Below are 56059 nucleotides of genomic sequence, written 5' to 3' on the forward strand. Positions count from 1 at the left end.
ACTTCCACCGGGTCATCGGCGTCGAGGCGCGCCGCCAGATCCTGGAGCGGGCGGGGCGCCTGCCCGACGCCGTCGCGGCCTGCGTCGGCGGCGGCTCCAACGCCATCGGTCTCTTCCACGCCTTCATCCCCGACACGGGCGTACGCCTGGTCGGATTCGAGCCCGCCGGGCACGGCATCGAGACCGGTGAGCACGCGGCCACCCTGTCGGCGGGTGAGCCGGGCATCCTGCACGGCTCGCGGTCGTACGTCCTCCAGGACGAGGAGGGCCAGATCACCGAGCCGTACTCCATCTCGGCGGGTCTCGACTACCCGGGCATCGGCCCGGAGCACGCGTACCTCAAGGACAGCGGACGCGGCGAGTACCGCGCGATCACTGACGACCAGGCGATGCAGGCCCTGCGCCTGCTCTCGCGCACCGAGGGCATCATCCCGGCGATCGAGTCCGCGCACGCCCTGGCCGGCGCCCTCGGCCTGGGCAGGGAACTGGGCAAGGACGGCCTGATCGTGGTCAACCTGTCCGGGCGCGGCGACAAGGACATGGACACGGCCGCCCGCTACTTCGGGCTGTACGACTCCGAGGGAGAGAACAAGTGAGCACGGTCAGTGACAAGACCGGACGTATCCAGCTGCTGAGCGACACGCTCGCCAAGGCCGGGTCCGAGGACCGGGCCGCCCTCATCGCCTACCTCCCAGCCGGGTTCCCGACCGTGGACGGCGGCATCGACGCGGTCAAGGCGGTCGTCGCGGGCGGCGCGGACATCGTCGAGATCGGGCTGCCGCACAGCGACCCGGTGCTCGACGGCCCGGTCATCCAGACCGCCGACGACATCGCCCTGCGCGGCGGAGTGAAGATCGCCGACGTGCTGCGCACCGTGCGCGAGGCGCACGAGGCGACCGGGGCCCCGATCCTGGTGATGACGTACTGGAACCCCATCGACCGCTACGGCGTGGAGCGCTTCACGGCGGAGCTGGCGCAGGCGGGCGGCGCGGGCTGCATCCTGCCCGACCTGCCGGTGCAGGAGTCCGCGCTGTGGCGCGAGCACGCCGGGAAGCACGGCCTGGCCACGGTCTTCGTGGTCGCGCCGAGCAGCAAGGACGAACGCCTCGCCACCATCACCGCGGCCGGTTCCGGCTTCGTCTACGCCTCCTCGCTGATGGGCGTCACAGGGACCCGCGAATCAGTGGGCGACCAGGCACAGGAGCTGGTGCGCCGCACCCGCGCCACCACCGAGCTTCCGGTCTGCGTCGGTCTGGGCGTCTCAAACGCCGTACAGGCCAAGGAGGTCGCCGCCTTCGCCGACGGCGTGATCGTCGGCTCGGCCTTCGTGAAGCTGCTGCTGGACGCGCCGGACCTGCCCGCCGGGCTGGCCGCCGTACGGGCGCTGGCGGGCGAGCTCGCCCAAGGGGTACGCAGGAGCTGACTCGGGCGGGCCTCCGGTTCGCCGCCGGCAGGGGAAAGATCCTCCCCTGGCACTAGGGTGTTCCTTTTGCTTTCCCATTACTCTTGTCCCAAGGCCACGCAGGGTGGCCATGGAGGAGTGAGATGAGGAGCAGCAACCCGGTCTTCTCGCGACGGGGCTTCAGCCGCGACAACGGCACTGCGGGCTTCAACGCGGCACCGCAGGCCGGGGGCCCCGCCGTCGGTACGGCGCAGGGCAACCCGTACGCCCAGGGCGCCCCGGCGAACCCGTACGCGACGAGCCCTTACGCGACGAACCCCTACGCCCCCCAGGACACGCAGTACGGCGCCCCGCAGGCGCCCGTAAGCGGCAACGTCATGACGATGGACGACGTCGTCGCGCGGACGGGCATCACGCTCGGCCTCGTGGTCGCCGGCGCCACCGTCGCATGGGTGATGAATGTCGGCCTCGGCCTGGCCATCGGCGCCGCTCTCGTGGCGATGGTGCTCGGGCTGGTCCAGTCCTTCAAGCAGAAGCCCGTTCCGGCGCTGATCCTGGCGTACGCCGCTTTCGAGGGCATCTTCCTCGGCGCCCTCAGCAACTACGTGAACACGCTGGTGTCGCCGGGTGCGCCGATGCAGGCGGTGCTGGGCACGATGGCGGTCTTCGTCACCATGCTCTTCCTGTACAAGACCCGGATCATCCGGGTCACCCAGCGCTTCACGCGCTACCTGATGATCGCCGCGATCAGCTTCATCGTCCTGACCTCCGTGAACCTGCTGTTCATGGTGTTCGGCGGCGGTGACGGCCTCGGCTTCCGCAGCGGCACGATGGGCATCATCTTCGGTGTCGTCGGTGTCCTGCTCGGCGCGTTCTTCCTCGCCATGGACTTCAAGCAGGTCGAGGACGGCGTCGCGTACGGTGCTCCGCGCGAGGAGTCCTGGATGGCGGCCTTCGGCCTCACCCTGACCCTGGTGTGGATCTACCTGGAGATGCTGCGGCTGGTCTCCATCCTCAGCGGCGACGACTAGTCACAGCCAGTCGCCCCTGGGCACATGCGGAAGGGCCCGTCCGGCATTCGCCGGGCGGGCCCTTCCGCATGCCGACGGCCGCGAGGGCCGACGGGTCTAGAGCAATCGCCGGGCGGCGCGCCTCAGGTCGTACTCGTGGATGATCGCTTTCGCGTGGCCGTAGGCGAGATTGTGTTCACTCCGGAGCCAGCTGACCTTCTCCTCGAAGCGGAAGAGGGCTGGGCCGTCGTCTACGGCGCGGAGCCAGTCGGACACTTCACGACCGGTGCAGTGGGGGATTCGGGAGAGCAGGTTCTGATGGGTCTCTTCGGAGAAGACTTGGGACATTCGGCGCCTCCGGACGCATTGCGCGAGTGCTCCTTCATGTCACCGTGCCTGAGTGTTCGCCCGTTGGCAACAGGCCCGTGTGGGCGCGTAGGGTCGCGGCGTGCTCGATACAACGCCCCTGACCGCCGCCGTGGACCGATTCGCCGACCGGCTGCGCGCCGCCCCGCAGAGCCGCCTGCAGCGCGGCGCCGCCGCCGAAGGGCTCGCTCTGGCCAGGGAATTGTCCGTACGGGCGCAGCGCGTCGAGGAGCCGGGGGCAGAGCCGCGGATCATGCCGGACACCGGCGTGTTCGCGGTGGCCGATCAACTGACGGTCGCCGGTCATGATTTGGCCCAGGCGCTGGAAACGGCGTGCGCGCCGGTACGGGAAACCGAAACGGGAACGGGAACGGCCCCGTCCGTCGAGGCCGGACTGGACGAGGCCGTGCGTCTGGTGAAGGCCGCGGCGGCGCGGGCCGGGGTCTGAGCGGGGCTGGAAGCTAGATCGACGCGATGACCCGGTCGGCGAGGATGTAGACGCTTTCCTCGCCGCAGGAGAAGGTCAGGGCGTACGCACCGGAGATGCCGGAGCCGCCGAGCAGCACCGGGGACTCCCCGCCGCGCACCGACTCGGCGAGGCGCTCGGCGGTCTCGCGGTGGCCGGGGGTCATACAGAGCGTCGTACCGTCCGTGAAGACGTACACGTCGAGGGTGCCGAGGGGACCGGGGCGCACGTCGGCGAGCGCGGTGCGGGCCGCCGCGAGCTGTTCCAGGCGGGTCACGGTGCGCTCGTGGTCGGCCACGACGGGTGTCTGGACCGGCACGAAGTCGGGGTGCGAGGGGTGGCGGCGGCGGGCGGCCGCGAGCTCGGGGGAGTCCTCGGGGAAGGCGTCGGCCGGCTCCAGGTCGTCGAGAGCGTCCAGGGATTCCAGGGCGTCGGGGCCGACGGGGCCGTCGAGGGAGTCGAGCGCCTCGTACGCGTCCAACGACTCGAGGCCCGTGAAGTCCGCCTGGCGCGGGACGAAGAACGGGGGCGTCTCGTCGCCGAGACCGGTCAGACCGCCCAGCAGCGAAGGGGCGTCCGCGGCGTCGCGGGCCTCCTGCGCGGCCCAGAAGGCACGGGCCTCGGCCAGCTCGCGTTCCCGCTCCTCGGCGAGGGCCTCGGCTACGGCTTCCCGTATCCCCTCGGCGTCGGCGGCACGGGTCTGCTGGGGGACGGCGGCCCCGGAACGGCCGAACGCGGCCGCGGCCGTCAGCTCGGTACGCAGGGCCTTGACCTGCTTGCGCAGTCCGTGGACTGCGTGCAGAGCAGCGGCGCCCACGGCCGTGGCGGCGGCTGTGGTCAGCAACAGGGCAAGAGGCATGGCGCTCACTGACTTACTCCCGGTTTCATCGATCCCCCGACTTCCTACATCAGCTTGAGGTGAGTGCGCGCCATCTGTCAGTGCATTACGTCACGAAATGGACAGGTCTTTTGCCTGGTGGTTCCGCGCGTAACCGTCCTTGACCTGGGGGTATGCCTCTCCCCCAGGAGATACATCACATCCTGGGGGAGATTGGGTTACGAACCGGGTGCGGCCGGGGCCGCGGGGACGGTCAGCTGAGGCGCTCGATGACCATGGCCATGCCCTGGCCGCCGCCCACGCACATCGTCTCCAGACCGAACTGCTTGTCGTGGAACTGGAGGCTGTTGATCAGCGTGCCGGTGATGCGCGCGCCGGTCATGCCGAAGGGGTGGCCGACGGCGATGGCGCCACCGTTGACGTTGAGCTTGTCCAGGTCCAGGCCGAGGTCCTGGTAGGACGGGATCACCTGGGCGGCGAAGGCCTCGTTGATCTCCGCGAGGTCGATGTCGCCGATGCTCAGCCCGGCGCGCTTGAGCGCCTGCTTGCTGGCCTCGACCGGGCCGTAGCCCATGATCTCGGGCGAGAGCCCCGAGACGCCGGTCGAGACGATCCGCGCCAGCGGCGTCAGCCCGAGCTCCCGCGCCTTGGTGTCGCTCATGATGACGAGGGCGGCGGCGCCGTCGTTCAGCGGGCAGCAGTTGGCGGCGGTGACGCGGCCGTCGGGGCGGAAGACGGGCTTGAGGCCCTGGACGCCTTCGAGGGTGACGCCGGCGCGCGGCCCGTCGTCCTGCGACACGACGGTCCCGTCGGGGGTCGTGACGGGGGTGATCTCGCGCTCCCAGAAGCCGTTCTTGATGGCCTGCTCGGCGAGGTTCTGCGACCGTACGCCGAACTCGTCCATCTCGGCGCGGCTGATGCCCTTGAGGCGGGCGAGGTTCTCGGCGGTCTGGCCCATGGCGATGTACGCGTCGGGGACGAGACCGTCCTCGCGCGGGTCGTGCCAGTCGGCGTCCTCGCTCTGTGCGACAGCGGCGGTACGGGCCTCCGCGTCGGCGAAGAGCGGGTTGTGGGTGTCGGGCATGCCGTCCGAGCTGCCCTTGACGGAGCGGGACACCATCTCGACACCGGCGGAGATGAAGACGTCGCCCTCGCCGGCCTTGATGGCGTGCAGCGCCATGCGGGAGGTCTGGAGGGAGGAGGAGCAGTACCGGGTGACGGTGCAGCCCGGAAGGTGGTCCATCCCCATCTGCACGGCGACGATGCGGCCCAGGTTGTGCCCCTGCTCGCCGCCGGGGAGGCCGCAGCCGAGCATGAGGTCGTCGATGTCGCGGGGGTCGAGCTCGGGCACCTTGGCGAGGGCGGCCTGCACGATGGTGGCGGTCAGATCGTCGGGCCGCAGGTCCTTCAGCGAGCCCTTGAAGGCGCGGCCGATGGGCGAACGGGCGGTGGAAACGATCACGGCTTCGGGCATGACGGCTCCATGAGGGCGAGGCGAGTACGCAGGGCTGATTGGGAAGTTACCCGCACGTATGGCTCGGGTCATCGTGCGGACGATGTGATGCGGGCCTCTTTCTAAGCGACCGCTCAGTGGGGCGCTGCCCCAGGCCCCGCTCCTCAAACGCCGGAGGGGCTGAAAGTTGCCGCTGCGCGACACATCCAGCCTGTCCGGGGGTCTGGGGGCTTGCCCCCAGTTTCGGGAAGGGGCGGGTAGGGGAACAGTGCCGCAGGCGACCCGCGCCGCACCCGCGCACCCGCACCCGCGCACCCGCACCGCCCCCCTTCACAGCGCCCGGCGCGGCTCCGAAGGGGAGCGGGCCGGTTCCGTCGCGGCCGGGAGGCGCCGGCGCCGCCGGTGCTTCAGCAGGGCCCACGGCGCCCGGGCGGCCGTCACCTCCGTACCGGCGGCCGAAGCCGCCTCCGCCGCCGCCTTCGCCACCGGCAGCATGTCCTCGTCCCGCGAGGCGTCCAGCCGGTCCGACTCCGGCCACAGTCCGAGCGCCGCGCACAGCGTCGGCAGTACGGCCATCGCCGCGGTCGCGTAGCCCTCCGCCGAGGGGTGGTAGTTGTCCGGGCCGAAGAGCTCGCGGGGGTTCGCGAGGAACTCCGGCCCCAGCAAGTCGCCCAGCGACACCGTCCGCCCGCCCTGCTCCACCGCCCCGATCGTCTGCGCCGCCGCGAGCTGCCGCGACACACGCCGGGCCAGCCACCGCAGCGGCTGGTAGACGGGCTCGATCGTGCCCAGGTCGGGACAGGTGCCGACGACCACCTCCGTCCCCGCCGTACGGAGGCGGCGTACCGCCGCGGCGAGATAACGGACGGACTGCGTGGGCGGCATCCGGTGCGTGACGTCGTTCGCGCCGATCATGATCACGCAGACGTCGGGAAGCCGCTCCCGGTCCGCCAGTACGACCGTGACCTGCCGCTCCAGGTCGTCCGACTGCGCCCCGGGCTGCGCCACATTGCGCAGGACGACCGGCCGCTCCGCCACCGCCGCCAGACCGGACGCGAGGAGTGCCCCCGGCGTCTGCCCGGCCCGGCGCACGCCCTGCCCGGCCGCCGTCGAGTCGCCGAGCATCGCGAGCCGCAGCGGGGCGTCCATGGGATACCCGGCCAGCGGCATCCCGTACAGACCGTCCGCCAGTGGCGGTACGGGCGCCCGCCCACCTCCCACCGACCGCTTCGCCAGCTGCACCTCGGCAAGGAAGATCCCCACCGCCGCCGCGCCGACCAGACCGATCCCGCCCCCGCCGTACGCCGCGCCAGCGGCGATCCGCCGTGCCACCCTTGCTCTCGACACAGTCGCAGCCACCTCCTCCAGGCCTCGAAGCCACCCGCTCACTCCGCTCAATTGCTTACTGCCCGGTAGTGGGCGCTCTTCAATCGCGCCCGAACGTGAACACGCCGTTGTCGGCCCTTTACGCTGGGCTGCACCATTACGGAGACCCCGGAGCGCATCGTGCAATTTCACGACTCGATGATCACCCTCGTCGGCAACACCCCGCTTGTGAGGCTGGGCAGCGTGACGGCCGGCATCCAGGCAACAGTCCTGGCCAAGGTCGAGTACTTCAATCCCGGCGGATCCGTGAAGGACCGGATCGCCCTGCGCATGATCGAGGCGGCGGAGGAGAGCGGCGCGCTCAAGCCCGGCGGCACGATCGTCGAGCCGACGTCCGGCAATACCGGTGTCGGCCTTGCGATCGTGGCCCAGCAGAAGGGTTACAAGTGCATCTTCGTCTGCCCGGACAAGGTGTCCACGGACAAGATCAACGTGCTGCGCGCGTACGGCGCCGAGGTCGTCGTCTGCCCCACCGCTGTTGACCCCGAGCACCCCGACTCGTACTACAACGTCTCCGACCGGCTGGTCAGCGAGACGCCGGGCGCCTGGAAGCCCGACCAGTACAGCAACCCGAACAATCCGCGCTCGCATTACGAGACGACCGGTCCCGAGCTGTGGACGCAGACGGACGGAAAGATCACGCACTTCGTCGCCGGCGTCGGCACGGGCGGCACGATCACCGGGACCGGCCGCTACCTGAAGGAAGTCAGCGGCGACAAGGTCAAGATCATCGGCGCGGACCCCGAGGGGTCGGTGTACTCGGGCGGTTCCGGGCGGCCGTACCTCGTCGAGGGTGTCGGTGAGGACTTCTGGCCGTCGGCGTACGACGCGAGTGTCACGGACGAGATCGTCGCGGTGTCGGACAAGGACTCGTTCCAGATGACGCGCCGCCTCGCCAAGGAGGAGGGCCTCCTGGTCGGCGGCTCCTGCGGCATGGCGGTCGTCGCCGCGCTGCGGGTGGCCGAGCGGCTGGGCCCCGACGACGTCGTGGTCGTACTGCTGCCGGACAGCGGCCGCGGCTACCTCAGCAAGATCTTCAACGACGAGTGGATGGCGGACTACGGCTTCCTGGAGGAGTCGGGGCCGCACGCGAGCGTCGGTGACGTCCTGCGGTACAAGGAGGGCGACATGCCGAGCCTGGTGCACATGCACCCGGAGGAGACGGTGGGTCAGGCGATCGAGGTACTGCGCGAGTACGGCGTCTCGCAGATGCCGATCGTGAAGCCCGGCGCGGGCCACCCGGACGTGATGGCCGCGGAGGTCATCGGCTCGGTCGTCGAACGCGAGCTGCTGAACGCCGTGTTCGCGCAGCGCGCGCAGCTCGGGGACCGGCTGGAGATGCACATGAGCGCGCCGCTGCCGCAGGTCGGTTCCGGCGAGCCGGTGGAGGACCTGATGGCCGTGCTGGGCGGCAAGGGGCAGCACGACGCGGCCATTGTGCTGGTCGAGGGGAAGCCGACGGGTGTGGTGAGCAGGCAGGACCTGCTGGCCTTCCTGGCGAAGCCCCAGGGTTCGTAGAGGGGGTTGGGCCAGGCTCTGGGCCGGGAGGCCGGACGCCGCAGCTTCGCGAAAGTGGTACGAGGGTGACACGTCCGCGCAGCACTGGCTTAACACGCCTCGGGCACATTGGTTGTTGTCGGCGTCAAGGACAACGGAGCGGCTCCCGGAACTCCATGGACGCCTGGACACGAAGCCGGCCCTGAACCCGGCCCGTGCCCCTCGCGGGGACCGCCGTCGTCCCGCCCCCCGGCCAACCGGGGGTGCGGCGGTCCCCGCGACATATTTGTCTTTGCCGTCGGCTGCTCAGCCCTCCCGGTCGGTCTTCTCTTGCCTCAACTGCCCCTCCACTCCTACGTTCGGCTCGCCAGTCTTCCGAGCCCAGCCGGCGGCGGGCTGTACCGGGCACGTCTCCCACCTCCTGGAAGATCAACTTCTGGGCGCGGCTGCGCGACGGCGACCATGCCGCCAAGATGCTGGCCGAACAGCTGAAATCCTCCACCCTGCCCAGCCTCTGGGACACCCAACCGCCGTTCCGGATCGACGGCAATTTCGGGAACCTCCCCGAGACTCACCCTCCCCGGGACCCTCAAGCCGGGTGCCGCGGCGGCGGCAACAGCGTCCGGTCCGGGATGTGCGACGTGTCGCGCCGCGCCAGCAGCCAGTACAGCAGTGCCGGTACGGCCAGGCCCACCACCCATGAGATGTCCGCGCCGCCCAGTGGGGCCACCAGCGGCCCGGTGTAGAAGTGCGTGACGAGGAAGGGGAGCTGGACGACGATGCCCACGGCGTACACCGCCAGCGCGTCCCAGCGCCACGCGCCGTAGCGGCCGTTCGGGTCGGACAGGGCCGGGATGTCGTAACGCTCGCGCGAGATCAGGTAGTAGTCGACCAGGTTGATCGCGGACCACGGGGTGAAGAACGTCAGCAGGAAGAGCAGGAAGTCCTTGAACGACGTCAGGAAGGTGTCCTTGCCGAGCAGCGCCACCGCCGTGCCCGCCACCATGATCGCCGCGATGTACGCCGCCCGGCCGCGCGGCGAGAGCACGCGCTGACCCCGGAAGCCGCTGATGCCGGTCACCATCGACATGAAGCCGCCGTACGTGTTGAGCACGTTGATCGTCAGCTTGCCGAGCGCGATCACGAAGTAGAGGAACGACGCGACCAGGCCGGTGCCGCCGAGCGCCACGACGTAACTCACCTGGCCCGCCAGGAACGCGTCCCCCGCCGTCGCCGCCACCAGCACCCCGAACGTCATCGACCACTGTGACCCCAGTGCCGAGCCGCCCAGCGTCCACCAGAAGGTGGCGCGGCCGCTCGTCGTGCGCGGGAGGTAGCGGGAGTAGTCGGCGACGCAGCGCGAGCAGGAGGGTGAGCACGACCCCGGTGATCACGGGGGTGGGGAAGTTGCGCTGGAAGCGCCCGCCATGATCACCGGGAGCGCGAGCGGCAGCTCGACGGTGAGCAGGGTGCGCAGGGGGCGGGTGCCCATGGCCTTGGCGGCCTCGCGGACCTTGACGGGTACGGCGTCCAGGCCCTCGACGGTGTTACGGAGCAGCACGCATGCGGTTGATCATGCGGAGGGTGGTCGTCTTGCCGCACCCGGACGAGCCGACCAGGACCGTGATGCCGCCTTCCGGCATCTCCAGGCTGAGGTTGTCGACCGCTGTCGTGCCGTTCGGGAACCGCTTGTGCACTGCGTCAAATTTGATCATCGGCCATCCCTTGCCGGGGCTGTATATGGTCATGCAGAGTTCTTGGTGTCTGAATAGATGTCAATGCGCTGAGGTAAATCACTGGTTACGGCCGACCGGTGGGCGAGACGAGCTGTCCGAAGAGGAGGCGTTTGCGAATGAAGTCGTCCCACATGGTGGTCGTTCTGGACGGGCAGAGCCTCCCCGTCGCCGACGTCGTCCGCCTCGCCGACGGCGTCGCGCGCCCCGTCCCCGGCACCGACGCCATGAAGCGCGTCGAGGTCTCCTGGCACGCCGCCCGCGAGCTCGCCGCGTCCGGCCGCGTCTACGGCCGCTTCACCGGCGTGGGCGCCAACCGCTCCGAGGCCGTGCCCACCGGAGCCGCCGCCGACCACGGCCTGCGTCTGCTGCGCAGCCACGCCGGAGCGATCGGCGCCACGCTGCCCGCCCGCGAGGTACGCGCCATGCTCGCCGTCCGCGCGAACCAGCTCCTCGCGGGCGGCGCGGGCCTGCGCCGCACCGTCGTGACCGCCCTGTGCGAGGCGCTGGAGTCCGGCGCGTACCCCGTCGTCACCGAATACGGCTCGGTCGGTACGGGCGACATCGCGGCCCTCTCCCAGGTCGGCCTCGCCCTCGCCGGAGAGCAGCCGTGGCTCGGCGGTACGCCGCCCGAGGCGCAGCCGCTCGACAACAACGACGCCCTCGCCATGATCAGCAGCAACGCCCTCACCCTCGGCCAGGCCGCCCTCGCCCTCGACGAACTGCGCCGCCTCATCACCGCCACCCAGGTCGTCGGCGCGCTCTCGCTCCTCGCCGTCGACGGCTCGTACGAGGCGTACGCCGAACCCGTCCACGCGGCCCGCCCGCACCCCGGGTCGCACGCCGTCGCCGCCACCATGCGACGGCTCCTCGGCGCCCCCGAGCGGCCCACGCCGCCGCTGGGCCGCATCCAGGACCCGTACGGCTTCCGCTGTCTGCCGCAGATTCACGGGCCCGCGCAGGACGCGGCCGACCTGCTGGAACGTACGCTCGCCGTCGAGATCAACGCGGCCGCCGAGAACCCGCTGATCTGCCCCGAGGACATGTCCGCCTACCACCACGGCGGCTTCTACCTGTCCCGACTCGGCCTGGCCCTCGACCATTTCCGGCTCGCCGTCACGCAGACCGCCCGGCTGTCCACCTCCCGGCTCTCCGCGCTCAACGAGCCGGCCTTCACCCGACTGCGCCCCTTCCTCGCCGACAGTGAGCCGGGCAGCTCGGGCGTGATGATCCTGGAGTACGCCGCCGGGGCCGCCCTCGGCGACCTGAGCGCCCTCTCCGCCCCCGCCTCGCTCGGCCACGCCGTGCTCTCACGCGGCGTCGAGGAGCAGGCCAGCTTCGCCTCGCTCGCCGCACGCCAGGCGCTGCGCGCGAGCGACGCGTACCGGCATGTCGTCGGCTGCGAACTCGTCGCCGCCGTACGGGCGTTGCGCCAGCGCGACCTGCGTCCCGACCCGGAACTGCCGGTCGGCCGGGCCTTCGCTCTCGCGGACGGCGCGCTCGATTCCGACCATGTGGACCGCCCGCTCACCGATGATGTGACTGCGGCGGCCGCGCTGCTCGACCAGTTCACGGACCTGTGATGCACGGACGCACGGATGATGTAGGGAACTCTGAGGGGGATGGCATGAGCGACAGCCCTGCCGCACGACTGCAGCAGCTCTTCGACGGGCACCGGCTCACGCCGACCCAGCGGCGCATCGCGCACTGCATGGTGCGCAGGGCCGCCGATGTGCCGTTCCTGTCGAGCGTGGAGCTGGCCGAGCTGGCCGGCGTCAGCCAGCCGTCCGTCACACGCTTCGCGGTCGCGCTCGGCTTCGACGGTTACCCGGCCCTGCGCAAGCACCTGCGCGAGGTCGCGCCCACCGAGCCCTCGCGGGGCGAGGACAAGTACAACGAGTACCAGCAGGCGGTCCAGGCCGAGATCGAGAACCTCAAGCACCTCTCCGAGCTGCTCGCCGACCCCCGCCCCGTCGAGGAGGCGGGCCGTATCCTCGCCGCCTCGCGCCCGCTGCCCGTGCTCGGCCTGCGTGCCGCGTCCTCGCAGGCGCGCGGCTTCGCGTACTTCGCGGCGAAGGTCCACCCCGACGTACGCCTCCTCGACGAGAGCGGCTCGATGCTCACCGACCGCATCGACGGGGCCCGCCGGGCGGGTGCGAGCGCGCTGCTGTGCTTCGCGCTGCCGCGCCATCCGCGCGAGGTGGTGGGCGCGCTGGCGTACGCGCAGGAGCAGGGCCTGACGGTGGTGACGGTCGCCGACTCCGCCTTCGCGCCCGTGGCCGCCCACAGCGACCTGCTGATCCCGGCGGCGGTCGGCACGGGCCTGGCCTTCGACACGGCGTGCGCGCCGATGCTGCTGGGGCGGGTGCTGCTGGAGGCGATGTGCGACGACCTGCCGGACGCGCAGGCGCGGCTGGAGGAGTTCGACGCGAAGGCGGCGGCGCGCGGGCTGTTCGTGGAGTAGGGCCCCCGGCCCGCGCGTTCTCGGCGGTTTTTCACCCGGCGCTCAGAATCCGGAGTTACCCTCCCCGACTGAAACAGTCGTAACAGCCGGCAGGGAAGGGGCGGTCGTGGGGCGCGGAGAGCAGGCGCAGTCGTTGGCGAGGGTGGCGGTGGTCGTACGGGCCGGGGCGGCGCCGTTGTGGTGGCTCGGGCTGCTGGCCGCCGGCATCGGAGCGCTCGTACCCGGCCTGACCGGGCGCAGGATCGGGCTCCTGGCGGGAGCCGCGCTCTTCGTGGTCGCGGCCGCAGCCGCCGCGCTGGCCCGCCGGGGCCGTTACGCCGCACTGGCCACCACCGCGACCCGCGCCGCCCGCCGCGACTTCCTCCAGGACCGCTCCGTAACGGCGCGGGCCTGGCGCCGGAACCGCCGCTGGTGGCTGGCGGCCGCCCTTCTCGCCGCCGCGGGAAGCGCCTTCGCGCTGCCGGGCGCGGGCGGACTGCTGATGGCGGGCGCCGGCGCCGGGCTGTGGCTGAAGGCTCTGTGGATCGGCCACCGGGAGCGCAAGGAGGAGACCCTCCTGTGGGTACGTACCGACTGGCTCGGCAGCGGTCCCGCGGCCGAGCGGGTCACGACGTACCGCACCACCGGCATCGCGGCGGGCGACGCCGCGCCGGGCGGCGCGCGGCGTCGTCCGGCGGCAACGGCGGTGGTCACACGTCGAGTTCGGCCTCGATCTTCCTGAGCTGGTGGCGGGCCATCGCGAGGTTGGCCCGCGCCTTGTCCAGCGCCAGGTAGAGGAACAGGCCGTTCGCGCCACGCCCCTTGAGGAGCCGGATCAGGTGGTACTGGCCGCCCAAGGTGATCAGGATGTCCTCGATCTCGTCCTTGAGGCCCAGGTGTTCCATGGTGCGCACCTTGGCGCGCACCACATCGGTGTTGCCCGCGGCGGCCACCGCCAGGTCGAGGTCCTTGCCGCCTCCGAGAGTGCCGAGGGCCATGCCGCTGGTGTAGTCGACCAGGGCGACACCGAGAGTGCCCTCGATGCCGGTCATCGCTTCCTTGAGCGCGGTTTCGGTGTTGGCCATGAGCGTCGCACTTCCTTTTCGTCCGGTCGGGTTCTTGGCTGCTGCTGTCGTGCGTTTGGTTGCGGTCATGCGTTCTCCCGGGCGCTGTCGACCAGGGCGCCGATGCGGGCACTGGCCCGGCGGGCCTCCAGGTGCAGCCGGCCCACGTTGGCGCGCGGCTCGGCGAGGAGCGTGAGGACGGCGGACGATCCCGCCGCGTACGTGGCCACGTAGCCGTCGTCGCCGCGCACGAGCAGCTCGCGGAAGGCGCCCCGTCCGGTCGCCTCCGTCAGCCGCATCGCGACACCGAGCGCCGCGGCGGTGAGCGCCGCGACCCCCTCGGCCTCCACGGCCGTGGTGTCCTGGGCCAGTACGAGGCCGTCGACGCTCGCCGCCAGCGCTCCGGTCACGTGGGGCACCCTGGCTTTCAACCGGCGCAGCTCGTCGAGGACTTCCGGTTCGGCCGTCATCAGCTTTCTCCTTTCCGCGCGTTGTCTCAGGGCGCGCCTCATGACGCGGCGACGGGGACCGCGACGCCGACGGACCGGGGAATCACAGGCTTGCCTCCAGGGCGTCGCGAAGCCGGCGCAACAGGGCGGTGTCCGGGTCGTCGCCGGTCCGCGCGACCCAGGCGGGCACGGGCGGCGGGGGCGCCGGGGTGTCCCGTGGGGTGGCGACCGTCCCCGCCGCCGCGAGCCTTCGTACGTCGATCAGCGTGTGGAAGGCCGGCCGGCCCAGGGCCCGGGCGATGTCCCCCGGCGTGCGTTCACCGTCCGCCAGGTCGAGTACGGCGCGCTGCCTGCGGGTGACGGGCTGCTCGGCCGGGCTGGCGCGGCGTACGACAGGGGCGGTGTCGGTGTCCGGGTACGGCCAGAGGTCGTCGAGCAGTTGTCTGCGCCGCCGCGATTCACGCTCGACCACGGCGGCGGAGACCGGGCGTATGCGGCCCAGCCAGTGCGCCGCCCCGTACCGGAAGCGGGTCGGGCCGCTGCCGGGGGCCAGCGCGAAGAAGGCGGCGTCGAACAGCGCGCTCAGATGGCAGAGTTCGAGCTCGCCGCCGGCCAGCCGGCCGCTGTCGACGAGGAAGCGCCCGACCCGGCCCCGGGTGCCCGCCCGGTCGACGGCCTCCTGCCAGTCCTCGGCGGGCAGCCGCCCGGCCGCCGTCAGCAGTACGTCGATGCCGGGCGCGGCCGGGCTCTCGGCGTGCACGACCTGTCCCTCGACGAGGTAGAGGGTCCCGTGGTCCCGCAGCAGGGCGCCGGTGGCGCGCTCGGCGGCCAGCCGGACCAGCATCGGGGGCACGGCCGCGGTCATCCCAGGACCAGCTGCTCTGCGAGGCTGCGCAGGCGTAATCGGGCCAGGGCCAGATTGCCGTCCTCGCGGTCGAGCCACAGGTGCAGGAAGACGCTGCTGTCGAAGGCGGTTTCGACGTAACGCAGCAGGTGGTAGCCGCTCGGGGCGGTGATGATGACGTCCTCGACGGGCAGTCCGTCGGTGGAGAACGCCCGCTGCTCGGCGGCCATCCGGGCCAGTTCCGCCGTCTCCGCCGCGGTGGCCTCGTGGTCGCCGTTCGGCGAGTCCCCGACCGTGCCGAGCGCGAGCCCGCTCGTCCAGTCCACCAGGGAGGCTCCGCGGGCGCCGGGCAGGACCATCGCCGCGAGCAGACATTCGTCGATTCCGGGCATGCGGAACCCCCCTTCCGGTATGGCACACGGATGCGGACTGCCGGACGCGTGTTCTGCGGCAGTGACGAGGAGACTACGTACAGGGCGATGCCCCGGTACGTGGTTCTGGCATTTTCCATACGCACATGCCAGCTAGCTTTCGTCTCGTACCTTCATTACTGCTTTATTGATCGCCCAGAGACCGATTCCGATCAGAATGAGTACGCCTGCGCGGATGTAGACGTCCGCGGGCCGGTCGGCCAGCGGGCTGGCGAGGATGATCGCGGTGATCGCGCCGAGCACGGGCAGGGCCGTCGGCGTACGGAAGTGCTGGTGCGCGACGCGGTCCTTGCGCAGGACCAGTACCGCGACATTGACCACGGCGAAGACGCACAGCAGCAGGAACGCCGTCGTGTCGCCGAGCCCCTCGATCTCGCCGGTCGACACCAGCCCGATCGCGAGCAGCGACACGAACACGATGCCGACGACGGGCGTGCGACGCCCGGACAGGACCCGGCCCATGCCGCGCGGCAAAATGCGCTCGTTGGCCATGCCGTAGCAGAGCCGCGAGGCCATCATGATGTTGATCAGCGCCGAGTTGGTCACGGCGAACAGCGCGATCAGCGCGAACAGTTTGGGCGGGAAGTCGACCCCGCCCGCCTTCACGACCTCAAGCAGCGGGCCGCTGGACTTCTGGAGCGTCGTGTAGTCGACGAGCAGCGAGGACACCAGGGCGACCAGGACGTAGATGGTGCCGGTGACGGCGACGCCGATGAAGATCGCCTTCGGGAAGGTGCGCTGCGGATCCTTCGTCTCCTCCGCCATGTTGACCGAGTCCTCGAAGCCGACGAAGGCGAAGAAGCCGAGCGCGGTGGCGCCGAGCACGCTGGTGAGCAGGGCGTAACCGGTCCCGGACGCCTGGAACTCGCCGAGCCGGGCGGGCTCGCCGCCGCCGGAGAACACGGCGTACGCACCGATCACCAGGATGATCGCCAGGCCGGTCAACTCGACGAGCGTCAGCACCACGTTCGTCTTCACGGACTCCGACACGCCGCGCAGGTTGAGCGCGGCGAGCGCGACGACGAAGAGGATCGCGACGAGCGTCGGCGGCACGGCGTCGGTGAACTCCGCCAGGTAGTCGCCGCTGAACGCGCGGGCGGCGGCGCTCGCGGACGACAGGCCCGAGCACATCACCATGAAGGCGATGATGAAGGTGAGGAACGGGACCTTGAAGGCCTTCTGGGCGTAGAGCGCGGCGCCTGCGGCCTTCGGATACTTGCCGACGAGTTCGACGTACGACGCCGCCGTCAGGATCGCGACGACGAAGCCGATCGCGAAGGGCAGCCACAGCGCGCCGCCGACCTTCCCCGCCACTTTGCCGGTGGTGGCGTAGATGCCGGTGCCCAGGATGTCGCCGATCACGAAGAGGATCAGCAGCTTGGGTCCGAGAGCCCGCTTGAGCGGTGTGTCGTCGACTGTGCCGGATGCTTCGGAACCGGTGGTCATGGGACCTCCCCCCTTGTCGGTGTGGGGAAGTCTCTGCCCGGTGGAACGCGACTGATGCCAGGGCCGGTGGCAGGGCGGATTACAGCAGCGCGTCGGCGTGTGCCCCGCCCGACTCGGTGACGATCTCGGCGAGGGTCTGCGGCGGCCGTACGACGCTGAAGCGGACGCCGCCGGGGCCGGCGGTGAAGCCGTGGATGCCCGCCCTGGCCAGGCTGTTGTAGGCGTAGTGCGCGGCCATGTAGTACGCGCCGGTGTCCAGCACCGCCGCGTAGTCGCCCTGGTCGAGGAGCGGCAGCAGCCGGTTCTCGGCCAGCAGGTCGCCCGCGAAGCACGCCGGGCCCGCCACGTCCTGCGCGACCGGCGGACCCCCCTTCGGCAGGCCCTTCGCGTCGTACGCCGCGATCCGCAGCGGCCAGGACTCCGGGGCGTACACGGTCCGGGTCGCGATCTGGACGCCCGCGTGGGTGATGGCGATCGGCCGGTCGCCGGAGGTCTTCGCGTACTCGACGCGGGCGAGGACGGTGCCGTGCTTGGCGAGCAGCGAGCGGCCGAATTCGGTGACCAGGCCGTAGCGCCCGTCCAGCAGTCCGGGGACGTGCTGCTTGAGGAGGCGGGCGTAGCCGGCGTACGTCGGAGTCCCGGCGTCGGAGGCGAAGTTGACGGGCAGGCCGCCGCCGATGTCGACGGTGTCGATCTGCCGGCGTCCGGCCGCCGCGTTGATCTCCTCGGCGAGTTCGTACGCCGCCGCCACGCCCCGCGCCATCAGCTCCAGGGGCAGCCCCTGCGAACCGGAGTGCGTGTGCAGCCGGGTCATCCACGGCCGGTCCAGGTAGGCGCGTACGACCCACGCACGGGCACCGGGGTCGCGCAGCGCCACGCCGAACTTGGAGGTGGCGGTGGCGGTGGAGAGCGCGCCGATGGAGCCGCCGCCGATCTGCGGATTGACGCGCAGGCCGATGGGGGAGGTGCTGGGGCCCGCCTCGACCAGCGCGTCGATGCGCGCCAGCTCCTGCGGATTGTCGGCGTTGACCGCGATGCCCAGCGCGAGCGCCTCGCTCAGCTCGGCGGAGGTTTTGGCGGGGGAGTCCAGGACGGTGTGCGCCGGGCGTACGCCGGCGGCGCGGGCCAGGGCCAGCTCGCCGGGGCTCGCGACTTCGGCCCCGATGCCGCCGTGCTCGTACAGCAGCCGCAGGACGGGGACCAGCGGTGTGGCCTTGACGGCGAAGGCGTGCAGGACCGGGGTGCCGGGCGGGGTGACCTCGTCGAACGCGGCGCGCAGCGCGGCGGCCGAGGCGCGGATGCCGGTGACGTCGAGCAGGCCGGCGAGGGGCAGGCCGGGGCCGACGACGCCCTGCTCGACCGCGGCGCGTACGGCCTGCTCCCTGCGGGCGGGGGCTGCCGTGTCGGGGCCGGTGTCCGGGCCGGTGTCCGACCCGGTGCCGGGACCCGTGTCGGGGCTTATGTCCGAAGGCATGTGTTCAAGCCAACCACCCACTCGGACGCCGCGCAGGCGCCCAGACGTATTGACTAGCTCTATTCATCTCGCCAGGATGTGAATAGACGCCAATGCAGTCACTCGCGAGGAGGCACACCATGTCAGGACCCCGACCCGTACGGGCACCGCGCGGTACGGAGCTGAGCGCCCTGGGATGGCAGCAGGAGGCCGCCCTGCGCATGCTCCAGAACAACCTCGACCCCGAGGTCGCCGAGCACCCGGACAAGCTCGTCGTCTACGGAGGCACGGGCAAGGCGGCCAGGGACTGGCGCTCGTTCGACGCCATGGTGCGCACCTTGAAGACGCTGAAGCAGGACGAGACGATGCTCGTCCAGTCCGGGCGCCCGGTCGGCGTCATGCAGACCCACGAGTGGGCGCCGCGCGTGCTCATCGCCAACTCCAACCTGGTCGGCGACTGGGCGAACTGGGAGGAGTTCCGCCGCCTGGAGCAGCTCGGCCTGACCATGTACGGCCAGATGACCGCCGGGTCGTGGATCTACATCGGCACCCAGGGCATCCTCCAGGGCACGTACGAGACCTTCGCGGCGGTGGCTGCCAAGAAGTTCAACGGCACCCTCGCGGGCACCATCACCCTCACCGCCGGCCTCGGCGGCATGGGCGGCGCCCAGCCCCTCGCCGTGACCATGAACGACGGCGTCGCCATCTGTATCGACGTCGACCCGCGCGCCATCGAACGCCGCATCGAGCACCGCTACCTCGACGTCAAGGCCAACAGCCTGGAGCACGCCCTCCAGCTCGCCGTAGAGGCCCGCGACGCCCGCAAGCCCCTCTCCATCGGCCTCCTCGGCAACGCGGCCGAGCTGCTCCCGCGCATGCTCGCCGAGGGCGCCCCGATCGACATCGTCACCGACCAGACGAGCGCCCACGACCCGCTCGCGTACCTCCCGATCGGTGTCGACTTCGACGACATGGCGTCGTACGCCGCCGAGAAGCCCGCCGACTTCACGCTGCGCGCCCGCGAGTCCATGGCCAGGCACGTCGAGGCCATGGTCGGCTTCATGGACGCCGGCGCCGAGGTCTTCGACTACGGCAACTCGATCCGCGGCGAGGCCCAGCTGGCCGGTTACACGCGCGCCTTCGACTTCCCCGGCTTCGTACCGGCGTACATCCGCCCGCTGTTCTGCGAGGGCAAGGGCCCGTTCCGCTGGGCGGCGCTGTCGGGCGAGGCGTCGGACATCCACAAGACGGACAAGGCGCTGCTCGACCTCTTCCCCGAGAACGAATCGCTGCACCGCTGGATCAAGATGGCCGGCGAGCGCGTCCACTTCCAGGGCCTGCCGGCCCGTATCTGCTGGCTGGGCCAGGGCGAGCGCGACAAGGCGGGCGCCCTGTTCAACGACATGGTGGCCGACGGCACCCTCGCCGCCCCCCTCGCGATCGGCCGCGACCACCTCGACTGCGGCTCCGTCGCCTCGCCCTACCGCGAGACCGAGGCCATGCTCGACGGCTCCGACGCGATCGCCGACTGGCCGCTGCTCAACGCCATGGTCAACGTCGCCTCCGGCGCCTCCTGGGTCTCCATCCACCACGGCGGCGGCGTCGGCATGGGCCGCTCCATCCACGCGGGCCAGGTCTCGGTGGCCGACGGCACGAAGCTCGCGGGCGAGAAGATCCGCCGCGTACTGACGAACGACCCGGGCATGGGCGTCATCCGCCACGTGGACGCGGGTTACGACATCGCGGAGAAGACGGCGGACGAGCAGGGCGTACGTGTCCCGATGCGGGAGGGCGACGAGGCGTGACCTCCAGCGACCCCGTTGTGGGCAGTCGTTCCGCAGGGCGGAACGGGTGGGCACAACCAGACGACGGCCCGCACCTGGCCGGTTCACGGGCGGCGCAAGCCGAACGCGCGGTGCCCGTTGGGGCCGGGGGCGGGGCCGGAGGGGCATCCCCCTCGTTCCACGAGATGTGGCGGGACCTCGCCCCCATCGGCCGCCACGCGGCCACCCGCGGCTACCGCCGCTACGCCTGGACGGCCGCCGACCAGGACTGCCGCGCCTGGTTCAGGGCCCAGGCCGAATCCCGCGGCCTGACGTACGAGCTGGACCGCAACGGCAACCAGTGGGCCTGGCAGGGCGACCCCCTCGCCGGGGACGCGGTCGTCACCGGCTCGCACCTCGACTCCGTCCCGGACGGCGGCGCGTTCGACGGCCCGCTCGGAGTCGTGTCGTCCTTCGCCGCGCTCGACGAACTCCGCCGTCGGGGAGTGGAGTTCACCAAGCCGCTGGCCATCACCAACTTCGGCGACGAGGAGGGCGCCCGCTTCGGTCTTGCCTGCGTGGGCTCGCGCCTGGCGGCCGGGCAGCTCACGGTCGCCAAGGCCCACGAGCTCCGCGACGCCGACGGAATCACGCTCCCCCAGGCCATGGAGTCAGCCGGCTACGACCCCTCCACCATCGGCCCGGACCCCGACCGCCTGTCCCGTATCGGCGCGTTCATCGAGCTGCACGTGGAACAGGGCCGGGCCCTCGACCTCACGGACCACCCCATCGGCATCGCATCCGCCATCTGGCCGCACGGCCGCTGGCGGTTCGACTTCCACGGCGAGGCGAACCACGCGGGCACCACCCGCTTGGAGGACCGCCGCGACCCGATGCTGACGTACGCCGAGACGGTCGTCGCGGCCCGCCGCGAGGCGCGCCTGGCCGGTGCCCTCGCCACCTTCGCGAAGGTGGCGGTCGAACCGAACGGCGTCAACGCGATCCCGTCCCTGGTACGCGGCTGGCTCGACTCACGCGCCGCTGACCAGGCAACCCTCGACCAGGTCATCGCCGGCATCGAGCAGGCGGCACGCGAGAACGCCACCCGCTCCGGCATCGACCTGCGCATCACCCAGGAGTCCTTCACCCCGGTGGTCGAGTTCGAGCACGCCCTGCGCGACGAGCTCGCGAAGCTCCTCCACGGCGAGCGCGGCGACATTCCCGTCCTCGGCACGGGCGCGGGACACGACGCGGGTATTTTGTCCGCTTCGGTCCCGACCGCCATGCTGTTCGTACGGAACCCCACGGGCATCTCGCACTCTCCGGCCGAGTACGCCGCCGAGGACGACTGCGTCGCGGGGGTCATCGCACTCGCCGACGTACTGGAGGGGCTCGCGTGCACGTGACCTACTGGCTGGAGCACGCCTGGCTCGAGACTTTCGTCGAGCCGGGCGTGGCCCTGGACGTCGTGGACGGCCGGATCACGGCGGTCCGCAAGGACGTCCCCGCCCCGCCTCCCGGCGCCGTGGCCCTGCGGGGTCTGACCCTTCCCGGCTTCGCCAACACCCACTCGCACGCCTTCCACCGGGCGCTGCGCTCCACGGTGCAGGTGGGCTCGGGCACGTTCTGGACCTGGCGGGAGGTGATGTACGGGGTGGCCTCGCGGCTCACCCCCGAGACGTACTTCGACCTGGCCAGAGCCGTGTACGCCGAGATGGCGCTGGCCGGGGTCAGCGCGGTGGGGGAGTTCCACTACCTCCACCACGCACCCGGCGGCACCCCCTACGCCGAGCCCAATGCCATGGGCGAGGCGCTGATCGCCGCCGCCGCCGAGGCCGGCATCCGCATCACGCTCCTCGACACGGCGTACCTCGCGTCGGGCTTCGGCACGCCGCCCAACCGCCAGCAGCAGCGCTTCTCCGACGGCACGGCCGACGCGTGGGCGGAGCGCGCCTCGCTGCTGAAGGACCGCGACCACGCGCGGATCGGTGCGGCCATCCACTCGGTACGCGCGGTTCCGGCGGACCAGCTGGCGACGGTGGCGGCGTGGGCGCAGGCCCGCGTGACACCGCTCCACGTACACCTGTCGGAGCAGACCGCCGAGAACGACGCGTGCCTGGCCACGCACGGCTGCACCCCGACCCGCCTGCTGGCGGACCACGGTGTCCTCGGCCCGCGCACCACGGGCGTCCACAACACCCACCTCACCGACGAGGACATCGCCCTCCTCGGCAGCACCTCGACCGGCACCTGCATGTGCCCCACGACGGAGCGCGACCTGGCCGACGGCATCGGCCCGGCGACCCGCCTCCAGAAGGCCGGCTCCACGCTCTCCCTGGGCAGCGACAGCCACGCCGTGATCGACATGCTGGAGGAGGCGCGGGCGATGGAACTGAACGAACGCCTGCGCTCGCGTACGCGCGGCCACTGGACGGCGGCGTCGCTGCTGCGCGCGGCTTCCGCCGACGGCCACGAGGCGCTGGGCTGGCGCGACGCGGGCACGATCGAGGCCGGCGCCCTGGCGGACCTCACGACGATCGCCCTGGACTCGGTCCGGACGGCGGGCCCGCTGCCGCGCCTGGGGGGCGAGACGGCGGTCTTCGCGGCGTCGGCGTGCGACGTACGCCACACGATCGTGGCGGGCCGCCACATCGTCCGCGACGGCACCCACACAATGATCCCGGACGTCCCCCGGGCCATGGCGGAGGCGATCACCGCGGTCTACAAGTAACGGGCCCCGGGGAACGCCTGCGGCGGGCCTGTTCCCCACCCCGCCCCTTCCCGGCTGTGACATTTGCGGCTCCGCCGCGTGGGGGCAAGCCCCCAGACCCCCGGACGGGCTGGATGGTTACCGCAACCAAATCCAGCCCCTCCGGCGTTTGAGGAGCGGGGTCTGGGGCGGAGCCCCAGCACACCCCGGCCTCCTCCAGCCCGTCCGGCGCTTGAGGACCGGGGCCTGGGGCGGAGCCCCAGTTCGGGAAGGGGCGGGGTGGGGAAGAAGCCCCGCGCAGCGGCCCGCCCCCGTCCCCGCCCCCGCCCCCGCGCCCGCGCAACGTACGCAACCGGGAGAGGACCCAGTGAGCAGCACCACCCTCGTCACCAACATCGGCACGCTCGTCACCAACGACCCCACCCAAAGCACCGGCCCCCTCGGCCTCCTTCACAACGCCGCCGTCCTCATCGACGGCCCCCGCATCGCCTGGGTCGGCAGCGCCACCGCCGCACCCCCCGCCGACACCGCCCACGACGCCCAGGGCCGCGCGGCGATCCCCGGCTTCGTCGACTCGCACTCCCACCTCGTCTTCGCCGGCGACCGCACTCAGGAGTTCAACGCCCGCATGTCGGGCCGCGCCTACTCCGCCGGCGGCATCCGCACCACCGTCGCCGCCACCCGCGCCGCGACCGACGAGGTGCTCGAAGCGAACGTCACCCGCTACCTCCGCGAGGCCCTGCGCCAGGGCACGACCACCTTCGAGACCAAGTCGGGCTACGGCCTGACGACCCATGACGAGGCCCGCGCCCTGCGCATCGCGTCGCGGCACACCGAAGAGGTCACCTACCTCGGCGCCCACATCGTGTCGCCCGACTACGCCGACGACCCGGCCGCGTACGTCGAACTCGTCACCGGCGAGATGCTCGACGCGTGCGCGCCCCACGCCCGCTGGATCGACGTCTTCTGCGAGAAGGGCGCCTTCGACGGCGACCAGGCCCGCGCCGTCCTCACCGCCGGCAAGGCGAAGGGCCTGCACCCCCGCATCCACGCCAACCAGCTCAGCTACGGCCCCGGCGTCCAGCTCGCCGCCGAGCTCGACGCGGCCAGCGCCGACCACTGCACGCACCTCACCGACGCCGACGTGGACGCCCTCGCGAACAGCCGCACCGTCGCCACGCTCCTCCCCGGCGCCGAGTTCTCCACCCGCGCCGCCTGGCCGGACGCCCGCAGGCTCCTCGACGCGGGCGCGACCGTCGCGCTGTCCACGGACTGCAATCCGGGCTCGTCGTTCACGTCCTCCATGCCCTTCTGCATCGCACTCGCGGTACGCGACATGGGGATGACCCCGGACGAGGCCATCTGGTCGGCCACAGCGGGCGGCGCGCAGGCCCTGCGCCGTACGGACATCGGCCGCATCGCCCCCGGCGCCCGCGCCGACCTGGTGCTCCTGGACGCCCCGTCGCACGTACACCTCGCCTACCGCCCCGGAGTCCCCCTCGTGTCGGAGGTCTGGCAGCGGGGAATCCGCAGGGAGTGACAGGACGGGTCGCGGGAACCGGTAGGACTGCGGGGGCATCAAGTCCCATCCTGCGCTTCCCCGCACTTCGTTATGCTCGGTGAGGTGTACGGCCACCGGGGGCGCTGGGCTTCCCGGGTATCTCTCAGGGTGACAGGGGCTCTTTGTGACCGACCAGACAACGGGTTACGTGACTGAGATCGACCGGCGGCGTGGTGACCCGCTACGAGTGCTGGAGCTGAGTCCGACCCGTTTTCTCACGACGATGCCATGGGGGCAGCTGGCACGAATCGTTCCCGATCCCCGCAAGGCGGAGAACGCCCAGGCGTTGCGCTACTTGGCTCCCGAGGAAAGGAGTCAGGCGGAGACCCGCAACGAGGTGCAGCGCAACATCAAGTCGACGAAGAAGGCGCAGAACGCCAAGGCGTACGCTCGGTACCTGGCAGAGGTCATTCGTGGGGAGCGGGAAGAGCGCTGGGCAACTCCGCCCTTCGCTCTGTGGATCGGCAATCGGCTTGAGACGGTGCAGGCGCAGAGTGTGTTCGGCGTGGACACGATTACTTACGTACCGTTCAACACAACCGGCGTGCTCGTGGACGCCGAGACCCAGCACCTTGCGCATTTCCTGCTGCGCGAAGACCCGGACGGGTACCGCCTGACGACGGAGCAGATCCATGCCCGGCTGGTCGGCGTGGAGATCTACCACGACATCGACCTCGTGTCGGCGCGTCAGATCTTCCACGACCGTAATCTGCTGGGCGTGATCCCGAACAAGAACGTGGCTCTGGCCTCCGATTCTTCGAATGCGGCCACCAACATCACACTGTCGCTACTCAAAGAGGTCCAGGTGCTCGCCCCGTCCGGTGAGAGTCCCTCTCCGCTCGAAAGTGTCGTATCCGTCCGACAGCGGCAGCTAAAGGCGGCCGATACCGAGTGGATGACTCTGTCGACGCTTCGTTCTTTCGTCGTGACGGCGATCTTCGGCAAGGCCGGGTTCGAGAAGACCAGTGGCCCGATCTCCGACCTTCCTGACGGATGTACGAAGGAGCTGGCGATGGTGGAGATCGGGGACGTACTAACGCGGCTCCTCGCAGCGTTCGCCCCAGCCTTCATGGCGCGTCATTCCACAGTGATCGCCTCTCCGGCCGTCTTTGCAGCTCTGGGTGCAGTGGCGCACCGCGTCATGTCCTGGAGCAAAGAAGAGAACGATTCCTTGTCCGTCGATGAGCTGATGAGGCTGCTGGCCGACGTCAAGTGGGACCGGGACCCGAGGTACTGGGAGGGCACGGCCGGCAAGCAGACAGCAACGGGCTCCTTCTCTCTCGCGGGCGGAGTCAAGGACAACGGCTCCAAGACCACGGCAGCGCTCGGGAATCCTGCGTCGCCCCGGTACCGCTGGGTGCGATACGGCAGGCAGCAGGGGGAATAAGCTGCGGTCTCCGCGTAAGGCCATTGGGGCCCCCGTAGTTGAGCTGCGGGGGACCCCGCACTTTTTTCTGGCGCTTACATAGCAGGTCAGAGGCAATCAGCATCGATCTGAGGGCTCAATCGGAGCAACTTCCCCCGCAGCCACGGGTATTCTCATCTGACTCGTCATACTGGGGCGCATGAGGCGTTCCGTGGTGGCATGGATGCGCTGATTGGGGAAACGCCGTGTGCAGAGTTGCTGCCAGGTGTGTCGAAGATGGCCTGGCATCGGGAGGGGGAGCGGTGAGTGGCGGAGAGCTTTGGGTGGCGATCACCGGCGTGGTGGTGATGGGCCTCCTGGGGCTTGCCGCCCACCGGCTCCATCGGCGGGCGGAGCGCAAGAGCGACACGAAGGAGGCGCTGAGTCTCCTGGGCGACATTGCCGTCCTGGTTGCGCTTGCTGGCCCGGGCGATCTGGAAGAGCTTGCGCGGCTTGTTGCGCGGCTGGGCCAGGCAGAAGATGACGCACCGGAGAGCGTGCAGCCCTCGCTCACACGGGTGGGGGGACGTCTGGAGTCCTACAGATCAGGATGGGTCGTCGCCTCGGTCGGCGGCTCTGGCGTCCCGGTGCTGGCACCGTCGGCGGCAGATGTCCTGAAGGCGATCGACCGGGCACGGGCGGATATCCAGAGGTACCGCCGCGTAGGCTGACGCGGCGAAACCGAAGGGGGCGTGCGCACGACGGTGGGCGCCGGCGGATAGCGCCTGGGGCAGACCGTTCCTAGGGACTGAGCGGGAATGAGTCCTGTTGCCAGAACCCATGCTCAGTCGCGTGCCCCGAACGGTTTTGGGCACACTGGTCTCCCGCGTTCGCTCCGCGTCCGGGCGGCACGGATCGTGTCCGTGGTCCGGGAATGCGGGGGCGGGTTTCCTCACGCCCAGGAGCACGCCGGTCGGCCTGGACGGTCCGATGCCCACGACGATCGCTCTGGTCGTCGTGGGGCGGTGCCGTCCGTCGCCGGATCGGGTGTCCTTGGGCGCGCCTTCCGATCGCCACGGCGGCAGCGTCGTGGCGGGTCGTTTTACGAGTGGTGCTGGTGAGGGGCTTCTGCCAATGCTGCGCGCCCCACTTGCTGGTGTAGGCCGGGTCGACGGCGATAATCGCGATTCCGGTGGCGTCGGCCATGGAGGTGAGTCGGGCTCGGAGCTTTCCGGTGGGCATGCCGGAGATCAGCTGCCGGAAGCGTTTCCTGCGGCCGTGCTTCTCGCGGGTCTTCTCTGCCTGGAAGTCCAGGTCTTCGACCGCGATCGCGGCCACCTGACAGGATTTCGCCCAGTTCAGCAGCCGGGACAGGGTGTGGCGGATCTGGGCGTCACGGTGGTCGGCGTTGCCGGACAGGTCGTAGAGGAAGTGGCGCGGGTTGCCGATGGGATTGCCGTGGGTGTCGAGGCGCCAGGCGGCGAGATGGTCGGCGTTCGCATCGACGCCGATCACACCATGCGCCAACGCTGCTTCGATGGGGACGCTCCGGGTGACCGGGCAAGTCCAGGAGGCGGTCAGGTACCAGCGCCCGCGCCGGGCGTCGTGGTGGATGCGGTAGGCGACCGCCCGGTTCGCTTCGATGCGATCGGCCCACTCGGTGCCCCGGTGCGCGAATCGCACCTTCGCGGTGAGGACGTACCGGCCGTGCGGGGCGTTTGCCAGCCCGGCCAGTGGCGCCGGGAGCTTGATTGATACCTGGCCGTCGGGGCTGACGCGGATGGTCTCGTTGCCGTACCGCTTCCCGGACTCCCCGTCCGCCGACAGGAACCAGCGCTCCGCCTCCCACCGCTGCCGCCACTGCGACTCGGTGAGCTGGGCTTCGGCGAGATGGTGGCGGGTGTTCAGCAGGCCCTTGCCGCTCCGCACCACCCGCACCCGGCCCGCACGCCAGTCGGCGACAGCCGCCGTGTGCCGGGCCTCCAGGGCGGCCAGCCGCCGGGACTTTGCATGCCACTCCCGCCGCGAACGGTAACCACCCGGCGCCTTCTTCGAGCCGCGACCACCGACCGGCAACGACAGGCGGTGCCGAAGCATCCCGATTCCCGCCTCAAGACCCCGGATGTGAGCAGCCTGACAGCGCCGGGCCAACGCCCACTGATCATGCGACGCCTTCGTCACCGCACCCGCCCACCGCGACGACGACAGGGACGTCAGCGCTCGCTTGCGCCCCGCCCAAGACTCCGCGGAATGATCCAGACCCTCCGCGCAGCGCATCTTGAGGTCCCGGGAGGCCAGCACCCCCATGTGCGCGCCCACCAACCGCAGCACCTCCGCATCCTCGGCGGTGAGCTGCTTTAACCAGTCACGCACGGCGACACCAGTAGGCCCCGGAACGACGAACGGCGCAGCCGCCACCCGCTGACCGGAAGCCGACCGATCCACCGCAACCACCCCCGCTCACGTCTCCGCAGCCGCTCATGCCGGGCTGGTCAACGAACCACGCCGGGAAAGGTCACCCGTTCCCACTCCGAACACCCAACCGCCACGGTCCGCAACCGAACGGACGCACGCCTACACGCAGGAGTGCAGTAATACGCAGAAAACGGGAAGCCGTTGCCTACCTTCACTCACATGCTCACATGCTCACATGCTCACATGCTCACATGCTCACATGCTCACGGTAACGCCGAGGTGTCACTCCTCCAGCGTCAGGCCCTTGCGCAGCTTGTTCAGCGTGCGCGACAGCAGCCGCGACACGTGCATCTGCGAGATGCCGAGCTCGTCGCCGATCTCCGACTGCGTCATGTTGGCGACGAAACGCAGCGAGAGGATCTGCCGGTCGCGCGAGGGGAGTTCGGCGATCAGCGGCTTGAGGGATTCGACGTACTCGATGCCTTCGAGGCCGTGGTCCTCGTAACCGATGCGGTCGGCCAGCGCGCCCTCGGAGTCGTCCTCCTCGGGCTGGGCGTCCAGTGAGCTCGCGGTGTACGCGTTGCTCGCGGCCACGCCCTCGACGACCTCTTCGTTGGTGAGGTCGAGGCGCTTCGCGAGCTCGCCCACCGTCGGGGCGCGGTCGAGCTGCTGGGCGAGCTCGTCACCGGCCTTCGCGAGGTCCAGGCGCAGTTCCTGGAGGCGCCGCGGGACGCGGACCGACCAGGACGTGTCACGGAAGAAGCGCTTGATCTCGCCGACGATCGTCGGCATGGCGAAGGTGGGGAACTCGACGCCTCTGCTGAGCTCGAAGCGGTCGATCGCCTTGATCAGGCCGATGGTGCCGACCTGGATGATGTCCTCCATCGGTTCGCTGCGGGAGCGGAACCGGGAAGCGGCGAACTTGACCAGGGCCAGGTTCAGTTCGACGAGCGTGTTGCGAACGTACGCGTACTCGTGCGTTCCCTCTTCGAGGGTTTCGAGGCGCCCGAAGAGCGTCTTCGACAGGGCCCTGGCGTCCAGCGGCCCCACCTCGTCGTACGGCGGGATCTCGGGGAGGCCTTCGAGCCCCTCCGGTCCGGTCTCGATCTGCTCGGGGAGGGCGGGCGGGGCGGGCGGGGCGGGCGGGGTTGCCGACGGCGCGGTCTGCTGCACAGGGCGCGTACGCGCTTCGTCGAGCCGGGGTGACATGGTCTCCTCCATCGTTCTCGGCATATGGCTGCCGATGCCGATACGTCTGCGTGCGATGTGCGGCGCCTCCATAGCCGGTCGTGTTGGTTGTGTCCCTACTAGCCCTACCCGCTCGCGACCGGCACTTGCAAGTCCCTTATGTCCGAATTGGTAGGTATTGAAGGGTTCTTCGGGTACCGATCGGCGTGCAGAAGGCGTAGTGTTCTGGCTCGTCAATGACAGTCACGACTGCGAAGAGGGACGAGACGGACATGGAGCGCGGTACGGTCGGCAGCGCGAACCGGGGTCGGCTCCGGGTCGCAGTTCGGACCGAGGGCCAGAGCGAGATTGTCACGCCGGCGGGTGAGCTCGATCACCACACCGCCGAGCTGCTCCGTGAACCTCTGGACAATGCACTCGAAGCAGGGCGTGCGCGGTTGGTCATCGACTGTTCTGCGCTTGAATTCTGCGATTCCACCGGGCTCAATGTGCTGCTCGGTGCGCGCCTCAAGGCCGAGGCGGCCGGGGGAGGGGTTCATTTGGCCGGGATGCAGCCGGTGGTGGCCAGGGTCTTCGAGATCACCGGGGCCGAGGCCGTCTTCACCGTCCATGAGTCGCTCGCAGACGCGATGGAAGAGTGAGTTCCGGTCGCAGTGGCGCCTCCTGCTGACCGCTTTCGTCGGCCGCGTCACTCGTCCGTACCGAAAAGTGGGTGTTCTCACCGTTCGGTCGGGCAGGAGGTCTCTGACCCTGTCGGCCCCAGGGGGCTCAGAATGCTCCCGCAGTCCTTGCAGCGATGGATTTGATGAATTGGCGAATCGGTGAGGTGAAGCGCTGATGAGCACCACCCGGCAGCCTCGGTCGGGCGACTCCGGCCCGGAGTCGGCGAGTCACGGCTCGGCCTCCGCCGTGTCCGCCGTCGGCCAGGCGCGTTCTCTGGCGCTGAGCAGTGCCAGCGGCATCGTGCCGCTCGCTCGCGACTTCACCCGCCAGGCGCTGTACGACTGGGGCTGGCTCCCCGCTTCGTCGGCCGACCGGCGGGCCGCCGCCGAGGACGTCCTGCTGGTCGTCTCCGAGCTGGTCACCAACGCCTGCCTGCACGCCGAGGGGCCCGAAGAGCTGCGCGTCGCCTGCGACGGCAAGGTGCTGCGCCTCGAAGTCGTCGACCGGGGTACGGGCCAGCCCGCCCCGCGTACACCGCACCGGGCCGGGCGGCCCGGCGGGCACGGCATGTTCATCGTGCAGCGCCTGTGCCTGGACTGGGGGGTCGAGCGGGCCCAGGAGTCCACCGGCAAGACGGTCTGGGCGGAGCTGGCCGCTCCCGCGTAGTCGTAGTCGTGGTTGTCGTCTTAGGGCTCGCAGAGAATCAACGTGTTGCTTCCCGTGTTTCGGATCGTTGTTGTGGTATGCGCATATCCGATGAGGTTCGTGGTCAACTCGCGGTGAAGTTCGAGGTGTTGTTCCCGCACTTGGACGAGCGGCAGCGGCGGCTGCTGATGGGAGCTGAGGCCAGGGTCCTGGTACTACAGCCGGAGATCTTGAGGGTCGGTGATCGGCGGGATCGGTCGGTGGTGCGTCCAGGGCTGTAGGCGGTGCGGAAGTGGGTCGCCGCGGCGTCGGTAGTGGCTGACCTGGGCGCGGGTCTGGTGCAGGCGGCGCCATAACTCGCAGGTCAGGATGGTTTCGACGGGGTGGTGCGGGTTGAGGCGGGTGGCGGCCAGGCAGTGCCGGATGGTGTGGACGGAGGGCCGCAGTAGCGGCCCGGGGATCAGCCAGCGGCCTCGCTCGCTCCGGGGCTGTGGTCTTTTCCCAGGTCGTTCCCCTCTTCCGGCGCTGGATCGGGTTCGGGTATCCGGGCGCGTTGGATGGCCAGGAAGGCGCTGGCCAGCATGCAGGCAGTGACGTGCCGGTGCCAGGGCGTCCACTTGCGGACCTGGTACTGGGCGAGGCCGACGAGCTGTTTGTTGATCTCGTTGTCCTCCTCGATCTGCCAGCGTCCACCGGCCCGCGCGATGATCTGCGAGAGCGTGATGCCGGCCGGGGCGTGGACGAGGAAGTAGGCGACCTCGCGGTGCAGTTCGCCGTCCGTGCCGCGCCGGTTGGGGTGTAGTGAACGCCGCAGCACCAGCCAGTGGGTGAAGGTGTCGGCAGGGTCCTCGCCCTTGATGTGCACGGCGAAGGCGGTCCAGTCGTAGAGCCGCATCCCCTTGGCGCCGTCCCCGCAGGAGCGGCGTTCCCACTGGTCACGGCTCTTTGCGTAGTGCAGCAGGTCATCGGCTCGCTTGACGGCCGGCTGACGCGGCTTGCCCGGCGGGCCGTCAAGCGGCAGGTCGACCGGGACGCCGAAGACGTACGGCGCGCTCTGCCGGTGACACCAGGCGCGCAGTTGCGGGTCCCGTCCGTAGCCGGCGTCCGCCAGGATCCAGGCGAACGGCACCTGCGCGGACCGGGCCTGCTCGAGCATGGCGATGGCCAGCTCGGGCTTGGTGGCGAAGGCGACCTCCTCCGGAATACCGGCCTCTCGGCAGCGGTCCCGGTCGGTGGTCCAGTCCTCGGGCAGATACAGGCGCCGGTCGATGAAGGCGTGCCCGGCGGCGGTAGCGTAGCTGAGCATCATCATGACCTGGCAATTGCGGACATCACCGGTCAGTCCGCAGTGCTGGAAGGCCACGCCGACCGACTTGCTGCCCTTCTTCTGGGCCTGCGTATCGTCGATGACCAGCGACGCTTCCGCATCGCCCAGGTGATCCACCACGTAGTCGCGGACCGCGTCGCGCAGCCGGTCCGCATCCCACACCGAGCCGTTGAGCAGCCACTGCATCCGATCCGCGGTCACATGCCCGGCCCGCTCGGCGAGCGTCCAGCCGTTCTTCGCCGGCAGCTCCGCCAGCAGCCCCTCGATGAACTGCGCGAAAACCACCCGCGGCTCCGGCCGGTTGAACAAGTACCCCAACGAACCGGTCAACACGGACAGTTCGGCGTCCCACTCGGCTATCTGCCCAGCCGTCACGTCCAGCATCATGCCCGGTCAACGACGCCACCGGGAGTCCGTCACAAGATCTCCGGCTGTAGTACAAGGGATCGCTCATCCGCGGCCACGCTCCAATTTCTCGATCGGGGTAAACGTGTCGGGGCCGAGGTAACCCTCCAGTTCCTTGGTCCGCACGTGGTAGACGGGCTGACCGAGGTCATCCTTCAAGTGCGCAGTGGTCCTTGAGCTGGACGATCCCGGCTTCCATCACAGTGTGCCGGCCGACTTCCGTGAGCGCCTGGTCCAGGGCGATCGCGCCGACCGCCTCCTCGACCTCGCACTGTCCCGGCTCAAGGACGCCGGACTGGTGGGTGCAGCACCACGCAGCGCACCGATTCGACCCATGTCCTGGCCGCGGTACGCGACCTGACCCGGCTGGAGTTGATTACCGAGGCGGTGCGGGCCGCGCGCCGGCCTGGTCGACGAGGGCTGGGGACGCCGCTACGGCCGTCCGGTCCGCCTGGGCAAGAACCCCACCCGGCCCAAGACCAGGATCAACATTACCGGCGAGGACGCCGTCCGGCTGCTGGAACATCTCCAGCAACACGGGGGCCGGCCGCGCGTTCGGTCCCCAGGTCGAGGCCCTGCGGCAGATCATGGTGCAGAAGTACTACCGGCACGCGGCGGGCCGCTTGCGCTGGCGCACCGATGGCGACGGCGGGCTGCCACCCTCGTCCCGCGCGACCGTCTCCCCCTACGACCTCACGGCCCGCTACGTGCGCCGGGGGCCGACCAGCTGCTGGAAGAGGTTCGTCGCCCATCTCACCGAGACCTGCACCGCCGACAGCGCGAGTGTGACCACGGATGTGGCCACCTTCCCGGCCACCACGAACGATGCCCGGGCACTGCCCGGCATCCACACCCGCCTCAGGCGACGCGGACTGCTGCCGCCGAGCACCTGGTCGACGGCGGCTGCACCTCCCTGGCCCACCTGGAGCAGGCTGCCCGAGAGCACCAGGTCGCGGTCACCGGAACGCTGCCGGGCAACCCCACCCGCCAACACCGCCAGAACGAGGGCTTCGACCGGGACGACTTCCGCATCGACTTCGACCGCCGACAGGTCACCTGCCCGCAGGGCCAGGTCAGCAAGGGCTGGCACGGCCTCTACCCGACCTCCTCACCCACCGCGGCACCGTTGATCGTGGCACGGTTCACCAAGGGCCAGTGTCAGCCCTGCCCGGTCCGCACCCGGTGCACCACCTCCAGTGATGGCGCCCGGAACGCGGGGGGAACCCTGAGTCAAGTAGCGGTAACCCACTGGCCGGTCCGGGGTTACCGGCGGTTCGTAGTCGTTCTGGGTGCATGCCGATCCGGCGTGCACGTTGTCTTCCCTCGGCAAGACCTCAGGCGTACCTTGACGCCCAATCTGATGTGTCGTCAGTAACTTGCCTTCCGCGTAAGGGGACTCGAGGTGTCGTACCAGAAGCGGACAACTCTCGTGCTGGCGGCGGCGGTTGTGGGCTCGGTGGTGCTGCTGGCCGCCCCTGCGGCCCATGCCGACGTCGTGGACGTCAACTACCAGTGCAAGACGCCGATCGGGAACAAGGGAGCCGTCTCCCCGATCGACATCAAGGCCGTCAAGAGCGGCAGCGCGTACAAGCTCACCATGTCCTTCCAGAAGGGCGTCTCCTCCAGTCCCGTGGAGCTGGGCAAGGGAGCGATGAAGCCGAGCGCGGTCATCAAGCTGGGCGGCGCGGAGAGCGGCACCGTGCCGGTGTCCGGCCCGCCGAATCCGGCGGCCATCCCCGCCAACACTGCCATCAAAATCACCGACTTGACGGGTACGTACACGCCCGGCAAGAGCGGCAAGGTCACCTTCACGGCGTCCGTCCTGACCATCAAGGCGCTCGGTACGACCACCACCTGCACCCCGTCCAACAACCCCAAGCCGTCGCTCGAACTCGACGTCAAGGGCGCGGGCGGCGGCGGCTCGGGCGGCTCCTCGGGCGGTACGTCGGAGTCCGGGTCCGGCGGCGGCGGCTCGGGCGAGCTGCCGAAGACCGGCCCGCTGGACTCCGCCCTGGCGCTCGGCACGCTCGGCGGCACGGTCCTGCTGACCGGGGCGGCCGGGGCGCTGTGGCTGACCCGGCGCGGCCAGCGGCCCACGGGCTGAAGCGGCCCGTGCTGTCGCCGCGCCGTGTCCGTCACGCCGTAGCCGTGGTGCTGCTGTGCGCCGCCGCGGCCGTGGTGCCGCCGTCCGCCGCCGTGGCGGACGGGGGGCCGGCCTGGACGGCGGCCCCGAGCGGTAGCGGTGGCGGGGAGGGCCGACCGTACTTCTACCTGGAGGGCGTGGCCGGCACCGTCTTCGAGGACAAGCTGTCGCTGACCAACGCGGGCGACGAGCCCCGCACGGTCCGGCTGCGCGGCACGGGCGCGGACGGCGGGGGATGGATCGCGCTCGCCGCGGCCGAGGTGAAGATCCCGCCGCGCACCCGCGCGGAGGTCCCCTTCACGGTGACCGTCCCGGCCGGTGCGGCGCCCGGCGACCACCCCGGCGCGATCGTCGCCTCGGGCGGTGGCCGGGAGAAGGACGTACGCGTCCATCTGCGCGTCAGCGGTCCGACGCTGGCGGCGCTGACCGTCGAGGGCGTGACGGTACGGGAGCGGGGCGACGGCGCCGTCATCGAGTACGCACTGGTCAACCGGGGCAACACCACCCTCACCCCGCGCCTCGCTGTACGCGCCGAAGGCCTCCTCGGCGGCGAGATACTGCGCCGCGCGCCCCGCACGCTCCCGGAGCGGCTTGCCCCCGGCGCACGGGTGGAACGCACCGAACCCTGGCCCGACGCCCCCGCACTCGAAGCGGTGGACGTCCGCCTGACCGCGACGGCGGCGGGCGGCGCACGGGGCGAGGCGACGGCGTCCGCGTCGTTCGTGCCCTGGGGCACGGTGACGGGCACGGCGCTGCTGGTGGTGCTGGTCGCGGGAGGAGCAGCGGTACGGCGCGTACGCCGCAACGCGAGACCACTGACGCCGGACCCGGAATCAACGCGGCCCGAAAGACCTCTGGCAAAGGCAGGAGCAACGACGTGACCCCCGCCACCCCTGACCGCGCCGGTCCCCGCCCCTGGCCTGCTGCCGCCGCTGACCGTCCCGGTTCCGAGCCGTGGCCTGCTGCCCCTGCTGACTGCGCCGGTTCCGGGCCCTGGCCTGCTGCCGCCGCTGACCGCGCCGGACCCGGGCCCCGGCCCACTGACCCCGCTGACCGCACCGGACCCGGGCCCCGGCCCACTGCCGCCGCGAGCCCATGCGGCGCGAAGTGGCCCGGCGGTGCCTTCGGCTCTTCCGGCTCTTCACGCGGCGCGAAGCAGCCGCGCGCGGGGGTGTGGGGGCGGAGCCCCCACGGCTTCCGCCCGCCCGCACAGCGGGCGCAGGGGGGCTGGGGGCCCGCCCCCAGTTGTGGGAAGGGGCGGCGTGGGGGAAGACCCCCGGCCCGCGCCCCGAGGGCGGTAGCGGTGTTGCTCGTCTGCCTGACGGCGCTCGTCCTCCTCCCCACCGCCCCCGCCGGCGCGGACGCCGACCGGCCGCCCGAGGTCACGCTCTCCAAGCGGGAGGCCGGCAAGGGCGGTGACATCACCGTCAGCGGGAAGGGGTGGCGGCCCAAGACGCTCCTCATGATGCTGATCTGCGGTCAGTCCGCACCCGGCAGAGGCGTGATCGGCGGCACCAACTCCTGCGCCAACTCCGACGGCCGCGCCGTGACCACCGACGCCGACGGCGCCTTCCGCAAGGAGATGCCGGTGGCCGAGCCGCCCAGGCCGTGCCCGTGCGTCGTGCACGTCGCGACGGTCACCGGCAACGAACCCGCCGCAGCGGACGCCGAGTTCAAGGTCGCGGGCCACCCCGTCGCCCCGCTCCCGCAACCCGGCCGGGACGGAATGCTCGCCGTGCTCGCGGCGGCCCGGCTCGACGGTTCCGGCTCCGTACTGACGTGGTTCGGCGCCCCGCAGTCCCGCAGGCTCGTCGTCACCGTCGGCAATCTCGGCTCCGACCCGGTGAAGGACCCCGTCTTCCAGATCGGCACCTCGCACGGCGTCTTCGCCCCGCAGTGGGAGGAACGCCAGTGGCGGGGAACGATCCCGCCCGGCAAGAAGGCCCGGGTCGCCCTCGACGTACAGCTGCCGGCCGGCGCGCACGGCGACTACCTCGTCTCGCTGAAGTACGGGCAGAAGGTACTGGCCGAGCAGCCGTGGGGCGTGGGCCGGCCGTGGGGCGTCACGCTCTTCCGGGTCCTGCTGTGCGTGGTCGTCCCGGCGGCGGTGTTCCGTATCGGCATGGCGGTCGTCGACAAGGTCCGGCCGCGCACACCTGGCCGCCACCGCCCGGCCGCCCGCCTTCCGGCCAAGGTCCGTACGCCACGAAAAGAGGCGGCGCCCGCGCCACCTCCCACCGGCACCACGGCCCTGCCGTGGTTCACCCCGGACAACGCGCCGGGTCCGCGCACCCCGATCTCCGCACCGACGCAGCCTCAGAACAGTCCGACGGCGAAGGGAAATTCGTGACCACGCAACGGAGGATGAGCGCGGCTGGCGTCGCGCTGATGCTCGGCGGCGCGGGAATCCTGCTCGCGGCGAGTCCCGCGCAAGCAGCCGAAGTCTCGTACAAGACCGAGTGCATACCCCCGGCCATCTCCGGCCTGCCGCCCGTACAGGGCACCACGAAGGTGCAGATCACCGCACCCGCGGAGGCCAAGGTGGGCGACGAGATCGAGGTGGTGTGGAAGACGGTCGAGGCCGCTTCCAAGAACCCCGACGTCATCGATCTGGAGAAGGACACCGTCAAGCCGACCGGCACGGTCAAGGTGGGCGGCGCGGCGACCGCCGACCTGAAGATGGAAGGGCCGCGGCAGAATCCGCCGATCCCCAAGAACAGCCCGATGGTGCTGCCGGACATGAAGGGCAAGCTGAAGCTGGAGAAGGCCGGCGAGATCACGCTGACGCCCGACGCGTACAACATCAACGTCAGCAAGCCGATGTCCACGGACACCAAGTGCACGCCGAAGGAGACGGTCAAGGCCGCCGCGACCGTCAAGGTGACGGAGGGCGGCGGCGGTACTACGGGCGGCACGACGTCAGGCGGTACGACGTCCACTGGCGGCACTGCGTCGTCCGGCGGCAGCACTGCGTCGTCCGGCGGCACCAGCACGTCCGGCGGTGGCGGCGACGGCGGGCAGAGCGACTTCCCGGGCAAGGAGGTCACCGTCGCCTTCGAGTGCAAGTCGCCGGGCCCGGCGAGTATCAACTCCAAGGTGACGATCAACGCCAAGAAGAACGGCGGCAGTTACGACCTGATCGTCAAGACCGCCAAGGGCGTCATGGACAGCCCGGCCGCACTCCCGGCAGGTGCGCTGAAGCCGTCCATGGAGGTCCTGCGGGGCGGCGTCGACAAGGGCGTCGTCCCCGTAACGGGACCGCCCAACAAGGACCCGCTCGAACAGGGCAAACCGGTGGACCTGCCGGACATGACAGGCACGTACAAGCCAGGGGCGAGCGGCAAGTCCACACTCAGCCCCGGCACGCTCACGATCGACGTAACCCTGGGCGGCCAGAAGATCACCATCCCCTGCACGGTCAAGGGCAAGGCGGAGGTCTCCCTGGAACTCGACACCTCGGCCCAGCCGGGCGGCGCGTCGGGCGGCGGCTCCGCAGGTGGTTCGGCAGGCGGTTCGGCAGGAGGCGCTGCCGGCGGCGGCACCGCGTCCGGCGCAGGCGGCACCGACTCCGGCGGCGGCCTCGCCGACACCGGCGCAGCCGACAACGGCGGCCTGCGCGCACTCGGCCTGGTCGCCGGCACGGTGATCCTGCTGGGCGGCGCGGTCTTCACGTTCACCCCGTGGCGCCGGCTTCGCGGCCTGCGCTGACCGATGGCGTACGTACGCGGGTGTCCGGGACCGGCTCACAGGTCCCGGATACCCGCTTGCTAGGCGGTATCCGTACGGCAACCTGGGCAGGCGCAGGGCGCAAACCGCACCATCGGCTCGATCGGAGGAGCCACGTCCCGCGCGAGCGAGTACGTCGTACGCCGCCCCCAGGTCCGCCCACCGTCGCGCGACACCCGCAGCGTGATCGACGGGCCTGTTACCACTTGCCGCCGTACCTCGCCTGCTTCTGCCTCAGCCATTGCTTCACCTGTTCCGTCTCGGAGGCGGAGGCGGCGCGCAGGTCGTCGGCGCGGATCGTAGCGACGAAGTACACGAACCTCACCCGCCGTGACTCGCCCTCGACGCCGATCACTTTGCCGGGGCCGTAGACGTCGGTCCCGGTGTGGGCGACGTAGCAGCCCTCCTCGTACGGCATTGGCATAGCGACGTGCCGCCTCTCGTTCTCACGCTGTGTGTCGAATTACACACAGCGTGAGGTCGCCGCGAGTAGGCTCGCCAGTGGTTGAGGCGTGACAACGCCCATCGCACCTGCGGGAGTTGCTGATGGCCATTGAGGACAATCCCGAATCCCGGGTCCGTTACGGCGAGGAACTGCGCAACCGCCGTGAAGCGGCCGGGTTCACCCAGGAAGAACTGAGCGCGCGGGCGATCATGTCCCGCACCCACATCGCCCACATCGAGGCGGGCCGCCGCCGCCCGGACCTCCAGGACGCGCGTCGCCTGGACGACGTCCTGGCTACGGGCGGGCTTTTCGAGCGCTTCCTGCCGACGCTGGACGGCCGCAAGGTGGCCGAACACTTCAAGGAGGCCTTGGAGTTCGAGGGGCAGGCGACTGTGATCAGGGAGTACGCGCCGAAACTGGTACCCGGCATCCTCCAGACCGAGGCGTACGCACGCGAAGTGCTCAGCTCAGGTCATCCGCCCAAGAGCGAAGAGGAACGTGACAAGCTCCTCGTCACCCGACTCGAACGAGGCCGCATACTCGACAACTTCCACTCTCCGGTGGTGTGGACGATGCTCGACGAGGCGGTGCTGCGGCGCCCAGTCGGCGGCCCGGCGGTGATGTGCGAACAGCTCCGGCACATCGTGGCGTTGGGGGAGAGCCGCCGCATCCGTGTGCACGTGTTGCCGTTCGCGGTGGGCTACCACGCCATGCTGGAAGGCTTCGTCTCGCTCATGTGGTTCGAAGACCTCCCGCCCATCGCGTACGTGGAGGGCCTGAAGACCGGCAGGGTCTGGGAGTTGCCGTCCGTGGTACGCGAGTGCCAGGAGGCCTACGATCACGCCATGGGCGACGCGCTGTCGCACCGCAACTCCCTGGCTCTGATCAGGTCTGTCGCAGAGGATTACGAGCATGAAGCGCAGTGAGCACATCATCCCCGACGCCTCGGCGCTGTCCGTTTGGCGTAAGTCCTCATACAGCGGCGGAAGCAGCGGAGACTGCCTGGAAACCAGCGACCCCGCCGCCTACGCCGCCTGGCGCAAGTCCACCTACAGCGGCGGAAACAGCGGCGACTGCCTCGAAGTCAACGACGCCGCCTGCCCCGCCCACATCCCCGTCCGCGACAGCAAGAACCCGCACGGCCCCGCAGTCGCCTTCGCCGCCCCGGCCTGGGCGACGTTCGTGACCGCAGTCCGTACGGGCGACCTCCCCTCGCACTGAGAGCGCCGCTTGAGCTTCGGGGGCCGATGTCCGAGCGTCTTTTGCTAGGAATGGGTGGGTGGATTCAACCCACCCACCCTCCCTTGTCGCGCGCGAACTGACCGCCGTACCAGCGGAGATGATCGTGTCGCCACGCACCGCGTTTGCCGTGTGGCGTGCGGTCCAGCAAAACGACCCCCGCGTGGTGCGACAACACCACACAGGGGTCTCACCATCAAGATCGAAGAGAGCGATCCCATGGCTGTCAGCGGCTTAGCCGCGCCGCCCTGCACGCGCCCGCCCACCCGATGGCCAAGCCCGGGTTCGGAAAACAGAGCGCACCGGACCAGGAACCCCGCCACGGCCGCGACTTCGCACATCTGCCCAGGCGTGAAGCAGCGATCGCCACGTACATCGACCGGCTGCCCGACGGCGCCGACATCTCCATCAAGACGCTGGCCAGGGAGCTGGACGACTTCGGCCAGTGCGCCCTCGGCACCATCCTGCGGAACCTCTCCAAGGCCGGGCACCTGCGGCGCGTACGCCGGGACGTGCAGGACGCGGAGGGTGCGCGCTGGGTGCAGCGGACGTTCTTCACTCGCACCGCGCGCCCCGACGCCTGGTGGGAGGAGTTCCTCGGCGACAACGTCCCCCAGTCCGGCATGGCCGACCCCGCGCCCCGTGAGGAACCTGAGCGGCGCGGTTACAACGCCCTGGCCCGCCTCCCTGACGACTTGCTGGCGCTGATCGGTTCCGTCGACACACATCGAGGCATCGTTCCTCGATCTCGTCGCGCGCGGACGGTTTGAACTCGTCCACCCCACATCCCGGGTTGGCACACGCATGAAGGCCGGTCCCCGCACGCGGATGCGTGCCGCGGGACCGGCCTTCGCCGGGGACTGTGAGGTCAGCGGACGTCACCCATGAGCGCCCGGATCTTCTTGCCCGCCGTCATGAAGGCGAGACCCGCGACGACGGCGATGACCGCCCACAGCGAGTAGTAGAGGGCGTCACCGAGCGGCGCGTTCAGCTTGGTGGTCCAGCCGTTGAGGGCGTTGCCCGTGGACGTGGCGAGGAACCACAGACCCATGATCTGGCCGACGAACAGCTTCGGGGCCATCTTCGTCGACAGGGACAGACCGACAGGCGACAGGCACATCTCACCGATGGTCTGCGCCAGGTAGACGCTCAGCAGCCAGAAGACCGTGACCTTGCCGGTCTCGCTGTTCGCGGCGGCGGCGCCGGCCAGACCCATGATGCCGAAGGAGCCACCGATGAGAAGCATCGCCAGCGCGAACTTCATCGGGGTGCTGGGCTCGCGGTTGCGCTGGGCGAGCTTGACCCACAGGGTGGCGAAGACGGGGGCCAGGATGATGACCATCATCGGGTTGACCGACTGGTACCAGGAGGCCGGGAACTCCCAGCCGCCGATCATGCGGTCCGTCTTCTCGTCGGCGAAGAGCGTCAGCAGCGACCCGGACTGGTCGTAGATCATCCAGAACAGCACGGCGGTCACGAAGAACCACACGTACGCCTTGATCTTCGGCCGGTCCTCGCTGGTGAGCGCGGGGTTACGGAAAATCACGACGAAGTAGACGATCGGCACGACCACGCCGAGGACGGCCAGAACGTTGACGATGTGCTCGATCTTGTACGTACCCAGCAGGAGGTCGATCACCAGCGCGGCGGCGGCGATGCCGACCCACAGCCCGACCTTGCGCAGGACCGTGCGCTTCTCCTCCGGCGTGGCGGGCTTGGCCGGCTCCCTGCCGATGTCACCGAGGTGGCGGCCACCCAGGACGTACTGGACGACGGCGAGGGACATGCCGATACCGGCGACGGCGAAACCGAGGTGCCAGTTGACGTTCTCACCGAGGTAGCCGACGAGCAGCGGGGCGACCATGCCACCGATGTTGATCGCCATGTAGAAGAGGGTGAAACCGGCGTCACGGCGAGCGCTGGGCTGGCCTTCGTAGAGGCCACCGACCATCGCGGAGATGTTCGGCTTCAGCAGGCCGGTGCCGACCGCGATGAGTCCAAGGCCGCAGAAGAAGGCGATGTCGCTCGGGATCGCCAGGGTGAAGTGCCCCAGGGCAATGACGATGCCGCCGACGAGAACGGCCTTGCGCGCGCCCCAGAGACGGTCGGCGACCCATCCGCCGGGCATGGCGGCCATGTACACGACGGCGTTGTACACGCCGTAGATCGCGCCGGCGAGGACCTTTCGGTCCTCCAGGGGGCCGTCGAGAACGGCTGCCACCAAGTAGAGCGTGAGGATGGCGCGCATTCCGTACCAGGAGAAGCGCTCCCACATCTCCGTCATGAAGAGCGTGGCCATACCGCGGGGGTGGCCGAAGAAGGTCTTCTCGCCCGAGGGGGCCCCGGGGCTGTCCTTCGTCAGGCTGGACGCCATGGTCGATCCTTGCTTGCTCGGGACGCGTCCGCCTCGTGAGCGGTACGCGCCCGGTGGGGGGCGGCCGGCGTCGCGCGAGGGTGGCCCGGCCCATGGTCATTCACCGTGCGGGAGGGCGCATACCGATCCCGCAGAGAAAAGAGCCCTTTGGCGTGTTTCGCTGCCCAAAGGGCCCTCGGTCCTGCTGCAGACGACTCGCCACCATACGCCACGACAAGGGGGCATATGGAAGGACTTGAGAGATGGATCACAGGTTGCGCCGGAACCAACAGACCTGATTCCAAGGTCGATACCAGGATCGCATCCCACAGCCGCAGGACAGAACGATCATGTGGCGACCGGCCGCGGCCTGTCCTTCTCGCGGACTACCATCACTCCATGACCCGTGTACTGCTCGCCGAGGACGACGCATCCATCTCGGAGCCACTGGCCCGCGCCCTGCGTCGGGAGGGTTACGAGGTCGAGGTGCGCGAGGACGGCCCGTCCGCGCTCGACGCCGGTCTCCAGGGCGGCGTGGACCTGGTGGTGCTCGACCTGGGGCTGCCCGGCATGGACGGCCTGGAGGTCGCCCGCCGGCTGCGCGCCGAGGGCCACGCCATCCCGATCCTGGTGCTGACCGCCCGCGCCGACGAGGTGGACACCGTCGTCGGCCTCGACGCGGGCGCCGACGACTACGTCACCAAGCCGTTCCGGCTCGCCGAGCTCCTCGCCCGCGTACGGGCCCTCCTGCGGCGCGGCGCCAGCGAGCCCGCCCCCGCGCCCTCGACCCACGGCGTACGGATCGACGTCGAGTCGCACCGTGCGTGGATGGGCGAGGAGGAACTCCAGCTCACGGCAAAGGAGTTCGACCTCCTGCGGGTCCTCGTCCGGGCCGCGGGCCGCGTCGTCACCCGCGACCAGTTGATGCGCGAGGTCTGGGACACCACCTGGTGGTCGTCGACCAAGACCCTCGACATGCACATCTCGTGGCTCCGCAAGAAGCTCGGCGACGACGCCGCCAATCCGCGCTACATCGCCACCGTGCGGGGCGTCGGTTTCCGCTTCGAGAAGAGCTGACGTACACACACAGCCATGCGCCGCCGCCTGATCAACTCCACGCTCGCCGTAGTGCTCGTCGTCATCGCCGTCTTCGGCGTCTCCCTCGTCATCGTCGAGATGCGCACCATCAGCAACAGCGCCCAGGAGAGCGTCGACTCCGAGGCGGTGCGCCTGATCAGCGTCGTGGAGAGCCGCGTCCTCGGTGAGGAGAGCGTCAATCCCAGCGTGCTGGGCGATCAGATCCACCCCAGGCGGTACGCCCGCATCGAACTGCCGGGCCGCGCCCCCATCGAGATCGGCGAACGCCCCCAGGGCAGCGTCATCACGGGCGTCGAGCGGGGCGACTCCGGCGAGGTCGTCACGGTCATGGAGTCCCGCTCCACCGTCACCGACGAAGTCGGCCGTACGCTCATGATCATCGGGGCGGTGGCGCTGCTCGCCGTGATCGCCGCGGTCCTGCTCGCCGTACGCCAGGCGAACCGGCTGGCCTCCCCGCTCACCGACCTCGCCGAGACCGCCGAGCGCCTCGGCTCGGGGGACCCGCGCCCCCGCCACAAGCGGTACGGCGTACCCGAGCTCGACCGGGTCGCCGACGTGCTCGACTCCAGCGCCGAGCGCATCGGCCGGATGCTCACCGCCGAGCGCAGACTCGCCGCCGACGCCTCCCACCAGCTCCGTACGCCGCTGACCGCGCTCTCCATGCGGCTGGAGGAGATCACCCTCACCGAGGACCTGGACACGGTGAAGGAGGAGGCGACGATCGCGCTGACACAGGTCGAGCGGCTCACCGACGTCGTGCAGCGGCTGCTCACCAATTCCCGCGACCCGCGCACCGGCTCCGCCGTCGCCTTCGACCTCGACGAGGTCGTCAAACAGCAGATCGAGGAGTGGCGCCCGGCCTACCGCAGCGCGGGCCGCGCCATCGTGCACTCGGGCAAGCACGGCATGCGGGCCGTCGGCACGCCGGGCGCCGTCGCCCAGGTACTCGCCGCGCTGATCGAGAACTCCCTCATGCACGGTGGCGGTACGGTCGCGCTGCGTACCCGCGTCACCGGCAATCAGGCCGTCATCGAGGTGACCGACGAGGGTCCCGGCGTCCCCGCCGACCTCGGCGCGCGGATCTTCGAGCGCAGCATCAGCGGCCGTAACTCCACCGGGATCGGCCTGGCCGTCGCGCGCGACCTGGCGGAGGCGGACGGCGGGCGCCTCGAAATGCTCCAGCAGCAGCCGCCGGTCTTCGCGCTCTTCCTGAGCAGGGTGACGCGTCCCAAGGGGGAGGAGCCGCCGCCCGAGCCGCAGCCCGAGCCGACGGTCAGGTGACGGTCAGGCGACGTCAGGTGACGCGGTCGCCTTCGACTACCCGCGGGTCGTCCAGGAACGGACCCGCCGCCTGCGCGGCGTCGCGCGTCACCGGCAGCTTCTGGAAGACCCAGGTGCGGTACGACCAGAACCGGAAGATGGTCGCGATGCCGATGCCGAGGAACTTGAAGGCGTTGCTCTGGAGCGGGCTGTCCCAGCCGAAGCCGGACGTCGCGACGTACAGCACACCGCTCTGGATCACCAGGCCGATCGCGCTGAACAGCAGGAAGAGGGTCAGCTCCCGGCTCTTGTGGTCCTTGTCGCGCTCCCGGTAGGTGAAGTAGCGAAAGCCCAGGTAGTTGAAGCCGATCGCGACGACTGTGGCGATGATGCCGCCGGGGACGACCGGGACGTCCATGAAGTGGCACAGCAGGTTGAACAGCCCGAGGTCCACGAGGAGCCCCAGCCCGCCGACGGTGCCGAACTTGGCGAACTCGCGCGCGAGCTGCTCCAGGCGCCTGCGCAGGGGGCCACCGTCCCGTCCGATCATGGTGTTCGCAAGCCCCGTTTCGGTCGATGTCGTCGACGTTCGGTCATGTCGTCAACCCAGCCATGCTAACCAGCGGCTTCCGGAGATGTCCGGCGCGCGGGTGAGAGCCAGCCGCGGACAGGGGCCCGCGGGCCTGCGGATACCCTGGAGGAGTGACGTTCCCCGTAGTCGGCATGGTCGGTGGCGGTCAGCTCGCCCGTATGACCCACGAGGCAGGCATCCCCCTCGGCATCAGATTCAAGCTCCTCAGTGACACCCCCCAGGACTCGGCGGCCCAGGTCGTCAGCGATGTCGTCATCGGCGACTACCGCGATCTGGACACACTGCGCGCTTTCGCGCGCGGCTGCGACGTGATCACTTTCGATCACGAGCACGTCCCGACCGAGCACCTGCGGGCCCTGGAAGCGGACGGCATCCCCGTCCGGCCGGGGCCCGACGCACTGGTGCACGCCCAGGACAAGGGCGTGATGCGAGCGAAGCTCACGCAGATCGGAGCGCCTTGCCCGCGCCACCGCATCGTGAGCGACCCGGCGGACGCGGTGGCCTTCGCCACCGAGACCGGCGGCTTCCCGGTGATCCTCAAGACCGTGCGCGGCGGATACGACGGCAAGGGCGTCTGGTTCGTACGCGACGAGAAGGACGCGGAGGAGCCCTTCAAGGCGGGCGTCCCGGTCCTCGCGGAGGAGAAGGTCGACTTCGTACGGGAACTGGCGGCGAACATCGTCCGCTCCCCGCACGGCCAGGCCGTCGCCTACCCCGTCGTCGAGTCGCGGCAGGTCGACGGAGTCTGCGACACCGTGATCGCCCCGGCGCCCGGCCTCTCCGACGAGCTCGGCGGCCAGGCGCAGGCGCTGGCGCTGCGCATAGCGAAGGAGCTCGGCGTCGTCGGCCACCTCGCCGTCGAACTCTTCGAGACGGTGGACGGCCGGATCCTGGTCAACGAACTGGCGATGCGCCCGCACAACTCCGGGCACTGGACGCAGGACGGCGCGGTCACCTCGCAGTTCGCCAACCATGTGCGGGCCGTCCTGGACCTGCCGCTCGGCGACCCGCGCCCGCGCGCGAAGTGGACGGTCATGGCGAACGTCCTCGGCGGCGACTACCCGGACATGTACCAGGCGTACCTGCACTGCATGGCGCGCGACCCGCAGCTCAAGATCCACATGTACGGAAAGGACGTGAAGCCCGGCCGCAAGGTCGGCCACGTCAACACCTACGGCGACGACCTCGACGACGCGCTGGAGCGCGCCCGTCACGCCGCCGGCTACCTGCGAGGAACGATCACCGAATGACGACCTCTGCTGCTTCCGCTCCCGTAGTCGGCATCGTGATGGGGTCGGACTCCGACTGGCCCGTCATGGAGGCGGCGGCCAAGGCGCTGGACGAGTTCTCGATTCCGTACGAGGTCGACGTCGTCTCGGCGCACCGGATGCCGCGCGAGATGATCGCGTACGGCGAGGAGGCGGACGGCCGCGGCCTCAAGGTGATCATCGCGGGCGCGGGCGGCGCGGCGCACCTGCCGGGCATGCTGGCGTCGGTGACGCCGCTGCCGGTGATCGGCGTACCGGTCCCGCTCAAGTACCTCGACGGCATGGACTCGCTTCTGTCCATCGTGCAGATGCCGGCGGGTGTCCCGGTTGCCACGGTCTCGGTGGCGGGCGCGCGCAACGCGGGGCTGCTGGCGACCCGCATGCTCGCGGCGCACGACGTGGAACTCCTCGCCCGCATGCGGGAGTTCCAGCAGGAGCTGAACGACCAGGCGACGGAGAAGGGCAAGCGGCTGCGCGCGAAGGCGCAGGGCGCGGACTCCTTCGGCTTCGGCAAGTGAAGGCTCCGGACGCGGACCAACTGGCCAGGGCCCGCGAGTTGCTCGCCGCGTACCCGGTGGTCGACGGCCACAACGACCTGCCGTGGGCGCTGCGCGAGCAGGTCCGTTACGACCTGGACCGGCGGGACATCGCCACCGACCAGTCCGCCTGCCTCCACACCGACATCCCCCGCCTGCGGGCGGGGGGTGTCGGGGCGCAGTTCTGGTCCGTGTACGTATGCTCCGACCTGGCCGGGGACGACGCGGTCAGCGCGACGCTGGAGCAGATCGACGTCGTCACGCAACTCCTGGCCCGCTACCCGGACCACCTGGTGCGCGCGCTGACGGCGGACGACATGGAGTCGGCGCGGGGCGAGGGGCGGATCGCCTCTTTGACGGGGGCCGAGGGCGGCCACTCGATCAACAACTCCCTCGCCACCCTGCGGGCGCTGCACACGCTGGGCGTCCGGTACATGACCCTGACCCACAACGACAACATCGCGTGGGCGGACTCGGCCACGGACGAGCCGGGGGTGGGCGGCCTTTCGCCGTTCGGCCGCGAGGTGGTCCGCGAGATGAACCGCGTCGGCATGCTGGTCGACCTGTCCCACGTGGCGGCCACGACGATGCGGGCGGCCCTGGAGGTGTCGGCGGCCCCGGTGATCTTCTCGCACTCGTCGGCGCGGGCGGTGTGCGACCACCCGCGCAACATTCCGGACGACGTACTGGAGCTGCTCCCGGCGAACGGGGGTGTGGCCATGGCGACGTTCGTGCCGAAGTTCGTGCTGCCGGAGGCGGTGGAGTGGACGCGGCGCGCCGACGAGAACATGCGGGCGCACGGCTTGCACCACCTGGCGACGACGCCGGACGCGATGAAGGTTCACGCCGCGTTCGAGGAGGCGAACCCGCGGCCGGTCGCGACGGTGGCGACGGTCGCCGACCACCTCGACCACATGCGCGAGGTCGCGGGCATCGACCACATCGGCATCGGCGGCGACTACGACGGCACGGCGTTCACCCCGGCCGGCCTGGAGGACGTGGCAGGCTACCCGAACCTGATCGCGGAGCTGCTGCGGCGTGGCTGGTCGGAGCCCGACGTAGCCAAACTGACCTGGCACAACGCGGTACGGGCACTGCGCGACGCGGAGTCGGTCTCGAAGGCCCTGCAACACCACCCCCCGTCGAACGCGACCCTCGCGGAACTGGACGGGTAGCGGGTCGCTTGCGCGGGGGCTTTGGGGTCGGTGCCGCGCCGGGGCGTCTCCTCGGGTGCCGAACGTTCGGGTAGGTGTTGTTTCCTTCCCGGTGGTTGCGTTCGACACCCTGCGGGGAGCGCCCCGACACGTCCCCTCCCCGGTGGCGTGGCAAGCGAAGCGGGGCCGGGCGTGCCCGCCGGCGGTTGCCGCAACGCGGCAATTTCAGCCCCTCCGGTGTTTGAGGACACGCCCGTAGGGCGTCCGGGGTCTGGGGCGGAGCCCCAGTTCGGGAAGGGGCGGGTAGGGGAAGGCCCCGCGCAGCGGCCCCCCGGCCCCGCCCCGCGCAAGGCCCGTACCCCGAACGCACCACCCGCCGTGAAGCCTCGCCGCTCCCGTGTCACCGTGGCCGTACTTCGTCCATGAATTCGGAGTCCCGTCATGGCAGATCTGCAGGACGACCCGCACACCTCGTCCACCGCCGCGGTCGGCGAGCTCGACCGAATACCGCGGACCGACGTCCCGGAGAGCACGGAAGCCGCGCCTCCGGAGGGCTTGTCCGAGGCCGCGCCGCCTAACGAGATCGACGAGATCGTGTTCGAAGAGCCGGCGTCCGACGAACCCGAGCCTGCCCCGCCACCCGCCCCCGAGGACAGCCTCGGCCGCGCCCGCGCGCTCCTCGTCGAGCACCCCGTCGCCGACGGGTTCAACCGCCTCGCCTGGACCCTCGCCCAGCGCCAGTGGCACGACCTGGAGCTGGGCGAGAGCACCCTGGACACCGACATCCCCCGCCTGCGCACCGGCGGCGTCGGCGCCCAGTTCTGGTCTCTCCTCGTCCCGGCGGAGTACGCCGGCGACCGGGCCATCAGCGCCACCCTCGAACAGATCGACCTCGTCAAGAAGGTCGTGGCCGCCTACCCCGAGGGCCTGCGTCTCGCCCTCTCCGCCGGCGACATGGCCGACGCCCGCAACTGCGGACGCATCGCCTCCCTCCTCGGCCCCGTCTCCGGCCACGCCCTGGGCGAGTCCCTGGGCACGCTCCGCGCGTACCACGCACTCGGCGTACGCAGCCTCGCGTTCGCCGGCACGCGCTGGGCGGGCGCCAAGGGGGAGGGGCTGACCCCCTTCGGGCAGGAAGTCGTACGGGAGATGAACCGCCTCGGCGTACTCATCGACCTGACCGGCGCCCCCGCCGAAACCGTGCACGGCGTGCTGTCCGTCAGCCGCGCCCCGGTGGTCCTCTCGCACTCGGGAGCCCGCGCACTCACCGACGCCCCGGCCAACGCCTCCGATGGCGTACTGCGCGCCCTCACCCCCGACAAGGGCGTCTGCATGGTCGGCTTCGCCCCCGAACAGACCGTGCGCCGGGTCGCCGATCATCTCGACCACGTGCGCGAGGTGGCGGGCCGGGAGTGCGTCGGACTCAGTGGCATGTACGGGGCGGATGTGGCCGACGTACCGCACGGGGACGACCTCCGGGACGTCTCGTGCTACCCGCATCTCATCGCGGAGCTGTTCGACCGCGGCTGGGACGAGGCCGACCTGGCCCTGCTGACGTGGGGCAACGCGGCGCGGGTGGTACGGGACATGGAGTTCATCTCCCGCGCCACCCGCCGCCGCCATCCCGTCCCCGTCACCCCGTGACGCCGGCCGCTCAGCAGGCGCAGAGGCAGAACGGGTGCCCGGCCGGGTCGGCGTAGACCCGCCAGGACCGCCCCCGGTCGGCAGCGTCCAGCGGCTTCGCGCCGAGCGCGAGCGCCCGTTCTTCCGCCGCGTCCAGATCGTCGACCGTCAGGTCGAGATGAAACTGCTGCGAGCCCTCCGGCGCGGGCCACCGCGGTGGTACGAACCCGGGCGCCTTCTGGAAGGCGAGCGGCGTCCCCTCGTATCCGTCGAGGTCCACCCACGCCTCGTCGCCGCCCTTGGGCTCCCCGCCCAGCAGCTCCGCGTAGAAGCGCGCGAGAGCGTCCGGGTCCGGACAGTCCAGAACGACGGTCCCCAGCTTGGCGACGGCTGTGTTTCCCATGCTGATTCCTCCCTCAGGCCGGTCAGTTGTTACCGGTAAACCCGCTCAACCGGTAACCGTTACTGCATACTCCCGCATTGGGGGTAACCTCGCAACCATGAATGACAGGGCACCCGCACCGGGAGAGCTCGCACTGGTGGAAGCCCTGGTGAACACCCTCGACGTGGAGACGGGCGCGGACTCCCTCGACACGGAGGCCGGCCGCACGGCTTTCGGCCTCGCCGAAACCGACGTACCGGCGGCGCGCGAACTCCGCGAGGCCCTGCGCGCCGCGTGCCTGGCCCACGCGGGTCACGACGTATCCACCGCGCCCCTCGACCGGCTACTGGCGGCGGCCCCGCTCCTGGTCACGGTGGACGGCGCGGGAGCGGCCTCCCTGCGCCCCGCGGATCCCGGTGCCCTCGCCTCCCGCGTGGCCGCGGCCATCGCGACGGCGAGCGCCGACGGCACGTGGCTGCGCCTCAAGGCGTGCGAGGCCGAGGACTGCCTGTGGGCGTACTACGACCGCAGCCCGGCGGGCCGGAGCCGCTGGTGCACGATGGCGGTCTGCGGCAGCCGCGCCAAGATGCGCAAGTACCGCGCGGGCCGCACGAAATCCTGACGGGGCGGGTGAAACGCGAAGGGCGCCCCCCGGCCGACCGAAGTCGGCGTACTCAGGAGGACGCCCTCACCAGAAGCCTCAAAAGCCCTTACGCCTTCGGCCTGCCCATCGCCCGGTACGTCCAGCCCGCCCCGCGCCACAGCTCCGGATCCAGCGCGTTGCGCCCGTCCAGGATCAGCCGCTCCGAAGCCACCTCGCCCAGCATCTCCGGGTCCAGCTCCCGGAACTCGCGCCACTCCGTCAGGTGCAGCACCACGTCCGCGCCGCGCACCGCGTCGACCGCGGTCGGGGCGTATCCAAGGGTGGGGAAGAGTCGCTGCGCGTTCTCCATGCCCTTCGGGTCGTACACAGTCACCTGACCGCCCTGGAGGTGGATCTGCCCGGCGACATTGAGCGCCGGCGAGTCCCGTACGTCGTCCGAGTCCGGCTTGAACGTCGCACCCAGCACCGCGACCCGCTTCCCCAGGAAGCCGCCGCTGCCACCGACGGCCTCGCGCGCCAGCTCGACCATGTGGCCTCGCCGCCGCATGTTGATCGAGTCGACCTCGCGCAGGAACGTGAGTGCCTGGTCGGCGCCCAGCTCACCCGCGCGCGCCATGAAGGCCCGGATGTCCTTGGGCAGGCAGCCGCCGCCGAAGCCGATGCCGGCGCGCAGGAACTTCTTGCCGATCCGCTCGTCGTACCCGATGGCCTCGGCCAGCTTCACCACGTCGCCGTCGGCCGCCTCGCACACCTCGGCCATCGCGTTGATGAACGAGATCTTCGTCGCCAGGAAGGAATTCGCGGACGTCTTCACGAGCTCGGCGGTCGGGAAGTCGGTCACCACGAAGGGAGACCCCTCCTCGATCGGACCGGCGTACACCTCACGCAGCAGCTTCTCCGCGCGCTCACTCTCCACACCGGCCACGATCCGGTCCGGGTGCAGCGTGTCCTGTACGGCGAACCCCTCGCGCAGGAACTCCGGGTTCCACGCGAGTTCCGCGTCCGCCCCCACGGGGGCGAGCTCCGTGAGCAGCTTCGCGAGCCGTTCCGCGCTGCCCACCGGGACGGTCGACTTGCCGACAACCAGCGCCGGGCGGGTCAGCTGCGGCGCGAGCGAGGTGAAGGCGGACTCGACGTAACTCATGTCGCACGCGTACTCACCGTGCTTCTGCGGCGTGTTCACGCACACGAAGTGCACGTCGCCGAACGCGCCGATCTCCTCCCACGAGGTGGTGAAGCGCAGTCGCCCGCTCGACCCCTCGATCCCCGCGACATGCTTGCGCAGCAGGTCTTCGAGCCCCGGTTCGTACATCGGGACCTTACCGGCCGCCAGCATCTCGATCTTCTCGGGCACGACATCGAGGCCGAGGACTTCGAAGCCCAGCTCAGCCATGGCCGCGGCGTGGGTGGCGCCGAGGTACCCGGTGCCGATCACGGTGATCTTGAGGGCCATGGAGTGCTCCAGAGAGGTGCGGGCAGACATTCGCCGACCGAGCATAGTCGGGCGTGCCCACGGGAACCTGTTCCCGTGTTCCCCCCTGTCGGCAAGCTCACGTATCCCTACAGCCGCCCTGCCCCCTAAAATTGGGGTTACTTAACGGTAGTTAGCATCCTTGGGGAGTGAGAGACCTTGGCAGGCTCGCCTGATTTCGACCTGTACCGCACGTCCGAGGAGCACGACATGCTCCGTGACGCGGTGCGCTCGCTCGCCGAGGCGAAGATCGCGCCGTACGCCGCAGAGGTCGACGAGGAGGCCCGCTTCCCGCAGGAGGCGCTGGAGGCCCTGGTCTCCTCCGACCTCCAGGCCATCCACGTCCCCGAGGCCTACGGCGGCGCGGGCGCGGACGCCCTGGCCACCGTCATCGTCATCGAAGAGGTCGCGCGGGTCTGCGCCTCCTCCTCCCTGATCCCGGCGGTCAACAAGCTCGGCTCGCTCCCGGTCATCCTCTCCGGCAGCGAGGACCTGAAGAAGAAGTACATGACGCCGCTCGCCAAGGGCGAGGGCATGTTCTCGTACTGCCTCTCCGAGCCGGACGCGGGCTCCGACGCGGCGGGCATGAAGACCAAGGCGGTCCGCGACGGCGACTACTGGGTGCTCAACGGCGTGAAGCGGTGGATCACCAACGCGGGCGTCAGTGAGTACTACACGGTCATGGCCGTCACCGACCCGGCCAAGCGCTCCAAGGGCATCAGCGCCTTCGTCGTCGAGAAGTCGGACGAGGGCGTGTCCTTCGGCGCGCCGGAGAAGAAGCTCGGCATCAAGGGCTCGCCGACCCGCGAGGTCTACCTCGACAACGTCCGCATCCCCGCCGACCGCATGATCGGCGAGGAGGGCACCGGCTTCGCCACCGCGATGAAGACCCTGGACCACACCCGCATCACGATCGCGGCCCAGGCCCTCGGCATCGCCCAGGGCGCCCTCGACTACGCCAAGGGCTACGTCCAGGAGCGCAAGCAGTTCGGCAAGCCGATCGGCGACTTCCAGGGCGTCCAGTTCATGCTCGCCGACATGGCCATGAAGCTGGAGGCCGCCCGCCAGCTCACGTACGCGGCCGCCGCCAAGTCCGAGCGCGTCGACGCCGACCTGACCTTCTTCGGCGCCGCGGCCAAGTGCTACGCCTCCGACGCTGCCATGGAGATCACCACGGACGCGGTCCAGCTCCTCGGCGGCTACGGCTACACCCGCGACTACCCGGTCGAACGCATGATGCGCGACGCCAAGATCACCCAGATCTACGAGGGCACGAACCAGGTCCAGCGGATCGTGATGGCGAGGAACCTTCCGTAGCCTCAAATTTCATCCGAACTAGCAGGTCAGAGGCACCCCTCGGGGTGCCTCTTGGCTTCCGGATGTCTCCGGATGGTTCAGCCCGCTTCCTGATCTCAGGCTGGCCCGGTGCTGGCCAGTGCAGTGATCCTCTGACGTGTGGTCAGGAGACTCGTTGTCACCCGCAGAGCAGGCAAGGGCCCTCTCCGACCAAGATTCTTATTCCAGTACTGGAATAGTCCCGTTCCGGCATAGACGCCTCACCGAGCGGTCTCCTAGCGTCGTCTGCGCGGTCGGGAGGCACCCGGCCGAGAAGGGGGCGGCATGGCGGCCAAAGAGGGACTTACGCGTCTCACAGGGAACGTCTACGGACCGAACTGTGACGACGACGATTGCCCGAACGTGTATGCCACCAAGCGCGGCACGTTCGTCGTCCAGGGGGACACCTTCGACGGCTTCCAGGCACCGGACGGCGAAGGTCTCGTGGAGATCCCCGAGCATGTTCTGAGGGAGGCTATTCGTGTTCTTGGATGGTGACGAGTGGCGAAAGTTCTTCGACGGCTTCGAACGCGAAGCCTTTCGGTTTGAGACTCAGCCGAAGTACACCATGCCCAATGAGGCCGCGAGCTTGGCAAGCTTCCTGCGTGGCGAACCAAAGCCGCATGACCACAACAGTCGATGGCATGGGCGGGTCCGCGCATACGTGGAGTCCGGTAAGCGGATTGGTCGAGTGCGTGTCGTTCAACAACCGCTCACGGACTACCAGCGTTACCAGCTTTCATGGGGAATCCCGGGCAACGTCGCAGCCGGCGAAGCTATCCGGATTCTCGATCTGACTGTGACGGAACTCGATCTGCCGACCGAGCAAGACTGGTGGATGTTCGACGATGCACGAGTGGTTCAGCTGAACTACCGGCCCGACGGAACGCAGATCAATCGGGAAGTGGTTGAAGGGGACCTTGAGCCTTACCGGATCTGGAAGCGCCTTGCCCTTGATGCTGCCATCCCGTACGCGGAGTACGCGAAAGACCACTAGTGACACTAGAGCCTGAGCAGCTAGGGCAGTCAAAGAGCGACCTAGCTGAGACGCTGAGAGCGTTGCGGAAGCGAGTCGGTCTCACAGGGGACCGGCTCGCTAAGCGTTGCGCCATGAGTCAGAGCAAAATTTCAAAGATCGAGACCGGAAAGGTAACCCCGAGTCTCGTAGACGTTGAACGAATTCTGACTGCCCTTGAGGCCCCGCAAGAGCTCGTGGCCGAGGTGACGGCGCTTGCGCGCATCGCTAACACCGAGTGGCAGGACAAACGTTCATCCTGGCGACGGGGGCTTGAGAAGCGACAGGCCGAACTGGCCTCGCTCGAAGCTACCTCGACAGATCTCCGGTACTTCCTGCCCGCCATGGTCACGGGTTTGCTGGCAACCCCGGAGTACATCAAGGCAAGCCTTACCCATTCTCCGGGAGACACGACAAAGACTGTTGCAAAGAAGCTTGAGCGTCAGGCCATCCTTTACGACTCCTCGAAGTCGTTCACGTTTCTTCTTACCGAGCAAGCCATCAGATGGGCGATAGTTCCGCCATCGGCCCTCGCCATTCAGGTCGATCGCCTGGCCTCACTATCTCGACTCCCCAACATTCGAGTCGGGGTTCTTCCGAACGGAACACGCAGCACCCGTGGACCCATGAACACGTTCACGACCTACGATGGGCGACTCGCCACAGTCGAGACATTCACCGGAAGAATCGTGTTTCAGGACCCCAGGGACGTAGCTCAGTACCTAGAGATCTTCTCGATGTACGAGCAGCAAGCTCTTTTTGGCGAGGCGGCTCGTCAGTTTCTTTCTGAGTCCGTTGAGTCCATCCTTCATGATCTTTAGCCCACAACGGGAATGACTCCGGCTCCAAGTCGAAACACCCCTTACGTTTATGCCCTACCAAGGGAACTCGGAGGGGCAAGTGATGAGCTGATGGCTGTCACCACAGATGGGCACCAAGCCTCGCTGTCTAGGCGGCCGCCGAAGCCGTTCGAGTACTGCGGTCGCTGCATTGGCACCCGCTCGATTTGGTGCCCCAACTGCTGCGGTTTTGCTGGGTGCAGCACCTGCGCGTACACGTTTGAGGTTCGGTGTCCTGCGTGCGCGGGTGGAAAGCTGGAGGGACCGATTCGATGGTGAACGAGAGTTGCCGTATCTGTTGCAGCTACCGCGACGCTGCCACGCGTGGCGTATGTGACGAGTCATGCACGCCCTTTGGGACTCATCCCGGCGGCCACACTTTCGAGTTCGCCGATCCGGAGTGCGAAGCCATCGAGGCTTCCTCGGAGTTCCGCCGGCTCAAGGCCGAACTCGACGCCACTCTGCGCGCAGTGCGTCGCGCGTGCCCCTAGGTTCCCGCTTCCTGCTGGTTGATGTCTCCGTCAAGGCAACTCCGCGTCGGGAACCCCGGCAGGGGCGGGTCAGCAAATGCGGTGCGGGGACCGTCTCCGCGCTGTTCGGCGAAGGGAATAGGCACCATGACCGAACGACCGGAATTCGAGTTCGTCAGCGCTGCGGCATGCCGTGATGCGCG

At 69.9% G+C, this 56059-nt stretch carries 55 protein-coding genes and 4 pseudogenes (1 of these 59 cut by a window edge); 37 read left to right on the forward strand and 22 right to left on the reverse strand.

The annotated features are described in order from the left end of the window. The 3 genes from J7E91_RS32625 to J7E91_RS32635 all read left to right on the forward strand — a co-directional run. On the forward strand, positions 1-596 hold a 596-nt coding region (locus tag J7E91_RS32625; protein ID WP_214910548.1), incomplete at its 5' end, for a pyridoxal-phosphate dependent enzyme. Then, on the forward strand, positions 593-1423 hold the full coding sequence (trpA, locus tag J7E91_RS32630; protein ID WP_214910550.1) for a tryptophan synthase subunit alpha: 831 nt from the start codon (positions 593-595) through the stop codon (positions 1421-1423). The genes J7E91_RS32625 and trpA, both read left to right, overlap by 4 nt. A gap of 122 nt (positions 1424-1545) precedes the next feature. Continuing rightward, entirely contained in the window at positions 1546-2433 is an 888-nt protein-coding gene (locus J7E91_RS32635) for a Bax inhibitor-1/YccA family protein (RefSeq protein ID WP_214910552.1), read from the forward strand. 96 nt (positions 2434-2529) lie between these two features. Here J7E91_RS32635 and J7E91_RS32640 read toward each other — a convergent pair whose 3' ends face one another. After that, positions 2530-2760: a DUF4287 domain-containing protein gene (locus tag J7E91_RS32640; RefSeq protein WP_138899329.1), complete on the reverse strand. Its 231-nt coding sequence runs from the start codon at positions 2758-2760 to the stop codon at positions 2530-2532. A 100-nt stretch (positions 2761-2860) separates the two neighbouring features. Here J7E91_RS32640 and J7E91_RS32645 point away from each other — a divergent pair, with 100 nt between their 5' ends. Beyond that, positions 2861-3226, forward strand: a complete 366-nt coding sequence (locus tag J7E91_RS32645) for a hypothetical protein (RefSeq protein ID WP_214910554.1) — start codon at positions 2861-2863, stop codon at positions 3224-3226. A 13-nt stretch (positions 3227-3239) separates the two neighbouring features. Here J7E91_RS32645 and J7E91_RS32650 read toward each other — a convergent pair whose 3' ends face one another. The 3 genes from J7E91_RS32650 to J7E91_RS32660 all read right to left on the reverse strand — a co-directional run bounded on the left by J7E91_RS32650 (position 3240) and on the right by J7E91_RS32660 (position 6867). Beyond that, positions 3240-4088 (reverse strand): hypothetical protein, encoded by an 849-nt coding sequence (locus tag J7E91_RS32650; RefSeq protein ID WP_214910646.1) that lies wholly within the window; start codon positions 4086-4088, stop codon positions 3240-3242. Between the two features lie 247 nt (positions 4089-4335). After that, positions 4336-5556 carry an acetyl-CoA C-acetyltransferase gene (locus tag J7E91_RS32655; RefSeq protein ID WP_214910556.1) on the reverse strand — a complete coding sequence of 407 codons (1221 nt, stop codon included), beginning with the start codon at positions 5554-5556 and terminating at the stop codon, positions 4336-4338. 309 nt (positions 5557-5865) lie between these two features. Beyond that, positions 5866-6867, reverse strand: a complete 1002-nt coding sequence (locus J7E91_RS32660; RefSeq protein ID WP_214910648.1) for an SGNH/GDSL hydrolase family protein — start codon at positions 6865-6867, stop codon at positions 5866-5868. A gap of 174 nt (positions 6868-7041) precedes the next feature. Here J7E91_RS32660 and J7E91_RS32665 point away from each other — a divergent pair, with 174 nt between their 5' ends. Together J7E91_RS32665 and J7E91_RS37450 are read left to right on the forward strand one after the other, a co-directional pair. Next, on the forward strand, positions 7042-8439 hold the full coding sequence (locus tag J7E91_RS32665) for a cystathionine beta-synthase (protein WP_214910558.1): 1398 nt from the start codon (positions 7042-7044) through the stop codon (positions 8437-8439). 242 nt (positions 8440-8681) lie between these two features. After that, positions 8682-8975 (forward strand): annotated as a pseudogene (locus J7E91_RS37450) (hypothetical protein); the annotation flags it as partial. A gap of 32 nt (positions 8976-9007) precedes the next feature. On the opposite strand, the pseudogene J7E91_RS32670 reads toward J7E91_RS37450, so the two are convergent. The 3 pseudogenes from J7E91_RS32670 to J7E91_RS37460 form a co-directional block, all read right to left on the reverse strand. Further along, positions 9008-9772: pseudogene (locus J7E91_RS32670) on the reverse strand (cytosine permease); the annotation flags it as partial. A gap of 1 nt (position 9773) precedes the next feature. Next, positions 9774-9988 (reverse strand): annotated as a pseudogene (locus J7E91_RS37455) (ABC transporter permease subunit); the annotation flags it as partial. Further along, positions 9981-10133: pseudogene (locus J7E91_RS37460) on the reverse strand (ATP-binding cassette domain-containing protein); the annotation flags it as partial. The pseudogenes J7E91_RS37455 and J7E91_RS37460, both read right to left, overlap by 8 nt. A gap of 137 nt (positions 10134-10270) precedes the next feature. Between J7E91_RS37460 and J7E91_RS32685 the strand changes: the two are divergent. The 3 genes from J7E91_RS32685 to J7E91_RS32695 all read left to right on the forward strand — a co-directional run bounded on the left by J7E91_RS32685 (position 10271) and on the right by J7E91_RS32695 (position 13336). Continuing rightward, a complete protein-coding gene (locus tag J7E91_RS32685; protein ID WP_214910561.1) occupies positions 10271-11734 on the forward strand; it encodes an aromatic amino acid ammonia-lyase in 1464 nt (487 codons plus the stop codon). Positions 11735-11778: 44 nt separating this feature from the next. Beyond that, entirely contained in the window at positions 11779-12615 is an 837-nt protein-coding gene (locus J7E91_RS32690; RefSeq protein WP_214910563.1) for a MurR/RpiR family transcriptional regulator, read from the forward strand. 106 nt (positions 12616-12721) lie between these two features. Then, the gene (locus J7E91_RS32695) at positions 12722-13336 is read left to right on the forward strand and encodes a hypothetical protein (RefSeq protein ID WP_214910565.1); all 615 of its coding nucleotides are present in this window, start codon (positions 12722-12724) and stop codon (positions 13334-13336) included. Here the strand turns inward: J7E91_RS32695 and J7E91_RS32700 are convergent. From J7E91_RS32700 to J7E91_RS32725, 6 genes are all read right to left on the reverse strand, one after another. Continuing rightward, positions 13305-13679, reverse strand: coding sequence for a hypothetical protein (locus J7E91_RS32700; protein ID WP_028810786.1), 375 nt, complete (start codon positions 13677-13679; stop codon positions 13305-13307). The two genes, J7E91_RS32695 and J7E91_RS32700, sit on opposite strands and share 32 nt — an antisense overlap. A 65-nt stretch (positions 13680-13744) precedes the next feature. After that, positions 13745-14170, reverse strand: coding sequence for a roadblock/LC7 domain-containing protein (locus J7E91_RS32705; RefSeq protein ID WP_214910567.1), 426 nt, complete (start codon positions 14168-14170; stop codon positions 13745-13747). 40 nt (positions 14171-14210) lie between these two features. Further along, on the reverse strand, positions 14211-14972 hold the full coding sequence (locus tag J7E91_RS32710) for a transcriptional regulator (RefSeq protein WP_214910569.1): 762 nt from the start codon (positions 14970-14972) through the stop codon (positions 14211-14213). After that, complete coding sequence (locus J7E91_RS32715; protein ID WP_214910571.1) at positions 14969-15343, reverse strand: hypothetical protein; 375 nt, start codon at positions 15341-15343, stop codon at positions 14969-14971. The genes J7E91_RS32710 and J7E91_RS32715 overlap by 4 nt, the downstream gene beginning before the upstream one ends. 132 nt (positions 15344-15475) lie before the next feature. Further along, on the reverse strand, positions 15476-16828 hold the full coding sequence (locus J7E91_RS32720; RefSeq protein ID WP_214910573.1) for an APC family permease: 1353 nt from the start codon (positions 16826-16828) through the stop codon (positions 15476-15478). 79 nt (positions 16829-16907) lie between these two features. Beyond that, positions 16908-18302 (reverse strand): diaminopimelate decarboxylase, encoded by a 1395-nt coding sequence (locus J7E91_RS32725; protein WP_214910575.1) that lies wholly within the window; start codon positions 18300-18302, stop codon positions 16908-16910. 119 nt (positions 18303-18421) lie between these two features. Here J7E91_RS32725 and hutU point away from each other — a divergent pair, with 119 nt between their 5' ends. The 6 genes from hutU (at position 18422) to J7E91_RS32755 (ending at position 26391) form a co-directional block, all read left to right on the forward strand. Further along, entirely contained in the window at positions 18422-20086 is a 1665-nt protein-coding gene (gene hutU, locus J7E91_RS32730; RefSeq protein ID WP_214910577.1) for a urocanate hydratase, read from the forward strand. Positions 20087-20250: 164 nt separating this feature from the next. Further along, on the forward strand, positions 20251-21450 hold the full coding sequence (locus J7E91_RS32735; protein ID WP_214910579.1) for an allantoate amidohydrolase: 1200 nt from the start codon (positions 20251-20253) through the stop codon (positions 21448-21450). Then, entirely contained in the window at positions 21441-22775 is a 1335-nt protein-coding gene (locus J7E91_RS32740) for a formimidoylglutamate deiminase (RefSeq protein WP_214910580.1), read from the forward strand. The genes J7E91_RS32735 and J7E91_RS32740 overlap by 10 nt, the downstream gene beginning before the upstream one ends. Before the next feature lie 346 nt (positions 22776-23121). Then, positions 23122-24294 carry an imidazolonepropionase gene (gene hutI / locus J7E91_RS32745; protein WP_308377527.1) on the forward strand — a complete coding sequence of 391 codons (1173 nt, stop codon included), beginning with the start codon at positions 23122-23124 and terminating at the stop codon, positions 24292-24294. A 169-nt stretch (positions 24295-24463) separates the two neighbouring features. After that, the gene (locus J7E91_RS32750) at positions 24464-25702 is read left to right on the forward strand and encodes a DNA sulfur modification protein DndB (RefSeq protein WP_214910584.1); all 1239 of its coding nucleotides are present in this window, start codon (positions 24464-24466) and stop codon (positions 25700-25702) included. 302 nt (positions 25703-26004) lie between these two features. Beyond that, positions 26005-26391, forward strand: a complete 387-nt coding sequence (locus J7E91_RS32755) for a hypothetical protein (RefSeq protein WP_214910586.1) — start codon at positions 26005-26007, stop codon at positions 26389-26391. 70 nt (positions 26392-26461) lie between these two features. Here the strand turns inward: J7E91_RS32755 and J7E91_RS32760 are convergent, their stop codons facing one another. Beyond that, complete coding sequence (locus tag J7E91_RS32760; RefSeq protein WP_308377528.1) at positions 26462-28033, reverse strand: transposase; 1572 nt, start codon at positions 28031-28033, stop codon at positions 26462-26464. A 324-nt stretch (positions 28034-28357) separates the two neighbouring features. Further along, complete coding sequence (locus J7E91_RS32765) at positions 28358-29296, reverse strand: RNA polymerase sigma factor SigF (protein WP_214910590.1); 939 nt, start codon at positions 29294-29296, stop codon at positions 28358-28360. A gap of 239 nt (positions 29297-29535) precedes the next feature. Between J7E91_RS32765 and J7E91_RS32770 the strand changes: the two genes are divergently transcribed. Then, on the forward strand, positions 29536-29904 hold the full coding sequence (locus tag J7E91_RS32770) for an STAS domain-containing protein (RefSeq protein ID WP_214910592.1): 369 nt from the start codon (positions 29536-29538) through the stop codon (positions 29902-29904). A gap of 196 nt (positions 29905-30100) precedes the next feature. Continuing rightward, positions 30101-30592 (forward strand): ATP-binding protein, encoded by a 492-nt coding sequence (locus J7E91_RS32775; RefSeq protein WP_214910594.1) that lies wholly within the window; start codon positions 30101-30103, stop codon positions 30590-30592. Positions 30593-31031: 439 nt separating this feature from the next. Here J7E91_RS32775 and J7E91_RS32780 read toward each other — a convergent pair whose 3' ends face one another. Next, positions 31032-32273, reverse strand: coding sequence for an IS701 family transposase (locus J7E91_RS32780; protein WP_214910596.1), 1242 nt, complete (start codon positions 32271-32273; stop codon positions 31032-31034). 196 nt (positions 32274-32469) lie between these two features. Between J7E91_RS32780 and J7E91_RS36515 the strand changes: the two genes are divergently transcribed. Next, positions 32470-32664: a hypothetical protein gene (locus J7E91_RS36515; protein WP_251016607.1), complete on the forward strand. Its 195-nt coding sequence runs from the start codon at positions 32470-32472 to the stop codon at positions 32662-32664. Positions 32665-33006: 342 nt separating this feature from the next. Here the strand turns inward: J7E91_RS36515 and J7E91_RS36520 are convergent, their stop codons facing one another. Continuing rightward, positions 33007-33393: a hypothetical protein gene (locus tag J7E91_RS36520; protein ID WP_251016608.1), complete on the reverse strand. Its 387-nt coding sequence runs from the start codon at positions 33391-33393 to the stop codon at positions 33007-33009. 312 nt (positions 33394-33705) lie between these two features. On the opposite strand from J7E91_RS36520, the gene J7E91_RS32790 reads away from it, so the two are divergent. The 4 genes from J7E91_RS32790 to J7E91_RS32805 all read left to right on the forward strand — a co-directional run bounded on the left by J7E91_RS32790 (position 33706) and on the right by J7E91_RS32805 (position 38154). Further along, positions 33706-34407 carry a peptidase gene (locus J7E91_RS32790; RefSeq protein ID WP_214910599.1) on the forward strand — a complete coding sequence of 234 codons (702 nt, stop codon included), beginning with the start codon at positions 33706-33708 and terminating at the stop codon, positions 34405-34407. A gap of 8 nt (positions 34408-34415) precedes the next feature. Further along, positions 34416-35327, forward strand: a complete 912-nt coding sequence (locus J7E91_RS32795; protein ID WP_308377529.1) for a hypothetical protein — start codon at positions 34416-34418, stop codon at positions 35325-35327. 422 nt (positions 35328-35749) lie between these two features. After that, the gene (locus tag J7E91_RS32800) at positions 35750-36796 is read left to right on the forward strand and encodes a hypothetical protein (protein ID WP_214910601.1); all 1047 of its coding nucleotides are present in this window, start codon (positions 35750-35752) and stop codon (positions 36794-36796) included. Between the two features lie 14 nt (positions 36797-36810). Next, positions 36811-38154 (forward strand): hypothetical protein, encoded by a 1344-nt coding sequence (locus J7E91_RS32805; RefSeq protein ID WP_214910603.1) that lies wholly within the window; start codon positions 36811-36813, stop codon positions 38152-38154. A gap of 217 nt (positions 38155-38371) precedes the next feature. Here the strand turns inward: J7E91_RS32805 and J7E91_RS32810 are convergent, their stop codons facing one another. Further along, complete coding sequence (locus J7E91_RS32810) at positions 38372-38596, reverse strand: hypothetical protein (protein ID WP_214910605.1); 225 nt, start codon at positions 38594-38596, stop codon at positions 38372-38374. 122 nt (positions 38597-38718) lie between these two features. On the opposite strand from J7E91_RS32810, the gene J7E91_RS32815 reads away from it, so the two are divergent. The 3 genes from J7E91_RS32815 to J7E91_RS32825 all read left to right on the forward strand — a co-directional run bounded on the left by J7E91_RS32815 (position 38719) and on the right by J7E91_RS32825 (position 40626). Next, positions 38719-39543, forward strand: coding sequence for a helix-turn-helix transcriptional regulator (locus J7E91_RS32815; protein ID WP_214910608.1), 825 nt, complete (start codon positions 38719-38721; stop codon positions 39541-39543). After that, positions 39530-39838 carry a DUF397 domain-containing protein gene (locus J7E91_RS32820; RefSeq protein ID WP_214910610.1) on the forward strand — a complete coding sequence of 103 codons (309 nt, stop codon included), beginning with the start codon at positions 39530-39532 and terminating at the stop codon, positions 39836-39838. Before J7E91_RS32815 ends, J7E91_RS32820 begins: the two co-directional genes overlap by 14 nt. A 287-nt stretch (positions 39839-40125) precedes the next feature. Next, entirely contained in the window at positions 40126-40626 is a 501-nt protein-coding gene (locus J7E91_RS32825; protein WP_214910612.1) for a hypothetical protein, read from the forward strand. Between the two features lie 98 nt (positions 40627-40724). On the opposite strand, the gene J7E91_RS32830 is transcribed toward J7E91_RS32825, so the two are convergent. Next, entirely contained in the window at positions 40725-42230 is a 1506-nt protein-coding gene (locus J7E91_RS32830; protein WP_214910614.1) for a peptide MFS transporter, read from the reverse strand. Positions 42231-42608: 378 nt separating this feature from the next. Between J7E91_RS32830 and J7E91_RS32835 the strand changes: the two genes are divergently transcribed. Continuing rightward, positions 42609-43286, forward strand: coding sequence for a response regulator transcription factor (locus J7E91_RS32835; protein WP_214910616.1), 678 nt, complete (start codon positions 42609-42611; stop codon positions 43284-43286). Between the two features lie 15 nt (positions 43287-43301). Next, positions 43302-44588, forward strand: a complete 1287-nt coding sequence (locus J7E91_RS32840; RefSeq protein ID WP_214910618.1) for an ATP-binding protein — start codon at positions 43302-43304, stop codon at positions 44586-44588. Positions 44589-44601: 13 nt separating this feature from the next. On the opposite strand, the gene J7E91_RS32845 is transcribed toward J7E91_RS32840, so the two are convergent. Continuing rightward, positions 44602-45117 (reverse strand): GtrA family protein, encoded by a 516-nt coding sequence (locus J7E91_RS32845; protein WP_214910620.1) that lies wholly within the window; start codon positions 45115-45117, stop codon positions 44602-44604. Between the two features lie 173 nt (positions 45118-45290). Here J7E91_RS32845 and J7E91_RS32850 point away from each other — a divergent pair, with 173 nt between their 5' ends. From J7E91_RS32850 to J7E91_RS32865, 4 genes are all read left to right on the forward strand, one after another. After that, a complete protein-coding gene (locus tag J7E91_RS32850; protein ID WP_251016622.1) occupies positions 45291-46409 on the forward strand; it encodes a 5-(carboxyamino)imidazole ribonucleotide synthase in 1119 nt (372 codons plus the stop codon). Then, entirely contained in the window at positions 46406-46945 is a 540-nt protein-coding gene (gene purE / locus J7E91_RS32855) for a 5-(carboxyamino)imidazole ribonucleotide mutase (protein WP_214910625.1), read from the forward strand. Before J7E91_RS32850 ends, purE begins: the two co-directional genes overlap by 4 nt. Continuing rightward, positions 46942-48138 (forward strand): dipeptidase, encoded by a 1197-nt coding sequence (locus J7E91_RS32860; RefSeq protein ID WP_214910627.1) that lies wholly within the window; start codon positions 46942-46944, stop codon positions 48136-48138. Before purE ends, J7E91_RS32860 begins: the two co-directional genes overlap by 4 nt. Positions 48139-48558: 420 nt before the next feature. Continuing rightward, positions 48559-49761: a dipeptidase gene (locus tag J7E91_RS32865; protein ID WP_214910629.1), complete on the forward strand. Its 1203-nt coding sequence runs from the start codon at positions 48559-48561 to the stop codon at positions 49759-49761. Between the two features lie 10 nt (positions 49762-49771). Here the strand turns inward: J7E91_RS32865 and J7E91_RS32870 are convergent, their stop codons facing one another. Then, complete coding sequence (locus J7E91_RS32870; protein ID WP_214910631.1) at positions 49772-50143, reverse strand: VOC family protein; 372 nt, start codon at positions 50141-50143, stop codon at positions 49772-49774. A gap of 97 nt (positions 50144-50240) precedes the next feature. Between J7E91_RS32870 and J7E91_RS32875 the strand changes: the two genes are divergently transcribed. Beyond that, on the forward strand, positions 50241-50744 hold the full coding sequence (locus tag J7E91_RS32875) for a CGNR zinc finger domain-containing protein (protein WP_214910634.1): 504 nt from the start codon (positions 50241-50243) through the stop codon (positions 50742-50744). An 88-nt stretch (positions 50745-50832) separates the two neighbouring features. Here J7E91_RS32875 and J7E91_RS32880 read toward each other — a convergent pair whose 3' ends face one another. Next, a complete protein-coding gene (locus J7E91_RS32880) occupies positions 50833-52179 on the reverse strand; it encodes a UDP-glucose/GDP-mannose dehydrogenase family protein (protein WP_214910652.1) in 1347 nt (448 codons plus the stop codon). A 177-nt stretch (positions 52180-52356) separates the two neighbouring features. On the opposite strand from J7E91_RS32880, the gene J7E91_RS32885 reads away from it, so the two are divergent. From J7E91_RS32885 to J7E91_RS32905, 5 genes are all read left to right on the forward strand, one after another. Next, complete coding sequence (locus tag J7E91_RS32885) at positions 52357-53514, forward strand: acyl-CoA dehydrogenase family protein (RefSeq protein ID WP_214910636.1); 1158 nt, start codon at positions 52357-52359, stop codon at positions 53512-53514. A 303-nt stretch (positions 53515-53817) separates the two neighbouring features. Continuing rightward, the gene (locus tag J7E91_RS32890) at positions 53818-54030 is read left to right on the forward strand and encodes a hypothetical protein (protein ID WP_214910638.1); all 213 of its coding nucleotides are present in this window, start codon (positions 53818-53820) and stop codon (positions 54028-54030) included. After that, positions 54014-54529, forward strand: coding sequence for a DUF6879 family protein (locus J7E91_RS32895; protein ID WP_214910640.1), 516 nt, complete (start codon positions 54014-54016; stop codon positions 54527-54529). Before J7E91_RS32890 ends, J7E91_RS32895 begins: the two co-directional genes overlap by 17 nt. Further along, complete coding sequence (locus tag J7E91_RS32900) at positions 54529-55368, forward strand: helix-turn-helix transcriptional regulator (RefSeq protein ID WP_214910642.1); 840 nt, start codon at positions 54529-54531, stop codon at positions 55366-55368. The genes J7E91_RS32895 and J7E91_RS32900 overlap by 1 nt, the downstream gene beginning before the upstream one ends. Before the next feature lie 635 nt (positions 55369-56003). After that, positions 56004-56059, forward strand: partial view of a DUF397 domain-containing protein gene (locus J7E91_RS32905; RefSeq protein ID WP_214910644.1) — the beginning only. The gene runs 154 nt beyond the window's last position; only the first 56 of its 210 coding nucleotides appear in the window; it begins with the start codon at positions 56004-56006; its stop codon lies off the right edge, out of view.

The organism is Streptomyces sp. ISL-99, from assembly GCF_018614005.1.
GTDB lineage: Bacteria > Actinomycetota > Actinomycetes > Streptomycetales > Streptomycetaceae > Streptomyces > Streptomyces flavidovirens.

Bases quoted from the DNA above. Each gene is read 5' to 3' on its own strand.
- J7E91_RS32725 (WP_214910575.1), bottom strand. From the start codon at position 18,302: ATGCCTTCGGACATAAGCCCCGACACGGGTCCCGGCACCGGGTCGGAC.
- J7E91_RS32640 (WP_138899329.1), bottom strand. From the start codon at position 2,760: ATGTCCCAAGTCTTCTCCGAAGAGACCCATCAGAACCTGCTCTCCCGA.
- J7E91_RS32810 (WP_214910605.1), bottom strand. From the start codon at position 38,596: ATGCCAATGCCGTACGAGGAGGGCTGCTACGTCGCCCACACCGGGACC.
- J7E91_RS32890 (WP_214910638.1), top strand. From the start codon at position 53,818: ATGGCGGCCAAAGAGGGACTTACGCGTCTCACAGGGAACGTCTACGGA.
- J7E91_RS32765 (WP_214910590.1), bottom strand. From the start codon at position 29,296: ATGGAGGAGACCATGTCACCCCGGCTCGACGAAGCGCGTACGCGCCCT.
- J7E91_RS32875 (WP_214910634.1), top strand. From the start codon at position 50,241: ATGAATGACAGGGCACCCGCACCGGGAGAGCTCGCACTGGTGGAAGCC.
- J7E91_RS32880 (WP_214910652.1), bottom strand. From the start codon at position 52,179: ATGGCCCTCAAGATCACCGTGATCGGCACCGGGTACCTCGGCGCCACC.
- J7E91_RS32805 (WP_214910603.1), top strand. From the start codon at position 36,811: ATGAGCGCGGCTGGCGTCGCGCTGATGCTCGGCGGCGCGGGAATCCTG.
- J7E91_RS32820 (WP_214910610.1), top strand. From the start codon at position 39,530: ATGAAGCGCAGTGAGCACATCATCCCCGACGCCTCGGCGCTGTCCGTT.
- J7E91_RS32655 (WP_214910556.1), bottom strand. From the start codon at position 5,556: ATGCCCGAAGCCGTGATCGTTTCCACCGCCCGTTCGCCCATCGGCCGC.
- J7E91_RS32830 (WP_214910614.1), bottom strand. From the start codon at position 42,230: ATGGCGTCCAGCCTGACGAAGGACAGCCCCGGGGCCCCCTCGGGCGAG.
- J7E91_RS32735 (WP_214910579.1), top strand. From the start codon at position 20,251: ATGTGGCGGGACCTCGCCCCCATCGGCCGCCACGCGGCCACCCGCGGC.
- J7E91_RS32870 (WP_214910631.1), bottom strand. From the start codon at position 50,143: ATGGGAAACACAGCCGTCGCCAAGCTGGGGACCGTCGTTCTGGACTGT.
- J7E91_RS32815 (WP_214910608.1), top strand. From the start codon at position 38,719: ATGGCCATTGAGGACAATCCCGAATCCCGGGTCCGTTACGGCGAGGAA.
- J7E91_RS32850 (WP_251016622.1), top strand. From the start codon at position 45,291: ATGGTCGGTGGCGGTCAGCTCGCCCGTATGACCCACGAGGCAGGCATC.
- J7E91_RS32715 (WP_214910571.1), bottom strand. From the start codon at position 15,343: ATGCCCGGAATCGACGAATGTCTGCTCGCGGCGATGGTCCTGCCCGGC.
- J7E91_RS32710 (WP_214910569.1), bottom strand. From the start codon at position 14,972: ATGACCGCGGCCGTGCCCCCGATGCTGGTCCGGCTGGCCGCCGAGCGC.
- J7E91_RS32840 (WP_214910618.1), top strand. From the start codon at position 43,302: ATGCGCCGCCGCCTGATCAACTCCACGCTCGCCGTAGTGCTCGTCGTC.
- J7E91_RS32720 (WP_214910573.1), bottom strand. From the start codon at position 16,828: ATGACCACCGGTTCCGAAGCATCCGGCACAGTCGACGACACACCGCTC.
- J7E91_RS32825 (WP_214910612.1), top strand. From the start codon at position 40,126: ATGGCCAAGCCCGGGTTCGGAAAACAGAGCGCACCGGACCAGGAACCC.
- J7E91_RS32775 (WP_214910594.1), top strand. From the start codon at position 30,101: ATGAGCACCACCCGGCAGCCTCGGTCGGGCGACTCCGGCCCGGAGTCG.
- J7E91_RS32690 (WP_214910563.1), top strand. From the start codon at position 11,779: ATGAGCGACAGCCCTGCCGCACGACTGCAGCAGCTCTTCGACGGGCAC.
- hutU (WP_214910577.1), top strand. From the start codon at position 18,422: ATGTCAGGACCCCGACCCGTACGGGCACCGCGCGGTACGGAGCTGAGC.
- J7E91_RS32685 (WP_214910561.1), top strand. From the start codon at position 10,271: ATGAAGTCGTCCCACATGGTGGTCGTTCTGGACGGGCAGAGCCTCCCC.
- J7E91_RS32865 (WP_214910629.1), top strand. From the start codon at position 48,559: ATGGCAGATCTGCAGGACGACCCGCACACCTCGTCCACCGCCGCGGTC.
- J7E91_RS32635 (WP_214910552.1), top strand. From the start codon at position 1,546: ATGAGGAGCAGCAACCCGGTCTTCTCGCGACGGGGCTTCAGCCGCGAC.
- purE (WP_214910625.1), top strand. From the start codon at position 46,406: ATGACGACCTCTGCTGCTTCCGCTCCCGTAGTCGGCATCGTGATGGGG.
- J7E91_RS32835 (WP_214910616.1), top strand. From the start codon at position 42,609: ATGACCCGTGTACTGCTCGCCGAGGACGACGCATCCATCTCGGAGCCA.
- J7E91_RS32770 (WP_214910592.1), top strand. From the start codon at position 29,536: ATGGAGCGCGGTACGGTCGGCAGCGCGAACCGGGGTCGGCTCCGGGTC.
- J7E91_RS32705 (WP_214910567.1), bottom strand. From the start codon at position 14,170: ATGAGGCGCGCCCTGAGACAACGCGCGGAAAGGAGAAAGCTGATGACG.
- J7E91_RS32700 (WP_028810786.1), bottom strand. From the start codon at position 13,679: ATGGCCAACACCGAAACCGCGCTCAAGGAAGCGATGACCGGCATCGAG.
- J7E91_RS32845 (WP_214910620.1), bottom strand. From the start codon at position 45,117: ATGATCGGACGGGACGGTGGCCCCCTGCGCAGGCGCCTGGAGCAGCTC.